This window comes from Streptomyces sp. NPDC048338, from assembly GCF_043201055.1.
In the GTDB taxonomy this organism is placed as follows: Bacteria; Actinomycetota; Actinomycetes; order Streptomycetales; family Streptomycetaceae; genus Streptomyces.
In genome coordinates this window covers 282,251-338,356 of the sequence record NZ_JBICYQ010000010.1, presented here as the reverse complement: position 1 = coordinate 338,356, position 56,106 = coordinate 282,251, and the positions used below count along the sequence as shown (strand labels likewise).

The following is a 56,106-nucleotide window of genomic DNA, read 5'->3' as shown; positions in this document are numbered from 1 at the left end:
TCGTGCGGATGCCGCCCGCCGCGTACGCCTGGCCGGACATGCGGGCGTTGAACTCGGCCGTGCGGTCGCCCGCGAACACCAGGTGCGAGTGGGAGTCGACGAATCCGGGGATCACCGCCCGGCCGGCGGCGTCGACCCGGTTGTCAGTGGCGGGTGCTTTTCTGGATTCACCGACCCAGACGACACGGTCGCCTTCGACGACGACGGCCGCGTCCTGGATCAGACCCAGGGGCGTTCCATCACCGAGGGAGGGATCGTTGGTGACCAGACTCGCGATGTTGACGATGGCGGTGGCGGGCGTCGCCACGGTGCTCTTCGCACTGGTGGGGGCGGAGCTCGCCACCGGACTGTTCGTTGCCGCGGGGCCGTTCATGGTGAGGGGTGTCTCCTTCAGCCGCGCAGGGCGGCGATCGAGTCCGCGAGGGCCCGGGGCACGTCCGGCACGGACTGGTGCGCCCCGTCCCGTACGACGTGACGGCCGCCCACGATCGTGTGCCGGACGTCCGCTGCCGACGCTGCGAATACCGCCGTCTCGGCTGCCAGACGCGGCACCGGTCCCGCTGTCCTGACCGAGTCGAGGGCGATCGTCGTCAGGTCGGCGAGCGCGCCCTGCTCGATCCGGCCCGCGTCGGGCCGGCCGAGGGAGGCGTGACCGTCCTCGGTGGCCGCCGTCAGCAGGGCGGCCGCGGTCCAGTGCCCGCGGGTGCGCGAGCGCAGGCGCTCGTTCAGCTCCATGGCCCGCGCCTCCTCCAGGAGGTCGACGACCGCGTGGCTGTCGCTGCCCAGCGACAGCGGGGAGCCGGCCCGCTGGAGGGCGACGGCGGGGCCGATGCCGTCCGCGAGGTCCCGCTCCGTCGTCGGGCACATGCAGGTGCCTGTGGTCGACGAGCCGATCAGCGCGATGTCGGTGTCGGTGAGGTGGGTGTTGTGGACGCCGGTGGTCCGCCGGCCCAGCACGCCGTGGTCGGCGAGGAGCTGGGTCGGGGTCCGGCCGTGGGCGGCCAGGCAGGCGTCGTTCTCCGCGGTCTGCTCGGAGAGGTGGACGTGGAGCGGCGCGCCCCGCTCGGCGGCCCAGGAGGCGACCGTGCCGAGCTGGTCGGCCGGGACGGCCCGTACCGAGTGGATGGCGGCGCCGATCCGCACGTCGTCCCCGTCGCGGTCCTTCAGCAGGGACACCCGCTCGGCCCAGGCGTCCGCCGTCCCGTCGGAGAAGCGGAGCTGGTGCCGGTCGGGGGCGGCGCCGAAGCCGGAGGAGAGGTACGCCGTGTCGAGGAGGGTGATCCGGATGCCCGCCTCGGCCGCCGCCGCGATCAGTGCCTCGCCCATCGCGTTGGGGTCGGCGTACGGGGTGCCGCCGGGCGCGTGGTGGAGGTAGTGGAACTCGCCCACGGCCGTGATGCCGGCCAGCGCCATCTCCGCGTACACCGCCCGGGCGAGCGCGTGGTACGAGTCCGGGGTGAGCCGGGACGCGATCTTGTACATCACGTCGCGCCAGGTCCAGAAGGTTCCGGAGCCGACCTGGACCGTGCCGCGCAGGGCCCGGTGGAAGGCGTGCGAGTGCGCGTTGGCGAGGCCCGGGATCGTCAGGCCGCGCAGCACGACCGCGCCCGGCGGGGGTGTCCCGACCCCCTTGCGCACGGCGCTGATCCGGCCGTCCGTCACGTCGAGGGCCACGCCCGGCTCGACGTTCGCGTCGAGCCAGGCGTACTCCGCCCAGTAGGTCGTCAGCTGCACGCCAGCCCTTCCAGTACGTCGGCGAGTGCGAGGACCCCGGCCACGCAGTCGTCCTCGGCCGCGGACTCGGCCGGGGAGTGCGAGACACCCGTGGGGTTCCGTACGAACAGCATGGCGGTCGGGATCGAGCCGGAGAGGATCCCGGCGTCGTGTCCCGCGCCCGTGCCGAGGACCGGGGTCTTCTCCCCCAGGATGCCCGCCAGCTCGTCCCGCAGCGCGTGGGCGAACTCGACGACCGGGGTGAAGGACTCCCGGACGACGGTGAGGTCGATGCCGTTCCGGGCGGCGTGGGCGCGGGAGGCGGTCTCGATGCCGGCGATCACCGTGTCGAGGGCGTCCTGGTCGGCCGCGCGGGCGTCGAGCCAGCCGCGGACGAGGGAGGGGATGGCGTTGACGCCGTTCGGCTCGACCGCGATCTTGCCGAACGTGGCCACCGCGCCCGCGAGTTCGGCCTCGCGCCGGGCGGCGAGGACGGTCTCGGCATAGCTGAGCATCGGGTCGCGGCGGTCGACCAGGCGGGTGGTGCCGGCGTGGTTGGCCTCACCGGCGAAGTCGTACCGCCAGCGTCCGTGCGGCCAGATCGCGGAGGCGATGCCGACGGGGTCGCCGGACAGGTCCAGGGCCCGGCCCTGCTCGACGTGGAGCTCGACGAAGGCGCCGATCCGGGCGAGCCGCTCGGGGTCGGCGCCGATCGTGTCGGGGTCGTACCCGGCGGCCTCCATGGCCTGCGGGAGGCTGATCCCGTCGGCGTCGCGCAGCTCGAACGCCTTGTCCTTGGTCAGCTGTCCGGCGGTGAGCCGGGAGCCGACGCAGGCGAGCCCGAACCGGGCGCCCTCCTCGTCGCCGAAGTTGGTGATCGCGAAGGGGCGCCTGAACCGGACGCCGCGGGAGCGCAGTTCGTCGAGCGCGGCGAAGGCGGACACGACGCCGAGGGGGCCGTCGTAGGCTCCGCCGTCGGGCACCGAGTCCAGGTGGGAGCCGGTGACGACGGCGTCACCGGCCTCCGGGTCGCCGAGCCAGGCCCACTGGTTGCCGTTGCGGTCGACCTCGTAGTTCAGCCGGCGGGCCTCCGCCTGCATGCGGAACCACAGCCGGCAGTCCTGGTCGGCGCCGGTCCAGGCGTAGCGGCGGTATCCGCCCGAGGCGTCGCTGCGGCCGAGGGGCCGCAGCGACCGCCACATGGCGTGGAAGGTCTCGCTCACGCAGAGCCGTCCTCGCGCATCGGCACGCGCACGCCCTTGTCGTCCGCGACCTCCTCAGCGATGTCGTATCCCGCGTCGACGTGGCGGATGACGCCCATGCCGGGGTCGTTCGTCAGGACGCGGCGGATCTTCTCCCCGGCCAGGGCGGTGCCGTCGGCCACCGTGACCTGGCCCGCGTGGATGGAGCGGCCCATACCGACGCCGCCGCCGTGGTGCAGGGAGACCCACGAGGCACCGGAGGCGACGTTGACCATGGCGTTCAGCAGCGGCCAGTCGGCGATCGCGTCGGAGCCGTCGAGCATGGCCTCGGTCTCGCGGTACGGGGAGGCCACCGAGCCGCAGTCGAGGTGGTCGCGGCCGATGGCCAGCGGCGCGGCGAGGGTGCCGTCGGCCACCATCTCGTTGAAGCGCTCGCCGGCCTTGTCGCGCTCGCCGTAGCCGAGCCAGCAGATGCGGGCCGGCAGGCCCTGGAAGTGGACGCGCTCGCCGGCCATCTTGATCCAGCGGTGCAGCGACTCGTTCTCCGGGAAGAGCTCCAGCATCGCCTTGTCGGTCTTGGCGATGTCCGAGGCCTCGCCCGACAGCGCGGCCCACCGGAACGGGCCCTTGCCCTCGCAGAACAGCGGGCGGATGTAGGCCGGGACGAAGCCGGGGAAGGCGAACGCGCGGTCGTAGCCGGCCAGCTGCGCCTCGCCGCGGATCGAGTTGCCGTAGTCGAAGACCTCGGAGCCGGCATCCATGAAGCCGACCATGGCCTCCACGTGCTTCGCCATCGACTCGCGGGCGCGGGTGGTGAAGCCGGCCGGGTCCTTGGCGGCGGCGTCGGCCATGTCCTCGAAGGCCACGCCGACCGGGAGGTAGGAGAGCGGGTCGTGAGCCGAGGTCTGGTCGGTCACGATGTCGATCGGGGCGCCCTCGGCGAGCATCTGCGGCAGCAGCTCGGCCGCGTTGCCGAGGAGGCCGATGGAGAGCGGGCGGCGCGCGTCCCGGGCCTCGACCGCGAGCCGGAGGGCGTGGGCGAGGTCGTCGGCCTTCACGTCCAGGTAGCGGTGCTCGATGCGGCGCTCGATGGCGCGCGGGTCGACGTCGATGCAGATCGCGACGCCGTCGTTCATCGTGACGGCGAGCGGCTGGGCGCCGCCCATGCCGCCGAGGCCGGCGGTCAGGGTGATCGTGCCCGCGAGGGTGCCGCCGAACTTCTTCGCGGCGACGGCGGCGAAGGTCTCGTAGGTGCCCTGGAGGATGCCCTGGGTGCCGATGTAGATCCACGAGCCGGCCGTCATCTGGCCGTACATGGTGAGGCCGAGCTGCTCCAGGCGGCGGAACTCCTCCCAGTTCGCCCAGTCGCCGACCAGGTTGGAGTTGGCGATGAGCACGCGCGGCGCCCACTCGTGCGTCTGCATGACGCCGACGGGACGGCCGGACTGGACGAGCATCGTCTCGTCCTGCTTCAGCGTCCGCAGCGTGCGCACCATCGCGTCGAAGGAGCGCCAGTCACGGGCGGCCTTGCCGGTGCCGCCGTAGACGACGAGCTTGTCGGGGTGCTCGGCGACCTCGGGGTCGAGGTTGTTCTGGAGCATCCGGAGGGCGGCCTCCTGCTGCCATCCCAGGGTGCTCAGTTCCGTACCGCGCGGGGCCCGTACGGGGCGGGGTCCTGACATCGGGAATGCCTCCTCCGGCACAACGACGAGACGATCACCGATCGTCTTGTGATGTAGATATTCACATCCTGACCTGCTGAATACTTGTAGTCAACAGCTGCGGTGCACCCGGCCAGGTGATGGGATGGGGCCCATGGCTTCCGACCGTCGTGATCAGGCCGTCCGCGCGGCCGTCGTACAAGGTCTCCTCTCCCCCGCCGAACCCGTCGTCGCGCTCCTCGACACGGCCGGGATCCGCACCTCCGCCACCGCCCTCACGGACGCCTTCGCCGCCGTCACCGACGCGCCCGTCCTGCACGCCTTCGCCGTCAAGGCGGCCCCGCTCGTGCCCGTACTGCGCCTGCTGGACGCCTGCGGCCTCGGCGCCGAGGTCGCCAGCCCCGGCGAGCTCGCGCTGGCCCGCGCGGCCGGCGTCCCGCCGTCCCGCACCGTGCTCGACTCCCCCGCCAAGACCTCCGGAGAGCTGCGCGAGGCCCTCGCCGCCGGGATCGCCGTGAACGCCGACAACCTCCAGGAACTGGCCAGGATCGACGCCCTCGTCGCCGCCGCGCCGACCGCGAGCCCCGTCGGAGTCCGAGTGAACCCGCAGGTGGGAGGCGGTTCGATCGGTGCGCTGTCGACCGCCACCGCCACCTCGAAGTTCGGTGTGGCACTCCGCGACGAAGGAGCCCGCGAGGCCGTCGTCCGCGCCTTCCTCGACCGGCCGTGGCTGAGCCGGCTGCACACCCACTCCGGCTCCCAGGGCATGCCGCTGGCCCTCATGGCCGAGGGCGTCGGCGCCGTCCACGCGCTGGCCGAGGAGATCAACGGCAGGGCCGGCCGGCAGCAGATCGACACGATCGACATCGGCGGCGGCCTGCCGGTGAACTTCGCCTCGGACGAGGAGACACCGACGTACGCCGAGTACGCGCGACTGCTCGCCGCCACCGTGCCGGGGCTGTTCGACGGGCGCTACGGCCTGGTCACCGAGTTCGGCCGCTCCCTGCTCGCCAAGCACGGCACGATCCTGGCCCGGGTCGAGTACACCAAGACGTCCGGATCCCGCCCCATCGCCGTCACCCACGCCGGGGTCCAGGTCGCCACCCGGACCGTCTACGACCCCGCGTCCTGGCCCCTGCGGGTCCTCGCGTACGACTCCGAGGGCCGGCCCCGCGCCGGCGAGGAGACCGTCCAGGACGTGGCCGGTCCCGCGTGCTTCGCCGGCGACCTGCTCGCCACCGCGCGCGCCCTGCCGCTCCTCCGGCCGGACGACGTGGTCGCCGTCCCGGACACCGGCGCGTACTACTTCGCCCACCACTACGCCTACAACAGCCTGCCCCGGCCCGCCGTCCACGGCTTCACCGTCGCCGCCGCGGGCACGGCGGCGGACGCGGAGGGCAAGGGGGTCGCCTTCACGACCGTGCGCCGGGCGCAGACGCTGCGGGAGATCGTCGCCGAGTCCGGCGGCGAGCGGCCGGACGCACTGCTGCCGTAGCAACGGGAGCGCTCGCCCCGCCCCGGTGGTTCGATGAAGCCATGACCACCAAGAGCGTCGTCGTCGAACGCCGGATCGAGGCCACTCCCGGACCCGTCTGGGAGGCGCTGACCGACCTGAGGGGCATGGATCGGGTCCTCAGCGGGGTGGACCGCGTCGAGGTGCTCACGGAGGGCGGCTTCGGGGTCGGCACCCGCTGGCGCGAGACCCGCACGATGTTCGGCAAGGAGGCCACGGAGGAGATGTACGTGACGGCCAGCGAGCCGCCCGACCGGTACGTCACGGAGGCGCACTCGCACGGCATGCGCTACGTCACGGAGTTCGCGCTCCGGCCCGCGGGAACGGGGGCCACGATGGTACGAATGACGTTCTCGGCGACTCCTGCCGGAGGAGCCGCGACCGGCCTGCTCGCCAAACTGCTCGGCGGCCTGGGCGCCCGCGCGGTGCGCAGGGCGGTGGCCCAGGACCTCAGTGACGTCGCGGCCTCCGTGGAGCGCCGCGGCTGACCGCACAGGGCGCGTCCACGGCCCCCACCCCCGGCGCACGCGGGGGCGCACGGGCGAGTCCGTTCATGTGCGGAGCGCATTCAATCAGCCCTGCGGCATGTTCCGATGGAAAATGCCAGAACTCCTCCCCACGGCAGGAACGTTGAGTAACGTCTCCGTCACTGCCGTACACCCGCACGCCGCATCGGGAGGGGAACCCGCGTGCCCGGAATCGATGAGTGCCTGCTGGAGGCGATGGCCCTGCCGGGCGCTCGCGGGGCCTCCCTGGTCGACTGGACCAGCGGCCTCGCACTCGGCACGGCGGGCGACTCACCGGTCGGAGACCACGAGACCACCGCCGCCGAGACCGCCGAACTGGCCCGCGCGGCAGCGGAGTACGACTCCTTCGCGAGCGGCGAGGACCCGCAGACGGCGGCCGAGTTACCCAAGGGCCCGCCGGTCGAGGACCTGATCGTCACCAGCCGCGGCGGCTACCACGTCCTGCGCTTCGTGGAGACGGCCTTCGACAGCAGCGTCTTCCTGCACCTGTGGCTCGACCGCGACGCGGGGAACCTGGCGCTGGCACGGATACGGCTGCGCGACCTCGCCGAGAGACTGGTCCTCGGATGACCGTATCCCCGATGCTCGTGCGGCTGGCCGCGGAGCGCGCCACCGGAGCCCTGCTGCGGGACCACGGCACGCTCTACCTCATCGACGGCCGGGTGGTCCACGCGGAGAGCCCCGCGGCGCCCGGACTCGACGTCCTGCTGACGGCGGGCGGCCGGCTCCCCCGCGAAGGCTGGGACGAGGCCGTGGACCGGGCCGGGGCCCGCCGCGAGGTCGGCCGCTTCCTGGTCGACAGCGGCCGCCTGCACGGCGGCGAACTGGAGATCTGCCACCTCGGCGCCGTCTTCGACGCGGCCTTCTTCGCCCTGGCCCCCGGCAGCGGCCCGACCCGCTTCCGGTACGGGGTCGGCCACTGGTTCGGCTCCGTGCGGCCGGTCTCCACGGAGGCCATCGAGCGCGAGAGCCTGCGCCGCCGCGAACTGCTCGACCAGGTGTGGCCGTACGCGTCCGTCGACGCCGCCCCGGTCCTGCCCCGCGCCGCGGCCCCCGGACAGACGGTGAGCGCGCGCCAGCGCACCCTGCTGGCCGCCGCCGACGGCAGGCGGACCCCGGCGGACATCGCCCGGCTGCTCGGCCGGCCCGCCTTCCACACCCTGCTGGACGTCCGGCGACTCGCAGCCGCCGGCCTCGTCGTGACCCCGCTGGACCCGTTACCGGCACCCACGCCGACCCTGCCGTCCTGGGTCGGAGAGGTGGCGGCCGACCCGGACATCGCCCTGCTGCGCCGGCTCCGTGACGCCCTGGAGGCAAGTCTGTGATGAGGCGTGCCCTGCGCATGCGCGCCGAGAGGAGACAGTTGATGACCGCAGAAGCCGAGGTGCTCGGTGAGCTGAGACGGCTCCGCGCCCGGCTCCCCCAGCTCACCGGAGCCCTCGCGGCGAGCGCCGACGGCCTCGTGCTCGCCCAGGACACGGTCGACGGCGAGGCGGAGAGCGTGGCGGCACTGACCGCGGCGGCCCTGGGCGTGGCGCTGCGGCTGACCGACTCCACGGGCCAGGGCGGCTTCCGCGAACTCCTGGTGCGCGGCGAGCACGGCTACGTCGCGACGTACGCGGCGGGCGGCTCAGCGGTCCTCACCCTGCTCGCGGAGCCCCGCATCAACGTGGGGCGGCTCCATCTGGAGGCGCGCCGTTCCAGCGCCCGGATAGGGGAGCTCGTCGACGAGGCGCTGGAACGCAAGGACCTCCCCTGACCCGTACCAAGACCACTCACCGGCAACACCTCACGGAAAACGAACACGAAAAGAAGGAAGTGCAGCACTCATGGCGAACACCGAGACGTCCCTGAAGGAAGCCGCGTCGATCGAGGGCGCGATCGGCGCCGCCCTGGTCGACTACACCAGCGGCATGGCCCTCGGCACCATCGGCGGGGGCAAGGAACTCGACCTGAACGTCGCGGCGGCGGGCAACACCGACGTGGTCCGCGCGAAGGTCCGGACGATGGAGATGCTCGGTCTCAACGACGACATCGAGGACATCCTCATCACCCTCAACGGCCAGTACCACCTGATCCGGCTGCTCAAGGGGCGCGGCACGAACGGCCTGTTCCTCTACCTGGCGCTGAGCAAGGACCGGGCGAACCTGGCCATGGCCCGCCACCAGCTCAAGAAGATCGAGAACGAACTGGAGGTCTGAGGCGGCATCCGCGGGGTCACTCCACGAACAGGCCCCGCGCAGCCGCCTTGGTGTCGAACTCCTCCAGCCGCGCCTGTGCGTCCGGGAGTTCGTCGGCCATCGCCTCCAGCAGGACCCGGCCGAGCAGCATCGGGGCACAGGCCGTGTCGAAGGCGAGCCCGGTGCCGACGGCGGCGGGGATGAGCAGATCACTGTGCGCGGCCACGGGCGCGAAGGCCGACTCGGCGACCGTCACCACGGTCAGACCGGCCGCGCGCGCGTACTCCAGCGCCTCCACGACCTCTTTGGGATGGCGGGGCAGCGCGAAGCACATCAGGGCCGTCGCCCCGGCCCGCACCGCCGCGTCGACGCGGTCGGTGAGCATCGAGCCGCCCTCGTCGAGCAGCCGGACGTCGGGGTGGACCTTGGCGGCGAAGTACGCGAAGCCGCGCGCCTGCGAGGAGGCGGCGCGCAGCCCGAGCACGGGCAGCGGCCGGGAGGCGGCGAGCAGTCGTCCGGCGCGCTCCACGGGCGCGGGGTCGGCGAGCAGTCCGGCGAGATGGCGGAGGTTCTCGATCTCGGCCAGGACGGCCTGCTGGTACTCGTTGTACTCCGCGCGCTCCTCGGCCTTCTTCTCCTCCGGGGCGACCTCGCGCAGATGACGGCGCAGGGCGGGGTAGCCGTCGAACCCGAGGGCGACGGCGAAGCGGGTGACGGACGGCTGGCTGACGCCGGCCAGTTCGGCCAGCTCGACGCTGGACAGGAAGGGTACGTCGGCGGCACGACGCACCATGCAGTGCGCGATCCGCCGCTGCGTCGGTGTCAGCCGATGCCCTTCGAAGAGCGCCTGCAGCCGTCCTGCCGGGCTGTCGCTCACACCGTCCCCCTTCGGTTTATTCACCTACCCCGAACTCTGCATGAGGATATGCAGCAGGGCAAGAAGAACCGGGGGTTAGCCCCACTGACTCCGGTGCCGCCCGTCCGTACGGTGACGAGCATGGATTCCCGCGACCCCGCCCGCACCGAAGAGCTCAAGAACGAGCTGGACGCCACCCTGCACGCCCGCCGCGAGCTGGGGACGGAGTACGAGACCGCGCTGATCGAGTCCTTCCTGGGCAAGGTCGAGCAGAGTCTGGACGCCACCATCGACCGCCGGGTGCGGCGCCGGCTCGCCGAGCAGCAGACCTCGGCGGCCCGGGGAGGCCGCTCGCCGGCCGCGGGCCGCGTCGAGGGCTTCGGCGAGCGCTACGGGTTCGGGATCGTCTCGCTCGTGCTGGCTGTCCCGCTCTCCGCGATCGCGGCGGCCCAGGCGGACCTGGAGGGCCTGATCGTGGCCTGGGTGGGCATCGTGGGGGTGAACGCCGTCCACGGCCTCCGGGACCGGCTGCCGGGCCGTCGCACGGACCGGGACGAGGACTTCTGACAGACGTGCCGCCCACCCCGCAGGGGGTGGGCGGCACGGTGGATTGCGCGGGGGCCGCCGCACCCCCATTGCTGGGGGGCGGGACGACGGCGGTCCCCGCGAGGGACACGAACCCGGGTCAGGGCCGGTCTCCGCGTCCGCGGCGTCGTCAGGAGGTCCGGGAGCCGCTCCGTTGTCCTTGACGCCGACATCCACCAATGTGCCTGACGCGTGTTAAGCGGGTGCTGCGGGTACGTGTCGCCCTCGTACCGGTTTCGCGAACACCCGCGCGGGCCGCGTCGCGCTACTTCGCGGTGTGCTTGACGCCACCGTTCGCGAGGAAGGCGAGCAGGTCCTGACGGCTGACGACGCCCGTCGGCTTGCCTTCGACCAGCACGATCGCCGCGTCCGCCGCACCGAGCACGGACATCAGGTCGGCGACGGGCTCGCCGGAGCCGACCTGCGGCAGCGGCGCGCTCATGTGGCGGTCCAGCGGGTCCTCCAGCGAGGCGCGCTTGGTGAACAGCGCGTCGAGGAGCTCGCGCTCGACGACCGAGCCGACGACCTCGGCGGCCATGACGTCGGGGTGACCGGCGCCCGGCTTGACGATGGGCATCTGGGAGACGCCGTACTCGCGCAGGACCTCGATGGCCTGGCCGACCGTCTCCTCCGGGTGCATGTGGACCAGGGAGGGCATGCCGCCGGACTTGTGCCGCAGGACGTCGGCGACGGTGGCGGACTCGGTGTCCTCCAGGAAGCCGTAGTCGGCCATCCACTCGTCGTTGAAGATCTTGGAGAGGTAGCCGCGGCCGGAGTCCGGCAGCAGCACCACCACGACGTCGTCGGGGCCGAGATCCTTGGCGACCTCCAGCGCGGCGACGACCGCCATGCCGCAGGAGCCGCCCACGAGCAGGCCCTCCTCCTTGGCGAGGCGGCGGGTCATCTGGAAGGAGTCCTTGTCGGACACGGCGACGATGCGGTCCGTGACGGACGCGTCGTAGGCGGTGGGCCAGAAGTCCTCACCGACGCCCTCGACGAGGTACGGCCGGCCCGAGCCGCCCGAGTACACCGAGCCCTCGGGGTCGGCGCCGACGACCTCGACGCGGCCGCCGCTGGCCTCCTTCAGGTACTTGCCGGTGCCCGAGATCGTGCCGCCGGTGCCGACGCCCGCAACGAAGTGGGTGATCTTCCCGTCGGTCTGCTCCCACAGCTCGGGACCGGTGGTCTCGTAGTGCGAGCGCGGGTTGTTCGGGTTCGAGTACTGGTCCGGCTTCCAGGCGCCCGGGGTCTCCCGCACGAGGCGGTCCGACACGTTGTAGTACGAGTCGGGGTGCTCGGGGTCGACGGCCGTCGGGCAGACGACGACCTCGGCACCGTAGGCGCGGAGCACGTTGATCTTGTCCGTGGACACCTTGTCGGGGCACACGAAGATGCACTTGTAGCCCTTCTGCTGGGCCACGATGGCGAGGCCGACACCGGTGTTCCCGGACGTCGGCTCGACGATCGTGCCGCCGGGCTTGAGCGCGCCGCTCTCCTCGGCCGCCTCGATCATGCGGATGGCGATCCGGTCCTTGACCGAACCGCCGGGGTTGAAGTACTCGACCTTGGCCAGGACGGTTGCCTGAATGCCGGCCGTGACGCTGTTGAGCTTCACCAGCGGGGTGTTGCCGACGAGGCTGATCATCGAGTCGTGGAATTGCACCGTAATCTCCGGGGTCTCCGTAATGGTGCAGCCAGCGTATGCGTAGTCGGAGCGGGTTACGGGGCAGTTAGATCCTGAACGGCTTTAAGGAGGTGACTGCCCCCATGTCGAGGGCGAGGGTGGCACGGCGGATCGCGGCGGGCGCGGCGTACGGCGGCGGCAGCATCGGGCTGCTCGGAGTGGCCGCCGTGGGCGTCCTGCTGGCCGAGGTCCAGTTGGCGAAGAGGTCGGTGGGAGGCGGGGTCGCACCGCTGCCTCCCGGGGCGGAAGGTCTCTACGGGCGCTCGTTCGGGTCCTCGGACCCCGCCTCCGCGCCGCTGCGGCTGGCCCTTCTGGGTGATTCGACGGCGGCGGGCCAGGGCGTCCGCCGGTCGGGGCAGACGCCGGGGGCCCTGCTGGCCTCGGGACTGGCCGCGGTCGCGGAGCGTCCGGTGGTCCTGCGGAACGTGGCGCTGCCCGGCGCGCGCTCGGACGACCTGGAACGCCAGGTGTCCCTGCTGCTGGCGACTCCGGCGGGGCCGCCGGACGTGTGCGTGATCATGATCGGGGCGAACGACGTCACGCACCGGATGCCGGCGACGGAGTCGGTCCGGTGCCTGGCGACGGCGGTGCGGCGGCTGCGGACGGCGGGCGCGGAGGTCATCGTCGGCACCTGCCCGGATCTGGGCACCATCGAGCCGGTCTACCAGCCGCTGCGCTGGCTGGCGCGGCGGGTGTCGCGGCAGCTGGCGGCCGCGCAGACGATCGTGGTGGTGGAGCAGGGCGGCCGGACGGTCTCGCTGGGCGACCTGCTGGGGCCGGAGTTCGCGGCGAACCCGCGGGAGATGTTCGGGGTGGACAACTTCCACCCCTCGGCCGAGGGGTACGCGACGGCGTCGATGGCGATGCTCCCGACACTGTGCGCGGCGCTGGGCGTCTGGCCGGACACGGACCGGCTGGAGCCGGACCGCCACGAGAACATGCTGCCGGTGGCGAAGGCCGCCGCGGAGGCCGCGCGGGAGGCGGGCACGGAGGTCACGGGCGCCCGGGCGCCGTGGGCCCTGCTCAAGCACCGCAGGCGGCGGCGCCTGCCCGAGGCGGCGCCCGAGGCGGCGCCCTCGGAGGCGGACGCCCACCACCCGTGACGGGGCGCGCCCGCGGGACGGGCGGGGGGCGCGGCGGGCGCCGTCACGGGCAGCGGGCGGGGCGGGCGGAGGGCCGCCCCGCCCGGCCAAGTGAGCGCTCGCTTAGAAAAGAGTCGGGCATCACACCGTCTGCACGGTGACCGAGGCGATACGTACAGGTAACTTCCCCTTCAGTCCTGCCAGAACCGCACCCCAGAACCCTCATGGAGCCGTGATGCCCGAAGCCGTCATCGTCTCGACCGCCCGCTCCCCCATCGGCCGGGCCTTCAAGGGCTCCCTGAAGGACCTGCGCCCCGACGACCTCACCGCGACCATCGTCCAGGCCGCTCTCGCCAAGGTCCCCGAGCTGGACCCGCGCGACATCGACGACCTGATGCTCGGCTGCGGTCTTCCCGGTGGCGAGCAGGGCAACAACCTGGGCCGCATCGTCGCCGTGCAGATGGGGATGGACCACCTGCCCGGCTGCACGGTCACCCGCTACTGCTCGTCGTCCCTGCAGACCTCCCGCATGGCGCTGCACGCCATCAAGGCGGGCGAGGGCGACGTCTTCATCTCGGCCGGTGTCGAGATGGTGTCGCGCTTCGTGAAGGGCAACTCCGACTCGCTGCCCGACACGCACAACCCGTACTTCGCCGAGGCGGAGGCCCGTACGGCCGCGGTCGCCGAGTCCGAGGGTTCGACCTGGCACGACCCGCGCGAGGACGGCATCGTCCCGGACGCGTACATCGCCATGGGCCAGACCGCGGAGAACCTGGCGCGCCTGAAGGGCATCAGCCGTCAGGAGATGGACGAGTTCGGCGTCCGGTCGCAGAACCTCGCCGAGCAGGCCATCAAGAACGGCTTCTGGGAGCGCGAGATCACCCCGGTGACGACGCCGGACGGCACGGTCGTCTCCGCGGACGACGGCCCGCGCGCCGGCGTCACCCTGGAGGGTGTCCAGGGCCTCAAGCCGGTCTTCCGCCCCGACGGCCTGGTGACGGCGGCGAACTGCTGCCCGCTGAACGACGGCGCCGCGGCGCTCGTGATCATGTCCGACACGAAGGCGCGCGAGCTCGGTCTGACGCCGCTCGCCCGCATCGTCTCGACCGGCGTCTCGGGCCTGTCCCCCGAGATCATGGGCCTCGGCCCGGTGGAGGCCTCCAAGCAGGCCCTCAAGCGCGCGGGTCTGACCATCGGCGACATCGACCTGGCCGAGATCAACGAGGCGTTCGCCGCGCAGGTGATCCCGTCGTACCAGGACCTGGGTCTGGATCTGGACAAGGTGAACGTGAACGGTGGCGCCATCGCCGTCGGCCACCCCTTCGGCATGACGGGTGCCCGCATCACCGGCACGCTGATCAACAGCCTCCAGTTCCACGACAAGCAGTTCGGCCTGGAGACGATGTGCGTGGGCGGCGGCCAGGGCATGGCGATGGTCATCGAGCGGCTGAGCTGAGCCGGAGCGGAGGGTAGGGGTCGCCCGAGGCACGAGGGCGGCACCTGCCCGCAGCGGTGGCGAAGCACAGCGCGACCCGACAGATCGAGCGGCTGAGCTGAGCCGGAGCGGAGGGTAGGGGTCGCCCGAGGCACGAGGGCGGCACCTGCGCCCCGTGTCGGGGGCGGTCGTGGGTGGTTCGGTGCGGTCGGGCACCGGCAGCGCTCCCATGGCCTGCCTGCGGGGATTCCAACCGTCCCGCGTCCCAGCCGTGACCGAATCTCCCCCAGGATGTGACCTACGTCCCGGGGGAGAGTCGTTTCTGCAGGTCACGGCCGCATCGGGACTAAACACCGGGCACAAATACCTGTCCAATTCGTGACGTAATGCACTGACAGGAGGTACACCCTCAGGTCAAGCTGATGTAGGAAGTCGGGGGGATCGACTCGGAATCGGGAGTACGTCAGTGAGCGCCATGTCTCTTGCCCTGCTGGTGACCACGGCCGCCGCCACGGCCGTGGGCGCCGCCGCCCTGCACGCTGCCCACGGTCTCCGTAAGCAGGTCGCCGCTCTGCGTAGCGAACTCGCCTCCGCACACGGCGTTTCCGTGCCGCACGCGCGGCAGTCGCCCGCCGCCGAGATACGCGCCGCGGTCGCCGAGGCGCTGGCCGAGGAGCGGGAGCGGGAGCTCGCCGAGGCGCGCGCCTTCTGGGCCGCCCAGGAGACCCGGGACTCCGCCGACGCCCCCTCGCTGCTCGGCGGTCTGTCGGGCTCCGGCGAGGACGCCCCCTTCTTCGTGCCGCGCCAGGCCGACTTCGTGGGCCTGGAGGCGATGGCACTGGAGGCGATGGAGGCCGAGGCCGCCGCGCTCGACGGGGTCGCCGCCGAGAGCGTCCTGGAGGAGTTCCCCGAGCTGACCGAGTACGCCGAGGACTCCCCGGAGCTCGCCGCGGCCCGCCGCCGGCACCCCTCGCACCCCGACTTCGTGCCGGTGCAGACACCCGTCGTGACCGACCACGAGCGCACGGTGGCCCGTCTCGAGGAACTCGCCGACACGGCCACCGCGCTGACCGACGTCCGCCCCGGACCTCTCGGCACCCTCGACGTGTACGTCTTCGCCGACGGCACCACGCTCTGCATGACCCCCGGCCACCGCGAGACCGCCGAGCGCCTCGCCGAGGCCCTGCGCGCGGGCCACACTCCGGTCCTGCTGGGCGGTTCGGGCATCTCCGGCGCCTACGCCCTGACCTTCTCCTGTGGCGACACCGAGAACGTCTACATCCTGGCGGACCGGGTCATCGCCTCGCTCTGACCGGAGCGACGCACCGGCGCGACGCGGCGCGCGGCCGCCGGCACATCACGCCGCGCACTCCGGGCGGACGGCTACAGCCCCGCCCGGCGCTCCGCCTCACGGACCAGCCCCACGGCCTCGTCCCGTTCCCTCTCCCGGGAATCGGCCGGGGCCGTTCGCAGGATTTCGGCCAGATCGTGCCCGGCGACCGCGAGTTGGTCCGCGACGGCGAAGACCCCCGCGTCCGGGATGACCCGGCGGGGGCCGTCCGGCTCCTCGATCCGCTGCGCGCGCAGCGCCAACTGCCTTGCCAGCTCCAGTCCTTCGGCGGCGGCGCCACGCTGGAGGCGGCTCTGCGGGGCGGCCCGCAGGCGGTCGGCGAACCGCTCGACGGCGGCGTTCAGCTCACTCGTATCAAGCACTCCGCGACCCTACGCGCCCTCCAGGGACTGTTGCCAACGGGCGAACGGTCAGGCACGGTGACGGGAAGGAGCACACGGCAACACGCGTCCGGAGGCGCCGATGTCCCACGCTTTCTCCGAAGAGACCCATCGCAACCTGCTCGCCCGCATCCCCCATTGCACCGGTCGTGAAGTCTCCGACTGGCTTCGCACCGTCGAGGAAGGCCCTTCTCTCGTCCGCTTCGAGGAGAAGGTCAGCTGGCTCCGGGGGGCGCACGACCTCGCGTACGGCCACGCGAAGGCGATCGTCCACGAGTACGACCTTCGTCGAGCGGCCCGCCGGCTGCTCTGACCGGGAAGCCGCCGAAACCGGCGGACACCCGCACCCCGTCCCCTTCAGGGCTCGAAGGCCCGCCCGGCAGCACCCCGGGCGGGCCTTCGGGCGTCCGGCCGCACACCCGCCGGCCCCGCGCCTCCCGCCCGGCCGCACTCCCCCGCGCACGGCACGCGGAAGGGCCCGCCCGGCGGGATGCCGGACGGGCCCTTCTCCTGTGCTCACGGGGCGGCCCTCGGCCGCCCGCGGGTGCGTCAGTCGTCGCCCTGCAGGATCGACAGCAGACGCAGCATCTCCAGGTAGATCCACACCAGGGTCATGGTGAGGCCGAAGGCCGCCAGCCAGGACTCCTCGCGCGGGGCGCCGTAGGTCACGCCGTCCTCGACCTGCTTGAAGTCCAGGGCGAGGAAGCAGGCACCGAGGATGATGCCGATCACGCCGAAGAGGATGCCCAGGCCGCCGCTGCGGAAGCCCAGGCCGTCGCCGGCGCCGTCGAAGAGGGAGAACAGCGCGTTGACGGCCATCAGCAGGACGAAGCCGATCGCCGCCGCCATCACGAAGCCGTAGAAGCGGCGCGTGACGCGGATCCAGCGCATCTTGTAGGCGATCAGCACGCCGGCGAAGACCGCCATCGTGCCGAGCACCGCCTGCGCGACCACACCGGGCGAGATGTAGGTCGAGACCGCGGCGGAGATCACGCCGAGGAAGACGCCCTCGAACGCGGCGTAGGCCAGGATGATCGCCGGCGAGGCCTTGCGCTTGAACGACTGGACCATGGCCAGGACGAAGGCGACCAGGGCGGCGCCGATGGCGATGCCGTACGACTTGCCGATGTTGGCCTCGTCGACCGGAAGCAGGAACCACGACAGGGCCGCGGTGATCACGACGGTGCCGAGCGTCATGGCCGTACGGCTCACGACGTCGTCGATCGTCATCACGTCGCCGCGGGTCTGCGGCGGGGCGGCGTACTGGGTGTCCTGGGTCGCGTACGGGTTCGTCGCGTAGGGGTTGCCCGTGCCCTGGGCATACGGGTTCGTACCGACGGCGGGGCCCCCGGCCTGCGGCTGCTGCGCGTTGAAGCCGGCGGGGCCGTGGTCGCGGCTGAACCCCCGTCGCGAGAAGACCGGGTTACTGCTCCTCATCTCACTCCTCCATGGCCGCACTGCGCAGCCTTGCGTCAAGAGTAATGCGGAAGCAAAAGAATCACCCTAGTGCTCGGGGAGGATCTTTTTCACGATCACGGTGAACCCGAGGGCGGGACGAGGGGGGAACTGTGCCCGGAACCGGACTCGAACCGGTACGGCCCGAAGGCCAGCGAGGTTTAAGCTCGCCGTGTCTGCATTCCACCATCCGGGCATGGCGTGCGTCGCCGCGTTGGCACATGAGCCTATCGGGACGCCTCCCCCGTTCAGCCGAACAGCGGCCCGATGTTGTCTTATTTTATTGAGGTCTGAGGGTGTGTCAGTGCAGGTGGGGGCCCCATCGGCAAACTGTGACGGGGCTCGCAGGCGCAAAGGTGTACACCTCGGAATGACGGAAAGTCGCCGCCCTGTGGCGCACTCCCCCACGGGGTACCCGGTCGAGGAGCACTCCCGGGGGACCACTCGGGGTTCCCGTCATACCTCAGGAGGACAGGGCGGCCCGCCGATGCGACTCCAGGCTGCCCCGGGAACGGGCATGTGGACGGACGACCCGGGCCGGAACGACCGACACGATGGAGTGGTTCCCGAACAGCCGAAGTGACAGGAGTCCCTCCTCGTGAAGACCACCACCACCGTGCCCCGCGCCACCGCGGTGGCAGCCCGCGCCACGGATCTCTCGAAGGTCTACGGACAGGGCGAGACCCAGGTGGTCGCACTCGACCGGGTCTCCGTGGACTTCCGGCAGGCCGAGTTCACCGCGATCATGGGCCCCTCAGGTTCCGGCAAGTCCACCCTGATGCACTGCGTCGCCGGGCTGGACTCCTTCAGCTCCGGCTCCGCCCGCATCGGCGACACCGAGCTCGGCACCCTGAAGGACAAGCAGCTGACGCAGCTGCGCCGGGACAAGATCGGCTTCATCTTCCAGGCGTTCAACCTGCTCCCGACGCTGACCGCGCTGGAGAACATCACCCTGCCGATGGACATCGCGGGCCGCCGGCCCGACAAGCAGTGGGTGGAGCAGGTCATCGACATGATCGGCCTGTCCGGCCGGCTCGGCCACCGTCCCGCGCAGCTCTCCGGCGGCCAGCAGCAGCGCGTCGCCGTGGCCCGTGCCCTGGCCTCCAAGCCCGAGATCATCTTCGGTGACGAGCCCACCGGAAACCTGGACTCGCGCTCCGGCGCCGAGGTGCTGGGCTTCCTGCGGAACTCGGTGCGAGAACTGGGCCAGACGGTCGTCATGGTCACCCACGACCCGGTCGCCGCCTCCTACGCGGACCGCGTCGTCTTCCTCGCGGACGGCCGGATCGTCGACGAGATGATCGCCCCGACGGCGGACGGCGTGCTCGACCGCATGAAGGCCTTCGACGCCAAGGGCCGTACGAGCTGAGGCCACGCCGCCACCCCGCCGCGCCCGTCCCGGGCCGCGGCCCGGAGCCCCGCCCGCGCGGGTCCTTCCCGGCGGCGCCGTCCTCCCCCTCGCCCTCCTCCGCCCCCGCCCGACGCGCCCCGGCGCCTCGCGGCCGGCCCCACTCCAGGACACCCACCATGTTCCGTACCGCCTTGCGCAACGTGCTCGCGCACAAGGCCAGGCTGCTGATGACCGTGCTCGCCGTGATGCTCGGCGTCGCCTTCGTCTCCGGCACGCTGGTCTTCACCGACACGCTCTCCGGCGCCTTCCGCAACCAGTCCGCCAAGAGCTACGACGACGTCGCCGTCTCGGTCAGCGCCGCGGCGAACCAGGCCGACCCGGTCGAGACGCCGGGCCTGTCCGAGCAGACCCGGCAGAAGATCGCCGCCATCGACGGCGTCGCCACGGCCACCGGCCGGGTCAGCGGCTTCGCCGGCGTCCCGGACAAGGCCGGCAAGCTGATCGGCTCCGGCTGGTCCAACAAGGGCGGCAACTTCGCCCCCGGCGGGAACGGCGAGGACGCCTCGTACGCCTTCACCGCCGGTACCGGCCCGGTGGAGGACGACGAGATCGCCCTCGACAAGGAGACCGCCGGCAAGGGCGGCTACCAGGTCGGCGACCGCGTCCGCGTGGCCACCAACGGCCCGGTCGAGACCTACACCCTCGCCGGTGTCTTCACCACCGAGGACGGCGCGGTCAACGCCGGCGGCAGCCTCGTGCTGTTCGACACCGCCAAGGCGCAGAAGCTGTACCTCCGCCCCGGCTTCTTCTACGACATCACCGTCGCCGGCAAGCCGGGCGCGGACGACGAGAAGATCCTCACCGCCGTGCGGAAGGTCGTCGGCGACTCGGCCGACGCCCAGACCGGCCAGGCCCTCGCCGACCAGCAGGCCAAGGACATCGAGTCCGGTCTCGGCGCGCTCAACCAGATGCTGCTCGGCTTCGCCGGCATCGCGCTCTTCGTCGGTGTCTTCCTGATCTCCAACACCTTCACCATGCTGGTCGCCCAGCGCACCAAGGAGCTCGCGCTGATGCGCGCCGTCGGCGCCTCGCGCAAGCAGATCACCCGGTCCGTGCTGGCCGAGGCCGGTCTGGTCGGACTCGTCGCGTCCGTCGTCGGCTTCGGGCTCGGCATCGGTCTCGCGGTGGCCCTGCGGGCCGGCATGAACGCCTTCGGCCTCAAGGTCCCGGACGGCGAGCTGGTCGTCGGCACCACCCCGCTGGTCTCGGCCCTCGCCGTCGGCGTGCTGATCACGATGCTGGCCGCGTGGCTGCCGGGCCGCCGGGCCGCGAAGATCCCGCCGGTCGCCGCGATGAGCAGCGTCCACGCGGTCGCCACCACCAAGTCCCTGGTCGTCCGCAACACGCTCGGCGCGATCATCACCGGTGCCGGTGCGCTCGCCATCGTCCTGGGCGCCGGCAAGGGCGGCGACGAAGGCCGGATGCTGATCGCCGGAGGGGCCTTCCTCTGCCTCATCGGTGTGATCGTGCTGATCCCGCTGCTCTCCCGCCCGGTGATCGCGCTGACGCGGCCGGTCCTGAAGCCCTTCGGCGTGGCCGGCTCGCTGGCCGGGCAGAACGCGGTCCGCAACCCGCGCCGCACCGGCGCCACGGCCTCCGCGCTCGCCATCGGCCTCACCCTGGTCACCGGTCTGTCCGTGCTCGGTGCCACGGTCGGCTCGGCCGTGGACCGGATGACGACCGACCAGATCAAGGCCGACTACATGATCACCATGGCCAGCGGCGAGGGCCTCAACCAGGCCGCGCTGGACGCCGTGGAGAAGACCCCCGGCGCGACGGCGGTCTCGCCGCAGCAGGCCGGCTGGGTCCGGCTGAAGGACGACTTCACGTCCGTCTCCGGTGTCACCCCGGGTGACGTCGAGAAGGTCCTCAACCTCCATGTGGTCGCCGGTTCGCTGGGCTCCCTGGCCGACGGCCGGGTCGCGGTGGCCGACAAGACCGCCGGGAACAACGGCTGGAAGGTCGGCTCGACCCTGCCGGTGGAGTTCTCCGACAAGAAGAAGGGCGAGCTGAAGGTCGGCGCGATCTTCGAGGAGAGCGAGTTCGTCTCGCCGCTGGTCCTCGACAGCGGGATCCTCAACCGGCACGACCCCGAGCCGTACATCCCGCAGATCTTCGTGAAGATGGACGGCGGCCCGTCCGCCGCGGCCGAGAAGGCCGTCGTGACGGCCCTCGGCGACAACCCGGCCATGACGGTCATGGACCAGAAGGACATCCGCGACTCGTTCGGCGGCGTCATCAACATGATGCTGAACATCATGTACGGCCTGCTGGCGATGGCCCTGATCATCGCGGTGCTGGGCGTCGTGAACACCCTGGCCATGTCGGTCTTCGAGCGTCAGCAGGAGATCGGCATGCTGCGGGCGATCGGCCTGGACCGGCGCCGGGTGAAGCGCATGGTACGGCTGGAGGCCGTGGTCATCTCGCTGTTCGGCGCGGTGGTCGGCATCGGGCTGGGCTCGTTCCTCGGCTGGGCGATCGGCGAGACCCTGAAGAACAGCCTGCCGGACTACGCCCTGGTGCTGCCGTGGGACCGGATCGCCGTCTTCCTGGTGCTGGCCGGACTCGTCGGTGTGCTGGCCTCCCTGTGGCCGGCCCGCAGCGCGGCGAAGCTGAACATGCTGGCCGCGATCAAGGCCGAGTGACGGCTCCTCCGGCACGAGGAAGGGCCGGGTCCCCCACGACGGGGACCCGGCCCTTCCTCGTACTCGCGGACGAGGACCTGTCTCAGCGCCTCTCGTCCCAGACCCGGGGGCGCAACGGCACACCGGACGTGCCCGGCCCCGGAGTACGGACCGCCAGGAACTGGTTCACGCCGATCCGGTTGCGCTCGAAGGAGACGGCGGAGGCGGCCATGTAGAGCCGCCAGATCCTCGCCCGGCCGGGCGAGGTGCTCCGCACCGCCCGGGGCCAGTCGCTCTCCAGGTTCGCGACCCAGCGGCGCAGCGTGAGGGCGTAGTGCTCGCGCAGCGCCTCCACGTCGCGGACCTCGAAGCCGGCGTCCTCCAGCAGCGTGAGGGTGCGTCCCATGGGGGCCAGCTCACCGTCGGGGAAGACGTAGGCGTCGATGAACTCGTCGACGCGGTAGGCGGCTTCGTCCGGTTCGGGGCGGCGCGAGATCTGGTGGTTGAGCAGCCGGCCGCCCGGCTTCAGCAGGTCGTACAGCGTGTCGGCGTACTCGCGGTAGCGGACCGCGCCGACGTGCTCGGCCATGCCGATCGAGGAGATCGCGTCGAACGGGCCGTCCGTGACGTCGCGGTAGTCCTGGACCCTGATCTCGATCCGGTCGGTCAGGCCCTCCTCGGCGATCCGCTTGCGGGCGTAGACGGCCTGCTCGCGGGAGAGGGTGACACCGACGACCCGGGCGCCGTACTCGCGGGCCGCGTGGACGGCCATGGAGCCCCAGCCGCACCCGACGTCGAGGAGCCGGTCGCCCTCCTTCAGGTCCAGCTTGCGCGCGATGAGGTCCAGCTTGTCGCGCTGGGCGTCCTCCAGGGTGCCGCCCTCGGTCCAGTAGGCGCAGGAGTAGACCATGGAAGGGCCGAGGACCAGTTCGTAGAAGTCGTTGCCCACGTCGTAGTGGTGACTGATCGCCTGCTTGTCGCGCCGCTTGCTGTGGCGGGAGCCGGTGCGCCGCCGGATCTCCTCGGCGGGCGGAGCCGGGGGCGGCAGGAGCCCGGCGAGTCTCAGCAGGCCGCCGGCCGCGGCCCGCACCTTCGGGTCGCGTACGGACTCCAGGGCGCTCCTGGCCTCCTCGCCGCGCTCCCAGACCAGTCCGGCCAGCCGGTCCACGACCTCGTACAGGTCGCCCTCGACGTCGATCTCGCCGGACACCCAGGCGCGGGCCAGGCCGAGTTCACCGGGCCGCCAGACGAGCCGGCGCAGGGCGCGGCGCTGCCGGACGATCAGGACGGGGCCGCCCGAGGGGCCGGCCTCACTGCCGTCCCAGGCCCGCAGTCGGACCGGGAACGGGACGCCGAGCAGGTCCTCGGCGAGTGTCGTCAGCCGCGATGCGGCGTCGGCCATGGTGCACACCTCCGTGATGTCGTGCCCCAGAAATGCTCGTCACCACGTAAACACCCTCCGTAGGCCGAAGCAGTCCCGAACCAGCGCAACGAGTCGGCAAAACACCCGGGCGGACATGCCGAAGGGCCGTCCGCACCACGGATGGCGGACGACCCTTCGGCATTCACGGACATGCGGGTCCTGCGGGTACCACGGGAGGGCTAGGAGGCCTTGGCCTTCTCCTGGCTCGCGGCGGCGGCCGGAGCAGGGGCGGGCTTGGCCGCCTCGTAGAACTCCTCGCGCGGCGTCTCCATGGCGCCGAGGGAGACGACCTCGCGCTTGAGGAACATCGCGAGGGTCCAGTCGGCGAAGACGCGGATCTTGCGGTTCCAGGTGGGCACGGCCAGACCGTGGTAGCCACGGTGCATGTACCAGGCGAGACGGCCCTTGAGCTTGATCTTCATCTTGCCCATGACGATCATCGCGACGCCCTTGTGGAGGCCGAGGCCCGCCACCGCGCCCTTGTTCGCGTGGCTGTACTCCGCCTGCGGGAAGCCCCGCATGCCGGAGACCACGTTGTCACCGAGGACCTTCGCCTGACGCAGCGCGTGCTGGGCGTTCGGCGGGCACCAGGCGTTCTCCACACCGGCCTTGCGGGCGGCGAGGTCCGGAACCTGGGCGTTGTCGCCCGCGGTCCAGATGTAGTCGGTGCCGGTGACCTGGAGGGTCGGCTGGGCGTCCACGTGGCCGCGGGGGCCGAGCGGGAGGCCGAAGCGGGCGAGCGCCGGGTTCGGCTTCACGCCGGCGGTCCAGACGATCGTGTTGGAGTCGACCTCGAGGCCGTTCTTCAGCACGACGTGGCCGTCGACGCAGGAGTCCATGGACGTCGAGAGGTAGATCTCGATGCCGCGGCCCTCGAGGTGCTCCTTGCCCCAGCGGCCCAGCTCCGGGCCGACCTCGGGAAGGATCTTGTCGGCGGCGTCGACCAGGATGAAGCGCATGTCCTCGCGCTTCACGTTGGTGTAGTACTTCGCCGCGTCGCGGGCCATGTCCTCGACCTCGCCGATGGTCTCCGCGCCGGCGAAGCCGCCGCCCACGAAGACGAAGGTCAGCGCCTTGCGGCGGACCTCCTCGTCGGTCGTGGAGTCAGCCTTGTCGAGCTGCTCCAGGACGTGGTTGCGAAGGCCGATGGCCTCCTCGACACCCTTCATACCGATGCCCTGCTCGGCGAGGCCGGGGATCGGGAAGGTGCGGGAGACCGCGCCCATCGCGATGACCAGGTAGTCGAAGGGCAGGTCGTAGGCCTCGCCGACGAGCGGCGCGACCGTGGCGACCTTGCGGTCCTGATCGATGGTGGTGACGCGACCGGTGAGCACCTCGGCTCCGCGCACGACGCGTCGCAGCGGGACGACGACGTGACGCGGGGAGATGCTGCCTGCGGCGGCTTCGGGGAGGAAGGGCTGGTACGTCATGTACGAGCGCGGGTCGACGACCGTGACGGTCGCCTCTCCGTAACGCATCTTCTTGAGAATGCGTCGAGCTGCGTACAGGCCTACGTACCCACCGCCTACTACGAGGATCCTGGGACGCTCCGTGGTGCTCATGCCATCGAGTATCCACCCCTCCGAGGGGGGTCGCTCGTGCGCCCCTTCACAAGCTCTCCGGGTACCTCTGCTACACTCCGCGCCCCACGTGACCCAGGTCATGAGCAGCAAAGGAACCACGGGGTCGGGGCGGACGTTGTTCACCCCTTGTGAACTGGCCTGGAGAGCACTCGTTAACGCTGAACCACAGGGTGCGTTCACGCGATGGAAACATGGTGCGAAGCGGCCCCCGCACCTACGAAAGAGTCCCCGCAGGGCCCCTGGAGGCCCGAATGGCCCTCTGCGGCCCCCACGGGGACTCTTTTCCTTGTGAAGAACTTCACGAACTTTCCCGGCGGGGCCTCTCGGGCCGCGTCACCGGGCGCCCGTTATGCCACGGAGAGGGCGATCCCGTCCAGGATGTCGTGCTCGCTGACGACGACCTCGCGGGCCCCGGTCCGCTCCATGATCTCCAGCAGGACCAGCGCCCCGGCGGCGATGACGTCGACCCGCCCCGGGTGGATGACGGCGATCGCCGCGCGCTCGTCGTGGGTGGAGGCGAGCAGGCGCTCGACGACGGCGGCGACCTGGTCCCGGGAGATCCGGGAGTGGTGGATTCGCTCGGAGTCGTACTCCTCCAGACCCAGCGCGATCGCGGCGACCGTGGTCACCGAGCCGGCGAGCCCGACGAGGGTCCCGGCCGCGGCGACCGGGACGGTCTCCTCGGCCAGCGCCAGGGCGGCCCGGACGTCCGCGCGGATCGCGTCGACCTCCGCGGCGGCCGGCGGATCGCTGCGGACGTGGCGCTCGGTCAGCCGGACGCAGCCGATGTCGACGGACCGGGCGGCCTCGACGTGGCGGTTGCCGACGACGAACTCGGTGGAGCCGCCGCCGATGTCCACGACCAGGTACTTCTCGGTGCCGGACAGCTCGCCGGTGGCGCCGGTGAAGGAGAACTCGGCCTCCTGGTCGCCGGTGATCACCTCGGGCTCGACGCCCAGGATGTCCTTGACCCCGGCGACGAACTCGTCGCGGTTCTCGGCGTCGCGGGACGCGGAGGTGGCCACGAAGCGGACCTTCTCGGCGCCGAGCTCCCGGATCACCTCGGCGTAGGCGCGGCACGCGGCGAAGGTGCGCTCCAGGGCCTCCGGGGCGAGCCGGCCGGTCCGGTCGACGCCCTGGCCGAGGCGCACGATCGTCATCCGCCGGTCCAGCTCGACCAGTTCGCCCGTCCCGGGGTGGACGTCGGCGACCAGCAGGCGGATGGAGTTGGTACCGCAGTCGATGCCCGCGACCCGGGTCACTTCCCCTCCTCTTCCGCGTCCTTGTCGGCGCACGGCGTGACGCAGGGGCCCTTGGCCCACCACTCGGGCAGCATCGCGAGGGCCTCGTCGCCCAGCGGGTTCACGCCGGGGCCGGCGGCCAGCGAGTGTCCGACGAGGACGTGCAGGCACTTCACCCGGTCCGGCATGCCGCCGGCGCTCGGGAAGCCCTCCAGGACCTCGATGGCGTCGCGGCGCGCGATGTAGTCCTCGTGCGCGGCCCGGTAGGCGGCGGCGAGCTCCGGGTCGGTCCCCAGCCGGGCCTGCATCTCCTTCATGACCCCGTTGGCCTCCAGGGTGCCGATGGCCGAGGCCGCGCGAGGGCAGGTCAGGTAGTACGTGGTGGGGAAGGGGGTGCCGTCCGGGAGCCGCGGCGCGGTCTCGACGACGTCCGGGTTGCCGCAGGGGCAGCGGTGCGCGATGGCGCGCAGTCCCCGGGGCGGGCGGCCGAGCTGGTCCTGGAAGGCGGCGACGTCCGCGTCGGTGGGCTCGGTGCGTGCGGTCTGCGGAGGGGGCGTTTGCATGCCTGCGTCTGTCTTCTCGTCGGGGGCGGTTCGGTGCGGTGCGGTGGTCGGGCGACCGGCGGACGGGCGCGCGGGGCGCCGCGGCGCGGTGCCATTGTCTCGCGTCGCGGGGTCAGCGGGCCGCGTCGGCGTGGTCGACGCCCTCCCAGAGGTGGGAGTACCAGGGCTGTCCGGCCTCGCCCTGCTCGGTGCGGCGGGCCCGCTCGGCGTCGGGGTCGTTGACGGTGAAGCCGGTCTCGCCGGGCACGACGTAGTGCAGGTGCTCGCGGGCGAGGCGGCGGACGTACGCCGGGTCCTGGAGCCGGGCCTTCTCGTCCCTCAGCTGCTCGACCCGGTCGGCGGCCTCGGCGGCCTGGCGCTCCTGGTCGGCGATCTCGCTCCGCTGGGAGACGTACTGCCGCATCGGGTAGGCGAGCGCCACCACGAGCGAGCAGACGATCAGGGCCAGGAAGGCCGCGCGGCCGGTGAGCCGGGAGCGGCGCGCCTGACGGCGTGTCTGGGAGCGGTAGACGCGGGCGGCGGTCTGCTCGCCGAGCAGCCTGATCCGGGTCGCGGTCGAGAACCGGTCCCGGTCCTTCGCTGCCATGGTCTGCGCCTCCCCTGTTCCGGGCTCCGTCCGGGCGCGCTTCCCGGTAGCGGAAGCAGAGCCGTCCCCGCACACGGTACGGGACCGAGTGCGGGGACGGCCGGAACTGCCGGGTGTGAAGCCGTCAGCCCTTGAAACGCGGGAAGGCGCTGCGGCCCGCGTAGACCGCGGCGTCGTCGAGGATCTCCTCGATGCGCAGCAGCTGGTTGTACTTGGCGACGCGCTCGGAGCGGGCCGGGGCGCCGGTCTTGATCTGGCCGCAGTTGGTGGCGACGGCCAGGTCGGCGATGGTGACGTCCTCGGTCTCGCCGGAGCGGTGGGACATCATGCACTTGAAGCCGCTGCGCTGCGCCAGCTCGACGGCGTCCAGCGTCTCGGTCAGCGAGCCGATCTGGTTGACCTTGACCAGGAGGGCGTTCGCGGAGCCCTCCTCGATGCCACGGGCCAGACGCTCGGGGTTGGTGACGAACAGGTCGTCGCCGACCAGCTGCACCTTGGAGCCGAGCTTCTCGGTGATGACCTTCCAGCCGGCCCAGTCGTCCTCGAACAGCGGGTCCTCGATGGAGACCAGCGGGTACGCGGCGACGAGCTCCTCGTAGTACTCGGTCATCTCGGCGGCGGAGCGGGCCTTGCCCTCGAACTCGTACTTGCCGTCCTTGTAGAACTCGGAGGCGGCGCAGTCGAGGGCGAGCGCGATGTCCTTGCCGGGGACGTAGCCGGCCTGCTTGATCGCCTCGAGGATGAGGTCGAGCGCGGCGCGGTTGGAGTCCAGGTTCGGGGCGAAGCCGCCCTCGTCGCCGAGACCGGTGGACAGGCCCTTGGTCTTCAGGACGGACTTGAGGGTGTGGTAGACCTCGGTGCCCCAGCGCAGGGCCTCGGAGAAGGACTCCGCGCCGATCGGCGCGATCATGAACTCCTGGATGTCCACGTTGGAGTCGGCGTGCGAGCCGCCGTTCAGGATGTTCATCATCGGAACGGGCAGCAGGTGCGCGTTCGGGCCGCCGAGGTAGCGGAACAGCGGCAGGTCGGAGGCCTCGGAGGCGGCGTGCGCGACGGCGAGGGAGACGCCGAGGATGGCGTTGGCGCCGAGCGAGGACTTGTCCGGGGTGGCGTCCAGGTCGAACATCGCCTGGTCGATCAGGCGCTGCTCGGTGGCGTCGTAGCCGACGAGCTCCGGGCCGATCTGCTCGATGACGGCGAGGACGGCCTTCTCGACACCCTTGCCGAGGTAGCGGTTGGGGTCACCGTCGCGGAGCTCGAGAGCCTCGAACGCACCGGTGGAGGCGCCGGACGGAACGGCAGCACGGCCGGTGCTGCCGTCGTCGAGGCCGACCTCGACCTCGACCGTGGGGTTGCCTCGGGAGTCCAGGATTTCCCGGGCTACGACGACGTCGATGGACGGCACGAGCATCTCCTTCTGGGATGTGACGCTAGATGTGACGCAAGAGCCGTGCAGGGTCGCTTGGCCTTGCGACAAGAGCCTAACCGGCTCGGAGGCTCCGGCCAGCCGGGCGCCCGCCCGCTGGGACGAAAAAGGACCCGAGGGCATGCATAAAGGGGCGAAGGGACCCGAAGCTACCGATCGGTAACGCGAAGAACCCCGACCCGGCGCGCACGGGGGAGGGCGCGCCGGGCCGGGGTGGTCACCGCGGGAGGGTCACAGGACCCGGTGAGCCGCCGGACTCACACGGGCCGCCGGGCTCACTTCAGGTGGAGCTGCTGGCCCGGGTAGATCAGGTCGGCGTCCTCGACGACGTCCTTGTTGAGCTCGAAGAGCTTCGCCCAGCCGCCCTTGACCTTCTGCGCGGCGGCGATCTTGCTCAGGGTGTCGCCGGCGGCGACCTTGTACTCGCCGTCGCCCTTCTTGACCTTCTTGCCGGTCGGGGTGGTGACGGTCTTCTTCGACTCGGCCTTCTTCGGCGTCGCCTTCGGGGCCGTGCGCTGCTCGCTGCGGGTGGTCGGCTGCTCGGCCTTGCGCTCCGGCGCCGGGGCGCTCTCGGCGGTGCCACCGGTGTACGCGGCGCCGGACAGGCCCACGCCGCAGCTCGGCCACGCGCCCTTGCCCTGGCCGGCCAGGACCTTCTCGGCGATCGTGATCTGCTGGGACTTCGACGCCTGGTCGGCGCTGGCCGCGAAGGCGGTGCCACCGTAGGCGGCCCAGGTGGAGGCCGAGAACTGCAGGCCGCCGTAGTAGCCGTTGCCCGTGTTGATGGACCAGTTGCCACCGGACTCGCACTGGGCGACGGCGTCCCACTCGGAGGCGGTCGCGGCCGAGGCGGACCCGGCGGTCATGAGCGGGGCGGCGACGGCGACGCCCGCCACACCGGCGAGAGCGATGGCACGGGTGGCCTTGGAGGAACGACGGTGTTTGCCCTTGGCGGAAAACAGCATGGGAATTCTCCTCACCGACGCCTGCGAGGTGAGCTGTCGGGTTCGGGCCATGTGAGTTGCCCGGCCACGTGACGAGCACGCGGCTTCACCCCGAGCCGGGATTCCGGCCGTCTGTCTCAACGGCCGGGACCGGCACTTACCTTGGGTCCCCCGCTCCTGCCTACGGCGCTTGCGCGACGACTGTTCCCCTCGACCGGCGGCAGGATTCGGCGTTACCGGTCGACGGGGCCCGCGGTGGCGAGCGGTCCCGACCGTAGACACAGACCTCACGAAGTTCAAAGAAGGCCAAAACGGCCAAATCGCCCCTCCCTGCACCCCCATGAGGGGTGTTTACGCAGGTGAGGGGCGATCGGAGCAAACTTTGCGGACGTGACACGCCAAGCGGGACGAAGAGACTCATGTCTCACTTAGACAGAACGGACATAAGTCCTCGAACTACCCCTGGGTTTCCACGGGTTCCTCGCTCAAGTCGAGGCTCTGACCAGGCAGGATGAGGTTTGGGTCGGCACCCACCGTCTGACGGTTGGCGTCGTAGAGGGCGGTCCAACCGCCGGGCAGCTCGTTCTCCCGTGCAATCTCGGAGAGGCTGTCGCCGGGCCGGACGGTGTATTCGCCCGAAGTGTCCGTGGTGCCCGATTCCCCCGAACCGGCCTCGCCGGCCGAACCGCCTGGCTGCCCGTCAGCCGGCGAGGCGTGACGTCCGGTTTCCTGCCCTTCGCCCGAATTGCCCTCTTCGCGAGCGGCCTCACCACGGTGCTTGCCGTTGCCCGGGCCGGCCGCCTCGCCGGTCGCGGAGTCGGGGTCGCCCGTCGAGTCCGACGTACCGGGCGTAACGGATACATCGGGCGTTTCCGGCGTGGTGGAGGTGGAGGGCGCCCCCGGAGCGGCGCCGGTCCCGGCCGGGCCGGCCGACTTGGCGGCGCCCGGCTTCGCCTGGGCGGCGGGCGCGGTCGGCGTGGTCGGCGCGGGGCTCGTGCCCGGGTCGACCTCGGGGGCGGCGCCGTCGTTCGTCAGCTGGGCGATCGGGGCGCAGGTGGCCCAGACCTGGGTGCCCTGCGCGGCGAGCGCCTTCTCGGCGACCGCGATCTGCTGGGAGCGGCTGGCCAGGTCGGCGCGGGACGCGTAGGCCGTGCCGCCGTACGTCTCCCAGGTCTCCTGGGTGAACTGGAGCCCGCCGTAGAGCCCGTTGCCGAAGTCGGCGCTCCACAGGCCGCCCGACTCGCACTCGGCGACCCGGTCCCAGGTGGCCGCGTCGGCGGCTGAGGCGGACCCTGCGCCGAGCAGTGGCAGCGCGAGGGCCGAACCCGTCACGCCTGCGGCCACGATGATCGCGGGGGCCTGCCTGGGTCTGCGGTGTCGTCCGTTCCCGGAGCGCATACGGAGTGCCTTTCGCCTGACTGCTTGAGACGACGGTGAACGTAGCGGCATTCGAACGTCAGTCACAAGTCGATGCAGCGGAGATCACGTAAATATCACAGTTCTGACGCTCCGTCAGTTCGCAAGGGGGGTGAACTCCACCGGAAGCGTGCGCAATCCGCGCATGATGAGCCCGCCCCGCCAGCGCAAATCGGCCGGATCGCCCGCAAGTCGCAGATCGGGCAGCCGGGTCAGCAACGTGGCCAGCGCGGTCTGACCCTCCAGCCGGGCGAGCGGGGCACCGATGCAGTAGTGGATGCCGTGTCCGTACCCGAGGTGCTGGTTGTCGCGCCGGGAGAGGTCGAGCGTGTCCGGCCCGGCGAACCGCGCCGGGTCGCGGTCGGCGGCGGCGAGCACGACGAGCACGGGATCGCCCGCCGGGATCTCCTGCCCGCCGATCGTCAGCGGCTCCATGGCGTACCGCCAGGTCGCCATCTCCACCGGCCCGTCGAAGCGCAGCAGTTCCTCGACGCCGGTCTCCAGCAGGCCCCGCTCGCCCGCCGCGAGCGAGGTCTGCAGCCGCTCCCGCTGGCCGGGGTGGCGCAGGAGCGCGTACATCCCGTTGCCGATCAGGTTGACCGTGGTCTCGAAGCCCGCGAAGAGCAGGATGAAGGCCATCGCCGCGGCCTCGTTCTCGGTGAGGTGCTCCCCGTGGTCGGAGGCCCGGATGAGCCCGGAGATGAGGTCGTCGCCCGGCTCCCCGCGCTTGCGGTGGATCAGCTCCGCCAGATAGCCGCGCATCTTCTTGACCGAGCGCGCGACCCCGCCACGCGGACCGCCGCCGTGCCGGATCATCATCCCGGCCCAGTCCCGGAAGTCGTCCTGGTCCTCCGGCGGGACGCCGAGCAGGTCGCAGATGGCGTAGATGGGCAGCGGGAAGGCGAACTCGTGGATGAGGTCGGCACTCCCCTCCCGCGCGAACCCGTCGATGAGCCGGTCGGTCAGCTCCTGGACGCGCGGCGCGAACTCCGCGACCCGGCGCGGGGTGAACGCCTTCGACACGAGCCGCCGCAGCCGGGTGTGGTCCGGTGGGTCGATGTTGAGCAGATGCGTCATCAGCTCGGCCTTGCGCTCGCCGGGGATCCCCGTCTTCCCCTTGGCGTGTGCCGGCTCGTCGTGGTGCGCCGGGTTCTTGGAGAGCCGCTGGTCGGCGAGCGCCTGCCGGGCGTCCGCGTAGCGCGTCACCAGCCACGCCTCGACCCCGCTCGGCAGCGTCGCCCGGTGCACGGGCGCGTGCTCCCGCAGCCAGGCGTAGGCGGGGTACGGATCGCTCGCGAACTCCCAGGTGAAGAGCTCGGGCGCGGACGCGGAGGGCTGGTCGTGCATGGCCCCGACACTATCCGGCCCCACCGCGCACGACCCCCCGGCGGGCTCCCCCGCGGTCCGCCGCGACCCACCCGCCCGACGGCTCCGCGACACCCGCCACGGGCCCGGTGACCAGACCCCGTCCGGGCCGGCGGAACGGCACCGTGGGACCGGCCGGCGACAGCACCGCGAGACCGGCCGGCGCCCGACCGCCGCCACGATGGCGCGCCCTTGCGGAGGAGATGTGGCGATGTCGTGAAGGCGGGTGGCCTAGATTCTCCCGAGTGGATCCTCAGTTGCTCAGGAGTACGTTCGCCGTCGTCGAGAGACGGGCCGAACACGCGGTCACGTACTTCTACTCGCACCTCTTCTGGCACAACCCGGGCGTGCGCGACCTGTTCCCCGAGGACATGCGGCCGCAGCGCGACCGGCTCTTCGCCGCGCTCACCCGGGTGGTGACGCGGCTGGACGATCCGGCCCTCGGGGAGTACCTCGGACATCTGGGCCGCGACCACCGCAAGTTCCTCGCCTCGCCCGCGCTGTACGCCGCCGTCGGGACCAGCCTGGTCGCCGCCTTCGCGCACGCCTCGGGGGCGGCCTGGAGCATCGAGGCGGAGAAGGCGTGGACCGAGGCCTACGCGCTCGTCGCCGATCTCATGATCGCGGGTGCCGAGGGGGCCGCGGAGTCCGGGGAGCCGGCCTGGTGGGACGCCGACGTGGTGCGGCACGAGCGGTTCGGCGACGACCTCGCGCTGCTGACCCTGCGGCCCCGGCAGCCCTTCCCGTACCTGCCCGGGCAGTACGTCAGCGTCAGCTCCCCGCGGGTCCCGCGGATCTGGCGGACCTACTCGGCCGCCAACGCGCCGCGCCAGGACGGGACTCTGGACCTGCACGTCAGCCGCATCCGGGGCGGGCTGATGAGCACCGCGCTGGTCGACGGGACGGGCGTGGGCGAGACGCTGCGCCTGAGCGCGCCCGGCGGCGGGCTGACCGGCCGGACCCCGCCCGGCCGTCCGCGCACCTACATCGCCGCGGGCACCGGCTGGGCGCCGGTGAAGGCGCTTCTCGAGGAGCTGGCCGAGGCCCCCGGCGAGACGGAGGCCCGCCTCTTCCTCGTCGCCCGGGCCCGGGAGTACCTCTACGGGAGGGACGAGGCCGAGCTGCTGCGGGAACGGATCCCCGGGCTGCACGTCACGTACCTCTCCGCCGCACCGCGCAGCCGTCGCGTGCAGGCCACCGAACGGCTGCACCAGGCCCTGGCCATGTGCGGCCACTGGCCCGACCACGACGTCTACCTCGCCGGGCCGCCCGGCCTGCTCACGGAGACGGTGCCCGTGCTGGAGCACCTCGGGGCCGAGCCCGCACGGATCCTGCACGACGTCCTGCCGGCCGTGGGGCGCTTCCACGTCCGCCCGGGCACCGCGGCCGAGCGCCTGCTCGGACCTCCGGACCCGATGTGGCACAACCCCGGGGCCCGCGCACCACGCGACGTCTGAGCGAGGGCCGGGAGTCAGGCCGCGCCGTCGGCGCCGTGCCCCTCCGCCACCCGGATCGCGTCCCGGTACGCCCGGGCCGCCGCCCGCAGCGCCGCCTCGGGGTCCACACCGGCCTCGTCCGCCCGGGCCGCGAGGGCCAGCAGTTCGTAGCCGACGCCCTCACCGGTGGGCGGCTCGACGTCCAGACCGGCCGTCCGCACGCGGCCCGCCAGCTTCGCCGCGAGCGCGAGCCCCGGCTGTCCGAGCGGCACCCCGTCGGTGACCGAGTCGCGCTGCTTCTCGACGGCCTTGGTGCGCAGCCAGTGCTCCTTGACGTCCTCCGGGGTCTCGGCGGTCTCGTCGCCGAAGACATGCGGATGACGGTGGATCAGTTTCTCGACGATCGTGCCGGCGACGTCGTCGACCGAGAACGGCCGCTCCTCGTCCTCCTCGGCGATCCGGGCGTGGAAGACGACCTGGAGCAGCACGTCGCCGAGCTCCTCGCGCAGTTCGTCGCGATCCCCGTCCTCGATGGCCTCGACGAGCTCGTACGCCTCCTCGATGCCGTACTTGGCCAGTCCCTTGTGGGTCTGCTGCGAGGACCAGGGGCACTCGCGGCGGATCCGGTCCATGACCTGCACCAGGTCGAGGAGCCGGGCGCCCGGCAGGTCGTACGAGCCGGGGAGCAGCTCCAGGTCGGGCATCGCGACCCGGCCCGAGCCGGCCAGCCGGGCGAGCCCGTCGGTCAGGGCGCGGTCCCCCTCGCCGGACGGCAGCACCACGACGGTCCGGCCGCCGGCGCAGGCGTCGACGAGTTCCTGGGCGTCGGGGCGGGCGTGCTCGACCGCGACGCCGGCCTCGCGGAGGTACGGCAGCTGGGGATGGTGGTCGTCGGCGCACAGCACCCGGTCGGCTCCGTGCAGCGCCTGCCAGGCGGGCCAGGACAGGAGTCCGGGCGCCACCCGATGGCTGGCGGTGAGCAGGACGATGCGGCCGGTGTCGAGGGGTGCTTCAGCGTTCACCCTTCGACCTTACGCGGCGCCCTGGCCCGGCTCAGGCGCCGGCCTCGACCGGCTCGGGGGCCTTGCTGATCTGCCGCAGCCAGGGCGCGGTGAAGGTGCCGAGCTGGATCTTCTCGTCGTCCCAGGCGCCGAAGCGCGGGTTCACGTCGATCTTCATGCCCTTGGAGGCGGCGGTGAAGACCTCGGTGAGCTTCTTCTGGCCCTCGGGGGTGTTGGAGACCCCGAGCTTGGCGGCGATCTTGTTCATCAGGACCGTGCGCCGGACGACCCCGTCGATCTGGTCGGGCGCCACGCCCTGCTGCTGGAGCAGCATCGCGGCGAGCTGCGCCTCGCCGCCGCTCTGCCGGGCGAACTCGGCGCGCGTCTGCTGCACCTCGCCGCGGTCGGCGGTGATGCCGTGGTCCTCGGCGACCTGCTCCACCACCCGGTCGAAGATCATCACGTTCAGCTTCTCGCGGCTGAGGTCGCCGGTGGCCTGGATCAGCTGCGTGGCCTGCGGGGACTTCTGCTGGGCGGTCCGCACGTCCTGCACCTGTGCCTGGAGGCTGGACACCTCGATCCGCTCGCCGCCGACGACGGCCGCCGCCCCTGGGTGGGCGTCACTGCCGCAGGCGGTGAGCAGCGGGGCCGCGGCGAGGAGCGCGGCGGAGACGGAGAGCGCAGTGCGGCGGTGCAAAGGAGCCTCCCGGCGTGGGTCGTGCGTCAGTGGAACGACCTTGCGGTGATCGATGTTAGGCAGTCGTCGTGATCAGGGCCACTCCTTCGCGGCCACTACTTCGAGGCGACTGTTCCGACCAACGAGTCACGTGTTCGGGTGGTGTCGGGTCGCAGCATGATCGTTCGGGAGAGCAGGAAGGTGACCGGGATCGCCGCGGCGGCGGCGATCAGCGGGGCGTGGCGGCTGTCGAGGCCCGCGACGTCGACCAGGAGCCAGACGCCGGCGGTGGTGATGACGAAGTTCGCCGCGTTGGTGAGGGGGAAGAGCAGGAACTTCCGCCAGGTCGGGCGGGTCCGGTAGGTGAAGAGGGTGGTGAGGAAGAAGGAGCCGACCATGGACAGCGCGAAGGCGATCACATGGGCGGCGATGTAGGGCAGCCACAGCGTCAGCAGCAGGTAGAGGCCGTAGTACGTGGCCGTGTTCACGACCCCGACCAGCGCGAAGCGCAGCACCTGCCAGGTCACCGTCATCGTCGTACGAGCTCCTCGGGCCGCAGCCGCTGCCGCGGCACGCCCACGTTCGTCGCCTTCACCAGGAAGTGCGGGCGCCGCTTCACCTCGTAGTAGATACGGCCGACGTACTCACCGACCAGGCCCAGCATCACCATCTGGACGCCGGCCAGGGCCGTGACCGTGACGAGCAGCGTGACGTATCCGGGAGTGTCCACGCCGTTCACCAGGGCGACACCGACGATCCAGGCCGCGTACGCCAGCGCCACGGAAACGAGCAGCATTCCCAGGTACACGGCTGCCCGCAGCGGTTTGTCGTTGAACGAGAGAAGCCCGTCCAGACCATAGTTGAGCAGTTTTCCGAAGGTCCATTTCGAGCGGCCCTCCTCGCGCACCGCATTCTCGTACGAGAAGGTGGTGGTGCGGAATCCGACCCAGGCGAAGAGGCCCTTCGAGAAACGGTTGTACTCGGTGAGTTCGAGGACGGAGTCGACCGTCCTGCGGGAGAGCAGGCGGAAGTCGCCGACGCCGTCGACGAGCTCGACGTCGACCAGGCGGTTGATCGCCCAGTAGTAGGCGCGGGCGGTCAGGGTCCGGGTCACCCGGTCGCCGGCGCGGGTCCGGCGGGCGATGACCTGGTCGTACCCCTCGGCGTGCAGGGCCACCATGCGGTGCACGAGCTCCGGCGGGTGCTGGAGGTCGGCGTCCATGATGACGACGGCGTCGCCCTCGGCATGCTGGAGGCCGGCGAGCATGGCCGCCTCCTTGCCGAAGTTGCGGCTGAAGGAGACGTAGCGGGCGCGGGGGTCGGAGGCGGCGATCTCCTCCAGGATCGGGAGCGTACGGTCGCGACTTCCGTCGTCCACGTAGACCAGCTCGAATTCGCCGTCGAATCGCGAGAGTTCGGTGGTCACATGGTCGTGGAAGCGGCCGATGATCTCCTCTTCGTTGAAACACGGGACCACGATCGAGAGCAGCACGCAGGAAACGACAACGGAGCCGGATGTCGACGGCGGATTCGCCACATGGCGATGAGGCGACCATTGCGTGAACTGGCCCCGGTGCACCGTGATTTCGATGCGCACGCTGGCATATTCGAAGCCATCATGGAGATCAGGACCCCGCGCGCCGCCGGCCTCGCCGCCTTCCTCACCGCGCTCGCCGTGTGCGCCGGGGACGCCGTCGCGCGCGCCTTCCCCTTCGGTCCGCGCCGGCGGGGCGTCAACGACCTGTCCAACCAGTTCGTGCCGTACCACGCCCACCTCTGGGACCTGCTGCACGGCCGGGGCGACGGCGGGCTGCTGCTCGACTGGCAGTCCGGCTGGGGCACGAGCTTCCTGCCGGACCTCGGCACCTACCTGACCAGCCCGTTCGCGCCACTGGTCGGGCTGTTCCCGCGCGCCGACATCGAGTACGCGCTCTACGCGGTCACCGTCCTGAAGACGGCGGTGGCCGCGGCCGTGACGGCGGCGCTGCTGCTGCGGATGCGACCGGGCCCCTGGTGGGCGGCCGGTCTGCTCGGCGCCTCCTACGCCCTGTGCGGCTGGTCCGTCACCGAGGCGACGTACAACCCGATGTGGCTGGACGGGCTGATCGCCTTCCCGCTGCTCTGCCTGGTCGGCGAGTGGGTGCGTGCGGGGCGGCACCGACTCGCGGGGCCGCTGGTCGTCGCCTTGTGCTGGGTGGCCAACTTCTACACCGCGTACATGGCGACGCTGGGGGCCGGCCTGGTGCTGCTGGTCCGCCTCGCCGTGGCGGGAGGGCACGCCCGGCGGGTGCTCGGGCGGGCCGCGCTGACCGTCGGGACGGGCGTCGGGCTGGCCGCGCCGATCCTGGTGCCGGTCTGGCTGGGGTCCCGGTACGCCCACCCGGGCGTGACGCGGGAGTTCGCGCCGGCGGACTGGACGGACGTCCTCGCACGGCTGATGCCCGCCACGTACGGCTTCGCCACCCCGGCCGTCTTCGTCTGCACGGCGGTGCCGCTGCTCGCCGCGTCGCTGCTGTTCCGGCGGGACGTCGCCCGGCGGGAGCGGCTGCTGTGGGCGGGGCTGGTGGCGACGGTCGCGGTGTCGATGCAGTGGGGTCCGACCCATCTGGTGTGGCACGCGTTCGCCACCCCCAACGGCAGTCCGTACCGGCAGAGCTTCGTGCTGGCGGGGGTCCTGGTCCTGGCGGCGTGGGCGGGTCTAGGGGGTGTCTTGTCGATCAGGCCGGACACCGCGAGCCCGGCAAGATCGGCAAGACGCCCCCTGGGCCACGGGCTGCCGGACCGGCGCTCCGTGCTCGGCGGCCTGGGCGTGACGGTGGTCCTCGGCGCCGGCGCTTCGGCGAGTCCGCAGCTGACCGGCTGGGGACTCGCGCTGTTCGCGGCGGGCGCGGCCGTGACGGCCGGGGCGGTCCTCGCCCCGCGCCGGGCCGGGCCCCTGGCGGTGCTTCTGCTGGCCGCGACGCTGGTCGGGCAGGCGGCGGCGACCACGGCGTACGCGGACCGGGAGCGCCTCGCCCGGCTCGACGACTACCCGGCCTTCGGCGCCGCGGACGTCCGGCGGGCGGCGGCGCTCGCCGAGGCGGACGGCTGGCCCGCGTACCGCACGGACTCGGGGCTCCCGCGGGTCGCCGCCAACGAGCCCCTGCTGCTGGGCGGCCAGGGCGGGGCGTACTACAGCAGTCACACTCCGGCGGTCCTGACGGAGACGATGACGGCCCTCGGCGGCGGCTGGACCTCGCGCGGGCGCAATCTGCAGAGTCTGGACAACCCGGTGACGGACGCGGTGTTCGGTGTGGGCGCGCGCTGGCGGGGCGGGTCGGTCGTGCGCGGTGACGCGGTGCTCCCCCTGGTGACGGTCCGGCCCGCGGGCCCCGTGCCGCGCTACGGCCCTTCGCCGTTCCGCAACCAGGAACTGCTGCTGGGGGCGCGGGTGTACGACCGGCCGGCCGGCGGCGCCTGCCCGGTCGGCCGCGACGTCCTCGTGTGGGCACCGGACTTCACCGGCCGGGTCACGCTCGGCGACCGGTCGGTGTCGCTGCTGGGCGGCGCGCCGAAGCGGCGGGCGGCGATGGTGTCGCTGGGCGCGCAGCGGGTCGCGGGCATGCGGCCGGTCCTGACCGGGCGGGGCGACCCGGGCGAGATCGGCTGTCTGGACCGGGCCCGCCTGCGCGCCGCGGTGGCCGCGCTCACGGCGACGGCGGCGACGCGCGTCGAGGTGACGGACTCGGGAATCCGGGCCGAACTCCCGCCCGGCGCCCGGGGCACGGTCGTCGTGGCGGCCCCGCGCATCGCCGGCTGGACCTGCGAGGGGCGGCCGCCCGGCACGTACGGCGGCCTGATCGCCTTCCCGGCGACGGGCGGGCCGGTCGCCTGCGACTTCCGCCCGCCGGGACTGCGGGCGGGTGTGGGTACGGGCCTGGCGGCGGCGCTGTTCCTGGCGCTGTGGACCCTCGCGGGCGCGCGCGGCGCCCGCCGGGCCGGGGGCGCCCGCACGGTCGCGGCCGGCGGGGAGGACGGCCGGGACGGACGAGGCGGGGTGGCCGGCGGCGATCGGGCGGCGGCCGGGTCCCGGGAGGAGAGCGCGCGGGCGGGGGCCGGCATCCACGCGCCCGCCGGAGGGTAGCGCCGGCCGCACGTGTCGAGGGGGCTCGGGGAGGGCGTCGACGACCCGCTCCGGGAGCCCCCGCGCGGGTCACGACTCCGAAGGCTCCGCGCCGGGATCGGCCGGGGCCCTTCGCCGTGCCGGATCCGGGCCGCCCGCGGCGGCCGTCAGGAGGACGTCGGCGGCGGAGGTGCGGGCGTAGAGCACGCTGCGGCCGGCCCGATGGGCGCTGACCAGGCCCGCGGCGCGCAGGGCCGCGAGGTACTGGGACACCCCGGCCGTCGAGAGGCCCGTGCGGCGGGCGAGTTCGGTCGTCGTGGCGGGTGTCTCCAGCTCGGTCAGCAGCAGGGTCCGGGAGCGGCCGAGCACGGGCGCGAGGGCGCCGGTGGAGGCGGCCGGGCGCCGTTCCCACAGGGTGCCCGTGCCGCGCGCAGGATAGGCGAGCTGCGGCGGATCGGGCGGCGTCACCCGCGTGAAGGGGACCGGCCCGATGAAGACCGAGGGGATCAGCAGGAGGCCGTCACCCGCCGAGGACCTGGGCAGCGGCCGCCGGCGCGTGAGCCGGAGGCTGTCGTCGTTCCAGCTCACCGAGGGATGGAGGTCGTGGAAGAGGTGGGCGGCGCCGTGTTCGGTGATCTGGCGGATCCGGTGGAAGATGTCGGCGTCGAGCACCGCCCGGATCCGCGCCCAGTAGGGGGCGATCGCCAGCTCCCAGTAGGTCTCGATCTCCTCCACCAGCCGGGGCAGCCGTTCCCGCGGGGCCGCGTGGAGGGCGCGGGCGCGGGGACCGAGGCGCCCCTGCTCGTCCCGCAGCCGGTCGAGGTCCGCGCGGATCCGGTCGGCGGGCGCGGTCAGGATCCGCTCCAGTTCCTCGCCCAGCGTGGCGCCGGGTCCCGGGGGCGCCGGGTTGAGGAAGTCGGGGACGTATCCCGAGGGCGGGACCAGTTCGGCGAGCCGGCCGCGGTCGAGTCCGGCGGCGGCCAGCCGCGGCCGCACCTGGGCGGCCCAGGCACGGTGCGCCGGGTGGGTCCCGGCCGCCCCGGAGAACAGCAGCCGGCAGCTGGGGCCGACCTCCCACATGGGCGACACGGCGAACCGGGTCTGCGCCAGATCGCGCACCGAGAAGGCCAGTTCCACCGCCACGACTCCCCCGAGGATTCACACATGCCCTCACCGTTGGTGCGGCATCCTAGCCGCCGTGGATCATTCCGGGCATGACCTCACAGACGATCCACGCCTCGGCGTCGGGCACCTGGAAGCTCGGCGACCTGGAGATCAACCGGCTCGGCTTCGGCGCGATGCGGCTGCCGCAGACCGGTGCGGCACTCGTGCGGGAGGCCGTGCCGAGCGACCGCGGCCGGGCGGTCGGGGTGCTGCGCCGCGCGGTCGAGCTCGGCGTCAACCACATCGACACCGCCGCGTTCTACTTCTCCCCGCTCCGCTCGGCCAACGAGCTCATCAACCGGGCGCTGGCCCCCTACGCCGACGACCTGGTGATCGCCACCAAGGTGGGCCCGGGCCGCGGTCCGTCCGGTGACTGGATCCCGCACGCGACGCCCGGGCAGCTGCGCGGCCAGGTGGAGGAGAACCTGCGGCAGTTGGGCCGCGACCACCTCGACGTGGTGAACCTGCGGGTCGTCGGCACCGATTCGGTGGCCGAGCGCTTCGGCGCGCTGGCCGAGCTGCGCGAGGCGGGCCTCATCCGGCACCTGGGCCTGTCCAACATCACCCCGGAGCACCTGGCCGAGGCGCGGGCGATCGCACCGGTGGTGTGCGTGCAGAACATGTACGGCATCGGCGTGCGGCCCGAGCAGGACGCGTTCGTGCGCGCGTGCGGCGAGCTGGGGATCGCGTTCGTGCCGTTCTACTCCATCGCCGGCACCGGCCGTGAGGGCGGCGCACGGCAGGGCGCGGACGCCGAGTGCGAGGAGGTGCTGACCGTCGCCCGCGCGCACGGGGTGAGCCCGACGCAGGTGCGCCTGGCCTGGACTCTGCACCAGGGCCCGCACGTCCTGGCGATCCCGGGCACGGGGGACCCGGACCACCTGACGGCGAATGTGGCGGCGGGGGCGCTGCGGCTCTCCGGGGAGGACCTCGCGCTGCTGGACTCCCTCCACGGGCGCGCCGTCTGACGGCCCGCGGGGACGCCGCAGGGGCCGGACCCGGGCGGGTCCGGCCCCTGCGGGCGTGTACGGAGCGTCAGTTCTTGACGGGCTCCATGCAGAGCACGAACTTGTCCGCGTCGAGCTGCTGCGCGAGCGCGACCTCGGCCACGCCCTCGCACTTGTCGAGGTCGAAGGTGTTGTCGACGACCTTGACGACCTTGTAGAGGTCCGCCACCTTCTCGGTGCAGCCCTTGCTCTCGACCTTCGGGTCGTTCTCCGGGCCGGTCACGACGACGCAGTCACCGGCCTCGGCGTGCACCGGAGCCTCGCCCGTCAGGTGCGGAAGGCCCAGCCGCCAGAACAGGACGACCGCGATCGCCACGAGGACGCCGAGGATCTTCTTGCCCAGGCCGCTCTTCTTCTTCACGGGCTCGGACGGCGCGACGGGGGCGTCGAACGGGCCGGGAGCGGCGGGCTGCTCAGGGGTCTGCGGCGCAGGAGGCGTGGCCATGGAGGGTTCCTTGGGGACGTGTACATGATCGAACGCGCGTACGCTACCGCCCCCTGGGCGCACAAAAGGGACTGTTCCCTTCCGTTTTCCAATCAGATGCGGAGTCGTGATTCTGCCGACTCGTCAGGACACCGGCCCTCCGGGGCCTGTCGGACTCCGCCGGCAGGACCTACAGGCCCTCCGCCTCCGCAGCCGCCCGCTGGGCGTCGAAGTTCTTCACGTACGCGTCGAAGACCGCCGGGTCCTCGTACTTGAGCAGCGCCTCGTCGTTGTACTTGAGCGCGGTCACCGTGTACGTGTGGCTGCCGGTGAAGACGATCCGCTTGTTGGCGCCCCCGAGGTACGTGCCCTCGACCAGGAGGTACTTGGTGTGGGTCGCGGTGCCCCCGCGCTGGTCGTTGTCGAGCTGGTGCAGCGCGATACGGCCCTTGGCGGTCGGCTTGGTCAGCCAGCCGGCCACCTCCGTGTTCGGCGGGTTGTCGAGCTTGCGGTAGACGATGTCGACGTAGCAGCCGGCGTCGGCCAGGGCCCAGAGCTGCTGGGCCACCTCGGGCCGGGTGATGTGGTGCTGGGCGATCCGGAGGCGCGTCCGGCCGTCCGACGTGCCGACGCCCGGGTCGTTGCCGAAGCAGGGGGCCGCGGTGCCGACCGGCTGGGCCACCGTCTTGAGGATGTTGACGACCACGTCGGTGCCCGACCGCGGGAAGAAGTAGACCTTGGCCGCGCCCGCCTGCGTGTCGTGCGGGTAGTCGGCGACCTGCGGCATCTGGCCGGCGGCGGCGCCGGCCAGATCGCCGAAGTACGCCCCGTACGCGTCGAAGAGCTCCTTGTTGCCGGCCACCGTCATCGCGTCGTTCCACGCCAGCGTGCGGTCCCACTCGACGAGGTTGCCGGAGGACTGCACCACCACGTCGTCCACGGGGACGGTGCCCTTGCCCTTGGTGCGGGAGAACAGGAAGAACTTGTTGTGGTTGACGTTGTCGTACCAGCCGTCCGGGTCCGCGGCCGTCGTGCCGGGATCCTTGGCGAGGCACGCCTCCTGCGCCTTGCAGACACGCACCCAGGAGTCCCCGCCCAGACCGCTCTTCAGGCTGTCGACCGCCGTCGCGTACCGCTCGCTCTCCTGGTCCAGGACCACCTGGACGGTGACTCCGCGCGCGTGGGCGGCGAGGAGCCTGCCGGACAGCCACTGCGATCCGTACGCGAACATGGATATCCGGATGGAAGAGCCCGGTTCGGCTCCGTCGACGAGGCCCCCCAGGTGCGAGAGGATCCGGCCCTCGGCGGTCGTGTCGCCCGACGGGTCGTTGAACACCGGGCCGGTGGTCACGGTCGGGAGCGGCTCCGCGCCCGCCGCGGGTGAGGTCATGAGGAGGGCGCCCGCGGCGAGCGCGGTGACGGCCGTTCTGAAGCTGCGCTTGGTGATGATCACCCGCGCATTGTCACCCGAGAAGCCCCATCTTCCGCTGACGGTCGAGCGCACGCCGCAGGTCCGACGGCACCGGGTGATAGGGGCCGTAGACCCGCTCCGTGTCGTAGAGCAGCGACTGCAACTGGTGGCCCGCCGCCGTGTGGTCGCCCATCGCGAGCAGCAGGTTCCCGATCCGGCGGCGGATGTCGAATGCCTTCCCCTGGTCCGCGCCGGGGGCCCCGTTCTCGTGGTACGGCAGGACCTCCCGGTAGGCCGCCAGGGCCGCGGCGGTCTCGCCGAGCTGCTCCAGGCACTGCGCCGCGTCCTGGCGGAACTGCAGGGCCTGCGGGTCGGCCGGACCCGCCTCCGCCGCACGGTCGTCGGCGAGCCGGCGCAGCTCCGGCAGCGCCCTGCGGTACTGGCCGTCGTCCAGCAGCGTGGCCGCGTACTGCTTGCGCAGGATGCGGACGACGGGCGAGTGCTCGCCGTGCTGGGCCGCGGCGACCGGCAGGATCCCGCCGAGGATGTCGACGGCCTGGGTGATGGAGCCCTCGCCGAGCAGCCGCTTGACCTCGTCGACGGCGGCCGCCACGTCCGGCCTCGCGGCCGACGGGACGACGGGCGGCGTCATCGGCGGCGGGGGCGTCGCGGCCCGGTCGGGCCAGGGCGCGTGCGGGCGCAGGAAGGGGCGGGTCGGGTCGAGCGGCCCGGACGGCATCCCGCGGGCCGGGAGCATCGGCAGCAGCTGCTCGTACACCTGGTGCGCGTCGGACGGGCGGTGCTGCGGGTCCTTGGCGAGCAGGCGCAGGACGAGCGCCTCCAGCGCCTCGGGCACCTCGGGCCTGGAACGGCGCACCGGGAGCGGCGGCTCGTAGAGGTGGCGGTGCAGCACGCCGAGCGCCGTGGAACCCGCGAACGGGACGTTCCCGCTGAGGAGTTCGTGGAGCAGGACACCGAGCGCGTACAGGTCGGTGTACGGGCCGACGGCACCGCCCATGGCCTGCTCGGGCGCCATGTAGGCGGGGCTGCCGATGGGCGACCCGGTGTGGGTCAGGCGGGTGGTGTCGGTGTCCAGGACGGAGGCGACACCGAGGTCGAGGACGGTCACGGTGCCGTCCGGACGCACCATCACGTTGCGGGGCTTGAGGTCGCGGTGGACGATCGGCACCGCGTGCACGGCGGCGAGGACCGCGCACAGCTGCGCGGCCACGGACACGGCCCACTCCCAGGGGTACGGGTCGTGCTCGGCCAGGTGGTCGGCGAGGTCCGCGCCCTCGACGTACTGCATCACCAGGTACAGCTCGTCGCCGTCGCTGCCGGCGTCGTGGACGGTGACGAGGCCCGGGTGGTCGACCTGGGCGGTGACCCGGCACTCGCGCACGAAGCGGCGCCGCATCTCGCCCGCGGCGGTCGCGGCGGCCATGTGGTCGGGCCGCAGGAGCTTGACGGCGACCCGGCGGTCGAGCCGCCCGTCGTACGCCGTCCAGACCTGGCCCATGCCGCCCTGCCCGATGATCGTGGACAGTTCGTAACGGCCGCCGATGACGCGTCCGTTCACTTCTCCTCGTCCTTACGCAGCAGATGGCTGAGCTCGTCCAGCTCCGCGCGGACCTGGTCGATCCGGTGGCTGCCCTGGGCGTGCGGCTGCTGCTGGGGCCGGTCCTGGGGCTGGGGCGGCAGCGCGGGCTGCGACGGGGTCGGCGGCGTGTGCCGGGGCTGCGGGTACGGCGTCGGGGTGGGCGTGGTCGCCGGGGGGACGTACCCGGCCTGGTGCTGAGGCACCGTCGTCGCGTACGGCGGGTAGGGCGGGGCCCCGGCGCGCACGCGGAGCCGGTCGTGCCGGATGTCGACGACCAGGAAGTAGACGGTGAACGCGGCGGCGTTGATCAGGACCAGGCTCATGGCCACGTCGGCCTGGGTCGTCTCGATGTCGTCGGGCATCAGCAGCAGCCCGGTGACCATGACCGCCCCCGAGAACCCGCAGAGGACCCAGTCCAGCGCGCGGCGGGTCACCACCGCGAGCCGCAGCATCGTGGCCCACGTCAGGAAGCCGATGCTGAAGAGCGGAAGCAGCGCGAAAAGCACCCGGAGGACGATCACGGACGTCGGAACGGTGCGCGAAGGTGGCGGGGGCACGTAGCCGGGGCCGTACATTCCTGCTCCTGCTCAAAAAGGTCGCTGGGGAGTCGAGCGTATACAGCGACACCGACGGCGTCCCCAGGGTTGTACGGAACCGTTGCCGAACCGATCACGGCCCGTCGGCGACGGCCGGGCGTTCGCGGGCCGCGGCGGACCGCCCGTTCACGCCGGCACGGCCCGCCGTTCGGGACGGTACAGGCTCCTCAGGGCGCGACCGTGCCGTCCGTGAGCCCGTCGTACATCCCCTGGATCAGCTGCTCGCCGAGCCGGCCCGCGAGCCGCAGCGCCTCTTCGAAGGCGGCCAGCGCCCGGAACCGCTCACCGTGGCGCTGCTGTTCGGCCAGCGGCAGGCGCGGCAGCTGGAGCCGCCGGACGTCGAGCCGGGTGGCGGTCGAGGCGTAGCTGCTGGCCTGGCGGTTGTTGGCGGTGCCGCGCAGGAACCCGGCCAGGAACCACGGGTCGAGGGCCGCCGGGTCGGGGCGCAGCAGCTGGAGGTTGCGGCCGAGTACGGCGCCGGCGGTGGCCTCGTCGACGACCCGGGCGACCGAGCCGCCGCCCAGGACCGGTACGACGACGTCGCCGGCGTGGAGCAGGACGGCGTCCTCGGCGGGCCCTTCGGGAAGGGTGCCGGACGGCGGCTGGGCGGCGAGGACGTCGTGCTCGGTGAGCACGCGGACCGGGCCGCCGGCACCGCCGGTCCCCCCGGCACCGCCGGCGCGCAGTTCGAGCGCGCCGGCCCGGGCGAGTTCGCCGACGGTGACGCCGGTGAGCCGGGTGGCGGCGGCCGGGTCGGCGGCGCTGGGCAGGGCGGGCGGCGGGGTGAGGGCGACGGTCCGGCCGAGGGTCGCGGTGAGCCGCTCGCGGACCTCGGCCAGCTCGGCCGCGCCGCCTCCGGCGGCCGGGGGCGGAAGGTGGCGCGCGGGGGCCAGGTCGACGTCGTCGTCGAGGAGTTCGATGACGGGCACCGCCCTGCTGGCGCCCGGCTTCTCGGCGACGGTGCCGTGCTTGTCGAACGGCAGCCAGGCGTCGAGTACGGCGCTGTGCACGGCGGGCCAGTCCAGCCGGTCGCGCCCCGCGCCGCCGGTGTGCTCGGCGCCGGTGGTGTCGACGAGCAGCAGCTCCGGCGAGACGGCGACTCCCGCCGCGGGCCGGCGCAGCACCCAGAGGTGGAGCGGGATCCCGTACGGGGGCGCGGCGCCGGCGGGCAGGGCGACGACGGCCCGCAGGGCGCCCCGGCGGAGCAGGTCGGCGCGGATGCGGCGGCCGGAGCGGCGCGAGGCGGCGGCGGGCGGCATGAGCAGGACGGCGGTGCCGCCGGGGCGGAGCCGGGCCAGGGAGTGCTGGACCCAGGCGAGTTCGGACTCCGTGCGGGCCGGGAAGCCGTACTCCCAGCGCGGGTCGTAGGCCAGTTCCTCGTGGCCCCAGTTGCGCTCGTTGAACGGCGGGTGGCAGAGGACCACGTCCGCCGCGAGCCCGGGGAAGGCGTCGGCGCGCAGGCTGTCGCCGGTGCGCACGCGGACCTCGGCGTCGGAGGCCAGGCCCAGGCGCAGGGCGGTGAGGGCGGCCAGGTCGGGGTCGGTGTCCTGGCCGTGGACGGCGGCCGGGTTCCGTACGGCGCGCAGCAGGGTGCCGGTGCCCGAGGCCGGATCGAGGACGGTGGGGCGGGCGTCGGCGGGGCCGGCGGCGAGGGCCGCCATCAGGGCGGCGGGGCCCGGCGGGGTGAGCGTGTACTGGCGCGGGTTGGCGTCGAGGTGACGGCCGAGCAGGAACTCGAAGGCCTGGCGGGCGCCGCTCTCGGCGGCGAGGTCGGAGGCTCCGCGCACCAGCGGGACGGAGGCGGCGAGCTCGGCGGCGGCGGGTGTGCGGACGGCCCGTTCGGACCCGAACCGCCGGGTGAGGGTCTCGTCCAGGGCGACCGGCAGGGTCTCGGCGAGCCGTTCGTCCGAGAGGGCGGCCAGCTTCAGCCAGGCCGCGGACCGGTCGCGCACGAGCAGCAGTACGGCCCCGGCGTGCACGAGGGCGGTGACGGCCCCGCCCGGGTGGCCGGCGATCTGCTGCCAGACGCGTTCGCGCAGGGGGACCTCGGCGAGCTTCCCCTGGGCACGGAGCCACCCCTCGACGTCGGCGAGCGCGAAGGAGGGGCTGGTCTCGGTGCCTCCCACGGGACGGGGGAAGTCGGCATGCCTGCGACGCCAGTTGCTCACGGCGGCCCGCCCCACGCCGGCGAGCCGTGCGATCCCGGCGGCGGTCACCTCTGCTGCGCTCTCCGGCACTGACCGACCCCTTTCACCCACCCGCTCGCCCGCTGCTGTGGCCCGATCTTACTGATGAACACCAGACGCACCACTTCACAGCGTGATCCAAACCAAGTCGTGTGAACCGTGTTGACTCGGTTCACAGCCTCTGCTGTTATTGATTCATCGCTCCACGGAGACCCGGAAGGGCCTTGGTCACACATTCCGCATGTCCTCGCCCGACCGCTCCGCCCCGCTCTCCCCGTACACCCCGCCCTCCATCCCCGGAGAAACGATCATGTCTGCTGCCCTCACCCACCCCCGGACCCGTCGCACCGTCCTCGCCGGCGCCCTCTGCGCGGCGCTCGCGCTGGGTGTCGCCGCCTGCGGGCCGTTCTCCGGCAAGGCCGAGGCCAAGGGCCCGTTCGGCGACCTGACTGGCCCGCAGATCGCCAACAAGGCGATAGCCGCGACGAAGACCGCGGACTCCCTCACCCTCGACCTCGCGGCGAAGACGACCGACGGGCCGATGAAGGCGCACCTGTCGCTCGACACCCGGGGGCGGTGCGCCGGAAACCTGACGGTCGGCCCCACGGGCACCGCCGAGCTGATCAAGGCCGACGACAAGGACGCCTACCTCCGCTTCGACGAGGCGTTCCTGCGCGAGCAGGCCAAGGGCGAGGACGCGGCGACCCAGGAGGCCGTGCTCAAGCAGCTCAAGGGCCGCTGGGTGAAGACGCCGGTGACGGACCCGGACGCCAAGGACAGCCTCGAACTGTGCGATCTGAAGGCGCTGCTCGGCGAGTTCGAGACGGGGGCCAACCTCGCGGTGAAGGGCAAGGAGACGACGGTCGGCGGCAAGAAGGCGCTCACACTGACGCAGGCGCTCGACGACGAGAAGACCACGCTCTACGTGGCGACCGAAGGCACGCCGTACCTGCTGAAGATCGTGACGGCGGGCGGCGAGGAGCCGGGGACGATCACCTTCGCCGACTACGGCAAGCCGGTGGACGCGAAGGTCCCGCCGGCCAAGGACATCCTCGACGAGAAGGCGCTCGGCTGACGCCGGTGCGCCCGTGAACGTACGCGCACGGCCCTCGGGCCCGTGCCGTACACCCGGGGGGGCGGGGACGGGGGACGAGGGGGTGCGGGCCGCAGGAGGGGGGCGGCTCGCACCCCCTCGCGGCGTCCACCCCCTCGCGCCGTTCCCGCTGCACGCCGCCCACCCCTCGTGGAGGCGGACGGCGCGGATCACGCGGGCCGCGCACGGATCACAGCCGGTGGCGGACCCAGACGTTCGGCTCGACGTAGACGGCGTAACCGCGGGCGGCCTCGCAATGGACCGGCACCAGCGCGCCCGGGACCTCGACCGGACCCTCCGTGTCGAACGGCAGGCCGGTCCACCGGCGCCACTGGTCCAGGGAGCCGGAGATCGTCATCGAGGCCGGTGCGACCGCCTCGATGACACCGCCCGCGCGGACGTGGACGCGCAGCCACGGGTCGTGGGGCAGGCCGTCCGCCTCCCGGGTCCGGAAGGCGTACTCGTGGATCGACGAACCGGCCTCCAGGTGCTTGGCGTTGGGCCGGACCGGGGCGACGACCTCGGAGAAGCCGAGCCGGCGGGCGTTGTCCCGCATCTCGGCCAGCATCCGCCCCGACAGTCCCTGGCCGAGCGCCTTCGTGGCCACGCACACCTCGATCGCGCTGACCGTGTCCGGTGTGCGGCCGTGCCGCAGGTCGGAGAAGGCCCAGAGCATCACCTCGTCCCAGCCCCGGGCCGGCAGCTCGCCCCGGTCCTCGCCCGCGAGCCGGAAGGGCACGCTGAAGGCACGCGCGACGACCTCACCGTCGGCGTCGGTCGCCACGAGCACGTACTCCGGCAGCTCGGTGACGATCCGCGCCATGTACCCCCAGCCGACCGGGTCGTGCAGGGTGAACTCCGGCCAGAGGTCCTTGATCGCCCACAGCGCGCCCTGGAGTTCGGGACGCTCGGCGAGGGTGGTGACGGTCAGCTCCATGCGCGCAGACTAAACGATCTTCGACGGGCGCCCCCACCGGTTTTCCGGGGCCTCGGTACCGCGGTCCCGCACGGGGTGCCGTCGGCCCCGCCCGGCCGGCGCCCGCCCCGTCAGCCTCCGCACTGGCGCAGCATCGTCTCCTTGTCCGCCTTCGTCACCGGCAGCCCGTACTTCAGCGCGACCTGGGCGAACCGCACGGCGTACGAGCAGCGGATCCGCTTGTTCGGCGGCAGCCAGGAGGCCGGTCCGGAGTCGCTCTTGGCCCCGTTGGTCGGGCCGTCCACCGGGAGCAGGTTGAGCGGGTCGTTGGCGATCTGCCGCCGCTTGGCCGCGTCCCAGCGCGCGGCGCCCATCTGCCAGTCGTACGACAGCGGCATCACGTGGTCGATCTGCACCTCGCTCGCCTTCTGCTTGCGCCAGTCGAGGGTCCTGCCGGTGTACGGGTCGTCGAGGGTCAGGGAGATGACGACGCAGTCCGAACCGGAGCGGTGGCGCACGTCGCGGCCGTCGCGGGCCAGCAGGTCGTTCCGGGTGTCGCAGCCGTTGCGCGCCAGCGGCACGCCGTCGACCGCGTCCGTCCAGGCGTGGCCGAAGGCGTCGCGGTCGTAGCCGGTTCGGGGACCGCGGCCCGCCGTGCGGACCCGGGTGATGAGCTGCCGTGCGGCGGCCCGGTCCGGCTCGGAGGTGAGCGCCGCGAGGCCCGGCTTCGTGCCGTCCGGGTTGTCGAGCGGGCTGGCTCCCGAACCGGCCGCGGGCGCCGACTCCGCACCGGGGGTCTTGGGGTCGAGCCCCAGCCCGTCTCCCGTACAGCCCGTCAGTACGACGGCCAGCAGCGCGGCTCCCGCCCCGGCTCCGGCGCGCGCCCGGCGGGGAGGTGTCCACGCACCGATGTCACGGCGCGGACCGGGCCGCGCCCCGACCGCCCCCTCGCCGACCGCCCGGTCCGTGCCCGTCCGCTCCCCGGCCATCGCGTCCCCGCCCCTTCGTGTCCCCGGCACCTCGTTGTCGGGTACCCCCGTCCCGGGACCCTACCCAGCCTCGTCGGGCGGCTCGGCGCGCGGATTCCACCGGGGGCGCGTAGCGTCGATTGCGCTGTATGTCCCCTTCCGAAGGAGCGGCGACCCATGGGGCTCATGGACAAGCTCAAGGGCATGATGGGCCAGCATCCGGACAAGGCGCAGCAGGCCTCGGATGCGGCGGAGAAGAAGATCAACGAGAGGACCGGTGACAAGTACACCGGTCAGGTCGACCAGGCCCAGCGGAAGGCCGAAGGCTCGATGGGGATGCCGGACCGGCCGGAGCAGCCACCGAGCTGATCCCCCTGGACACACGCCGGCCGCGGGGTGCTTCGAGCATCCCCGCGGCCGGCGTGCGCGCGTGCGCCTCCACGCGAGCGGGGTGACCGCCGGCTCCCTCGGCCGGCGGCCGGCCCCGCGCCGTCAGATCTTCCCGATGCCGAGCGTGTTCTCCGCCGGCAGCAGGCCGGAGCCGAGGGCGGCCAGCCAGGGACCGCCGAGCAGTCCGGAGAGCCGGTCGGCGGCTTCGGCGCCGAGCGCCTCCCAGGGGGCGACGGCCAGTTCGTCCGTGCGCCGTTCGACCTCCGCGCGCAGCGCGCGCCCGGCCTCGGTGGCCGTGCCGTCCGCGGCGAGCAGGCCGCGCGCGGTGAGCCGGGCCCGGGCGGCGGCCCACTCGGCCTCGGTCCAGCCGCGGCTGGTGAAGGTCCGCTCCGAGGCCGCCCCGACCGCGGCGAAGGAGACCAGGGCCTCCACGGGGTCGAGTCCGGCGCTCAGCAGTGCGGCCAGGTGTCCGTCGCCGCGGTGCTCCCGCAGCAGGGTCGCGGCCTGCCAGAGGACCAGGTGCGGGGCATCGGACCAGGGCAGTTCGGCGTTGGCCGCGGCCAGCGGGCGGCCGGCGGTCGACACGGACCCGGCGGCGCGACGGGCGAGGGCGGCCGCTTCGGCCAGTTCCGGACCGTCCACGACGTCGTCCCCGAGGACGGCCCGGTAGGTGCGGTCGACGGCCCGGAGCCGGGCCGCGAGCACGTCGGACGGCGCGGCGGTGTCCCAGCCGGCCGGTACGAACCGGGCCACCATCCGCGGGCTGAAGCTGTAGAAGGCGGAGGCGACCCGTTCCGCGCCGGCCGGACCGAGCGGGGCCGCGCGCCAGGCGAAGTAGCTCGGCCAGCGCTCCGTCACGTCGTAGCCGAGGGCGGCGGCCTCCTCGAAGGCCCCGGGCGCGTAGTAGAGCAGCGCGTGCAGGGGCTCCAGCAGGTGCCACATCCGCCGTGCGCGCCCGGGGTCCATGCCCTGCCGCGTGACGGGGGCCTGCTCGGCGGGCTGGTCACGGGGTTCGCGGGAGTCCGGGGTCTGTCGGGCGTCGACGGCCATGGCCTTCTCCTTCGCATCATCTTGTCACTGGCAAGATTGCCCCCCGGACGCCAAACTTGTCAATGCCTAGATGTGGCGTACGCTGCCTGCCATGACCAGCCGGAGCAGCTATCACCACGGCGACCTGCGGCAGGCGGTCCTCACCGCCGCCCTGGACGTCATCGCCGACGAGGGCCCGGCGGCCCTGAGCCTGCGGGACCTCGCCCGCCGCGCGGGCGTCTCGCACGCCGCCCCCGCCCACCACTTCAAGGACCGGACGGGTCTGCTCACCGCGATCGCGACCGAGGGCTACGACCTCCTCGCCCGGGCCCTCGCGGACGCGCCGAGCCTGCGGGAACGCGGCGTCGCGTACGTCCGCTTCGCCCTCGGCCATCCGGCCCACTTCCAGGTGATGTTCCAGCCCGACCTGCACCGGAGCGACGACCCGGCGCTCCTGGCGGCCAAGGAACGCGCCTCCGCCGAACTGCGCGCGGGCGTCACCACCCTGGCCCCGGCGGGCGACGCGCGGGCGGCCGGCATCGCCGCCTGGTCCCTGGCGCACGGCTTCGCGACGCTCTTCCTGACCGGCAACCTCACCGAGGCCGCCCGAGCCGTCGGCGCCTCCGGCGTCCCGGGCGACCCGGGAGCTCCGGAGGACCTGTTCCGCGACCTCGCCCGCCTGCTGTTCCAGGGGAGTTCGCCGAGTCCGGGCGAAACCGCCGCCGAGCCCTCGCCCGACGACCCGTCGCTCTTCTAGGACGTGCCACACGCGTGTTCGCGATCCGCACCGGGCGCGGGAGCCGGGCCCGACACGGCCGCGGCCCGGCAGACCGCGCCCGCGGAGCCGTGCACCGCGGCCTGAGGGGAACGACCGGCGGCGGCCCCGGCGCGGACGCACACCGAGCGTCCCCGACACGGCCGAGGGCCGGCGGAGCCCGGGTGGGCTCCGCCGGCCCTCGGCCGCACGCGTCCCGTGGGACCGGCCGCCCCGCTACCCCAGGATCGTGGTGAGGAACTCCCCGGTCCATGCCAGCAGTTCGCGCCCGACCACCGGCTTGCCGCCGATCTTCCCGGACGTCGGGCGCGGCACCAGGATCTGGTGCACCGCCGGCTTGATGACCGAACGCGGGTGCAGCCGCTTGAGCCTCAGCTCCTGCGACTCGCGCAACTCCACCGGCGCGAAGCGGATGTTCGGCCCCTGGAGCACGATCTCGCCCACTCCGCAGGCCCGCGCCAGCATCCGCAGCCCGGCGACCAGGAGCAGGTTCTCCACCGGCTCCGGGAGCTTGCCGTAGCGGTCGGTGAGCTCCTCCCGCACCGCCTTGATGTCCTCCTCCGAGTTGGCGGAGGCGATCGCCCGGTACGCCTGGAGGCGCAGCCGCTCGCCGGGCGCGTAGTCGTGCGGGACGTGCGCGTCGACCGGCAGCTCGATCTTGACCTCCAGCGGCGGCTCCTCCTCGGCGCCGCCCTCCATCTGCGCCCGGTAGTCCGCGACGGCCTCGCCGACCATCCGCACGTACAGGTCGAAGCCGACGCCCGCGATGTGACCGGACTGCTCGCCGCCGAGCAGGTTGCCCGCACCGCGGATCTCCAGGTCCTTCATGGCCACGTACATGCCCGCGCCCATCTCGGTGTGCTGGGCGATCGTCGCGAGCCGCTCGTGCGCGGTCTCGGTCAGCGGCTTCTCCGGCGGGTAGAGGAAGTACGCGTACCCCCGTTCGCGGCCGCGGCCGACCCGGCCGCGCAGCTGGTGCAGCTGCGACAGGCCGAAGTTGTCGCCCCGCTCGACGACCAGCGTGTTGGCGTTGGAGATGTCGATGCCGGACTCGACGATCGTCGTGGAGACGAGCACGTCGAACTTCTTCTCCCAGAAGTCGACGACGACCTGCTCCAGCGCGCTCTCGCTCATCTGGCCGTGGGCGGTGGCGATCCGCGCCTCCGGGACGATGTCCCGCAGCCGCGCCGCCGCCCGGTCGATCGACTCGACCCGGTTGTGGATGTAGAAGACCTGGCCCTCGCGCAGCAGTTCGCGGCGGATGGCCGCGCCGATCTGCTTCTCCTCGTACGGGCCGACGAAGGTCAGCACCGGGTGCCGCTCCTCCGGCGGGGTGGTGATCGTGGACATCTCGCGGATGCCGGTGACCGCCATCTCCAACGTGCGGGGGATGGGGGTGGCGGACATCGTCAGGACGTCGACGTTGGCCCGCAGCTTCTTCAGCTGCTCCTTGTGCTCCACGCCGAAGCGCTGCTCCTCGTCGACGATGACCAGGCCGAGGTCCTTGAACTTGGTCTCGGACGAGAACAGCCGGTGCGTGCCGATGACGATGTCGACCGAGCCGTCCTTGAGGCCCTCCAGCGTCGCCTTCGACTCGGTGTCCGTCTGGAAGCGGCTGAGCGCCCGCGTGACGACGGGGAACTGCGAGTACCGCTCCGAGAACGTGCCGAAGTGCTGCTGCACGAGCAGCGTCGTGGGCACGAGGACCGCGACCTGCTTGCCGTCCTGCACCGCCTTGAACGCCGCGCGCACCGCGATCTCGGTCTTGCCGTAGCCGACGTCTCCGCAGATCAGGCGGTCCATGGGGACCGTCTTCTCCATGTCCTCCTTCACCTCGGCGATGGTGGACAGCTGGTCGGGCGTCTCGGCGTAGGGGAAGGCGTCCTCCAGCTCCCGCTGCCAGGGGGTGTCCGGGCCGAAGGCGTGGCCGGGCGCCGCCATCCGGGCGCTGTACAGCTTGATCAGGTCGGCGGCGATCTCCTTGACCGCCTTCTTCGCCCGGGCCTTGGTCTTGGTCCAGTCGGCGCCGCCGAGCCGGTGCAGGGTCGGCGCCTCGCCGCCCACGTACTTGGTGACCTGTTCCAGCTGGTCGGTGGGGATGTAGAGCCGGTCGCCGGGCTGTCCCCGCTTGGCCGGGGCGTACTCGACGAGGAGGTACTCGCGGGTGGCGCCCTGGACGGTGCGCTGGACCATCTCGATGTACCGGCCCACGCCGTGCTGCTCGTGGACGATGTAGTCGCCGACCTCCAGGGTCAGCGGGTCGATGGTCTTGCGGCGCTTGGCCGGCATCCGCTGGCCGTCCTTGCCGGCCGCCTTCTGGCCGGACAGGTCGGTCTCGGTCAGGACGGCGAGCTTCAGGGCCGGGTCGACGAGGCCGTAGTCGATGGACCCGCAGGAGACGTGCACCACGGACGGCGTGACCTCGGTGAGGTCGGCGGCCAGCCGGGCCGGGATGCCCTCGCCGCCGAGGACCTCCACCGTGCGGGAGGCCGGACCGTGCGCCTCCGTGACGTACACCGTGCGCCAGCCGTCGGCCAGCCAGCCCTTGGTGTCGGCGAGGGCCCGCGCGGTGTCGCCGCGGTACGTCTCCGGGGCGCGCATGCCCAGCGTGAGCGTGTCGCCGCCGGAGTCGTCGGCGGTGGCGTCCGCCGCGAACGGGGAGACCGACCACCACATCATGTCGATCTCGCGGGCGCGGTCCCGGACGTCCGCGATCCCCCACAGGGAGGCCGCGTCGACGTCGATCGGGGCCTCGCCGCCGCCCGCGGTGGCCGCCCAGGACGCCTGGAGGAACTCCTGGGAGGTCGCCACCAGGTCCGCGGCCCGGGTCCTGACCCGCTCCGGGTCGCAGACCACGGCCATCGAGCCCTTGGGCAGGACGTCGATCAGCAGCTCCATGTCGTCGACCAGGACCGGCGCCAGGGACTCCATGCCCTCGACCGCGATGCCTTCGGCGATCTTGCCGAGCAGTTCGCCCAGCTCGGGGTGGAGCTCGGCCAGCTCCGCGGCCCGCCGCCGCACGTCCTCGGTCAGCAGCAGCTCACGGCAGGGCGGCGCCCACAGCCCGTGCTCCGCGACTTCGAGGGACCGCTGGTCGGCGACCTTGAAGTAGCGGATCTCCTCGAC

50 protein-coding genes, 1 tRNA gene and 1 riboswitch (2 of these 52 only partly in view) are annotated in these 56,106 nt (G+C 72.6%); of the genes, 19 read left to right on the top strand and 32 right to left on the bottom strand.

The window, feature by feature from the left end:
- The 4 genes in view from hutI to hutU are tightly spaced (at most 17 nt apart) and all read right to left on the bottom strand, a layout consistent with a single transcriptional unit that may run on beyond the window.
- Positions 1-373 carry the start of an imidazolonepropionase gene (hutI, locus tag ACGFZF_RS24410; protein WP_393557265.1) on the bottom strand. It extends 872 nt beyond the left edge of the window, so only the first 373 of its 1,245 coding nucleotides appear in the window; its start codon is at positions 371-373; its stop codon lies off the left edge, out of view.
- Positions 374-390: 17 nt separating this feature from the next.
- The gene (locus tag ACGFZF_RS24405; RefSeq protein ID WP_393557263.1) at positions 391-1,734 is read right to left on the bottom strand and encodes a formimidoylglutamate deiminase; all 1,344 of its coding nucleotides are present in this window, start codon (positions 1,732-1,734) and stop codon (positions 391-393) included.
- Positions 1,725-2,915 carry an allantoate amidohydrolase gene (locus ACGFZF_RS24400; protein ID WP_393557311.1) on the bottom strand — a complete coding sequence of 397 codons (1,191 nt, stop codon included), beginning with the start codon at positions 2,913-2,915 and terminating at the stop codon, positions 1,725-1,727. Before ACGFZF_RS24400 ends, ACGFZF_RS24405 begins: the two co-directional genes overlap by 10 nt.
- A gap of 17 nt (positions 2,916-2,932) precedes the next feature.
- On the bottom strand, positions 2,933-4,597 hold the full coding sequence (hutU, locus tag ACGFZF_RS24395; protein ID WP_393557261.1) for a urocanate hydratase: 1,665 nt from the start codon (positions 4,595-4,597) through the stop codon (positions 2,933-2,935).
- Between the two features lie 124 nt (positions 4,598-4,721).
- Here hutU and ACGFZF_RS24390 point away from each other — a divergent pair, with 124 nt between their 5' ends.
- From ACGFZF_RS24390 to ACGFZF_RS24365, 6 genes are all read left to right on the top strand, one after another.
- Positions 4,722-6,071, top strand: coding sequence for a diaminopimelate decarboxylase (locus ACGFZF_RS24390; RefSeq protein ID WP_393557259.1), 1,350 nt, complete (start codon positions 4,722-4,724; stop codon positions 6,069-6,071).
- Between the two features lie 41 nt (positions 6,072-6,112).
- Entirely contained in the window at positions 6,113-6,577 is a 465-nt protein-coding gene (locus ACGFZF_RS24385; protein ID WP_393557257.1) for an SRPBCC family protein, read from the top strand.
- A gap of 201 nt (positions 6,578-6,778) precedes the next feature.
- Positions 6,779-7,186: a hypothetical protein gene (locus ACGFZF_RS24380; RefSeq protein WP_356605870.1), complete on the top strand. Its 408-nt coding sequence runs from the start codon at positions 6,779-6,781 to the stop codon at positions 7,184-7,186.
- Positions 7,183-7,941, top strand: a complete 759-nt coding sequence (locus ACGFZF_RS24375) for a transcriptional regulator (protein WP_393557255.1) — start codon at positions 7,183-7,185, stop codon at positions 7,939-7,941. Before ACGFZF_RS24380 ends, ACGFZF_RS24375 begins: the two co-directional genes overlap by 4 nt.
- A gap of 41 nt (positions 7,942-7,982) precedes the next feature.
- Positions 7,983-8,375: a roadblock/LC7 domain-containing protein gene (locus ACGFZF_RS24370; RefSeq protein WP_384869332.1), complete on the top strand. Its 393-nt coding sequence runs from the start codon at positions 7,983-7,985 to the stop codon at positions 8,373-8,375.
- A 70-nt stretch (positions 8,376-8,445) separates the two neighbouring features.
- Positions 8,446-8,817 (top strand): hypothetical protein, encoded by a 372-nt coding sequence (locus ACGFZF_RS24365; RefSeq protein ID WP_147978276.1) that lies wholly within the window; start codon positions 8,446-8,448, stop codon positions 8,815-8,817.
- A gap of 16 nt (positions 8,818-8,833) precedes the next feature.
- On the opposite strand, the gene ACGFZF_RS24360 is transcribed toward ACGFZF_RS24365, so the two are convergent.
- Positions 8,834-9,673 carry a MurR/RpiR family transcriptional regulator gene (locus ACGFZF_RS24360; RefSeq protein ID WP_393557253.1) on the bottom strand — a complete coding sequence of 280 codons (840 nt, stop codon included), beginning with the start codon at positions 9,671-9,673 and terminating at the stop codon, positions 8,834-8,836.
- Between the two features lie 120 nt (positions 9,674-9,793).
- Here ACGFZF_RS24360 and ACGFZF_RS24355 point away from each other — a divergent pair, with 120 nt between their 5' ends.
- Complete coding sequence (locus ACGFZF_RS24355) at positions 9,794-10,219, top strand: hypothetical protein (protein WP_356605863.1); 426 nt, start codon at positions 9,794-9,796, stop codon at positions 10,217-10,219.
- Between the two features lie 283 nt (positions 10,220-10,502).
- On the opposite strand, the gene ACGFZF_RS24350 is transcribed toward ACGFZF_RS24355, so the two are convergent.
- A complete protein-coding gene (locus ACGFZF_RS24350) occupies positions 10,503-11,900 on the bottom strand; it encodes a cystathionine beta-synthase (protein WP_393557250.1) in 1,398 nt (465 codons plus the stop codon).
- A gap of 104 nt (positions 11,901-12,004) precedes the next feature.
- On the opposite strand from ACGFZF_RS24350, the gene ACGFZF_RS24345 reads away from it, so the two are divergent.
- The 3 genes from ACGFZF_RS24345 to ACGFZF_RS24335 all read left to right on the top strand — a co-directional run bounded on the left by ACGFZF_RS24345 (position 12,005) and on the right by ACGFZF_RS24335 (position 15,750).
- Entirely contained in the window at positions 12,005-13,024 is a 1,020-nt protein-coding gene (locus ACGFZF_RS24345) for an SGNH/GDSL hydrolase family protein (RefSeq protein ID WP_393557248.1), read from the top strand.
- A 214-nt stretch (positions 13,025-13,238) separates the two neighbouring features.
- A complete protein-coding gene (locus ACGFZF_RS24340) occupies positions 13,239-14,459 on the top strand; it encodes an acetyl-CoA C-acetyltransferase (RefSeq protein WP_356774632.1) in 1,221 nt (406 codons plus the stop codon).
- Positions 14,460-14,913: 454 nt separating this feature from the next.
- A complete protein-coding gene (locus ACGFZF_RS24335; protein ID WP_393557246.1) occupies positions 14,914-15,750 on the top strand; it encodes a hypothetical protein in 837 nt (278 codons plus the stop codon).
- Positions 15,751-15,821: 71 nt separating this feature from the next.
- Here ACGFZF_RS24335 and ACGFZF_RS24330 read toward each other — a convergent pair whose 3' ends face one another.
- Positions 15,822-16,151 carry a hypothetical protein gene (locus ACGFZF_RS24330; RefSeq protein ID WP_393557244.1) on the bottom strand — a complete coding sequence of 110 codons (330 nt, stop codon included), beginning with the start codon at positions 16,149-16,151 and terminating at the stop codon, positions 15,822-15,824.
- Positions 16,152-16,251: 100 nt separating this feature from the next.
- Here ACGFZF_RS24330 and ACGFZF_RS24325 point away from each other — a divergent pair, with 100 nt between their 5' ends.
- Positions 16,252-16,482, top strand: a complete 231-nt coding sequence (locus ACGFZF_RS24325) for a DUF4287 domain-containing protein (RefSeq protein WP_356605852.1) — start codon at positions 16,252-16,254, stop codon at positions 16,480-16,482.
- Between the two features lie 236 nt (positions 16,483-16,718).
- Here the strand turns inward: ACGFZF_RS24325 and ACGFZF_RS24320 are convergent, their stop codons facing one another.
- Positions 16,719-17,606 carry a Bax inhibitor-1/YccA family protein gene (locus tag ACGFZF_RS24320; protein ID WP_393557242.1) on the bottom strand — a complete coding sequence of 296 codons (888 nt, stop codon included), beginning with the start codon at positions 17,604-17,606 and terminating at the stop codon, positions 16,719-16,721.
- Positions 17,607-17,738: 132 nt separating this feature from the next.
- Positions 17,739-17,820, bottom strand: a tRNA-Leu gene (locus ACGFZF_RS24315).
- Positions 17,821-18,222: 402 nt separating this feature from the next.
- On the opposite strand from ACGFZF_RS24315, the gene ACGFZF_RS24310 reads away from it, so the two are divergent.
- A complete protein-coding gene (locus ACGFZF_RS24310; protein WP_147978286.1) occupies positions 18,223-18,993 on the top strand; it encodes an ABC transporter ATP-binding protein in 771 nt (256 codons plus the stop codon).
- A 158-nt stretch (positions 18,994-19,151) separates the two neighbouring features.
- Complete coding sequence (locus tag ACGFZF_RS24305; RefSeq protein ID WP_393557240.1) at positions 19,152-21,680, top strand: ABC transporter permease; 2,529 nt, start codon at positions 19,152-19,154, stop codon at positions 21,678-21,680.
- Between the two features lie 82 nt (positions 21,681-21,762).
- Here the strand turns inward: ACGFZF_RS24305 and ACGFZF_RS24300 are convergent, their stop codons facing one another.
- The 9 genes from ACGFZF_RS24300 to ACGFZF_RS24260 all read right to left on the bottom strand — a co-directional run bounded on the left by ACGFZF_RS24300 (position 21,763) and on the right by ACGFZF_RS24260 (position 32,188).
- Entirely contained in the window at positions 21,763-23,061 is a 1,299-nt protein-coding gene (locus ACGFZF_RS24300) for a class I SAM-dependent methyltransferase (RefSeq protein WP_393557238.1), read from the bottom strand.
- A gap of 200 nt (positions 23,062-23,261) precedes the next feature.
- Complete coding sequence (locus ACGFZF_RS24295) at positions 23,262-24,644, bottom strand: NAD(P)/FAD-dependent oxidoreductase (RefSeq protein ID WP_356605842.1); 1,383 nt, start codon at positions 24,642-24,644, stop codon at positions 23,262-23,264.
- A 368-nt stretch (positions 24,645-25,012) separates the two neighbouring features.
- Positions 25,013-25,927 carry an exopolyphosphatase gene (locus tag ACGFZF_RS24290; RefSeq protein ID WP_393557235.1) on the bottom strand — a complete coding sequence of 305 codons (915 nt, stop codon included), beginning with the start codon at positions 25,925-25,927 and terminating at the stop codon, positions 25,013-25,015.
- Positions 25,924-26,469, bottom strand: coding sequence for a DUF501 domain-containing protein (locus ACGFZF_RS24285; protein ID WP_356605838.1), 546 nt, complete (start codon positions 26,467-26,469; stop codon positions 25,924-25,926). Before ACGFZF_RS24285 ends, ACGFZF_RS24290 begins: the two co-directional genes overlap by 4 nt.
- 112 nt (positions 26,470-26,581) lie before the next feature.
- Entirely contained in the window at positions 26,582-27,055 is a 474-nt protein-coding gene (locus ACGFZF_RS24280; protein ID WP_356605836.1) for a septum formation initiator family protein, read from the bottom strand.
- Between the two features lie 124 nt (positions 27,056-27,179).
- The gene (eno, locus tag ACGFZF_RS24275) at positions 27,180-28,466 is read right to left on the bottom strand and encodes a phosphopyruvate hydratase (RefSeq protein ID WP_393557233.1); all 1,287 of its coding nucleotides are present in this window, start codon (positions 28,464-28,466) and stop codon (positions 27,180-27,182) included.
- Positions 28,467-28,756: 290 nt separating this feature from the next.
- A complete protein-coding gene (locus ACGFZF_RS24270; RefSeq protein WP_393557231.1) occupies positions 28,757-29,446 on the bottom strand; it encodes a transglycosylase family protein in 690 nt (229 codons plus the stop codon).
- Between the two features lie 3 nt (positions 29,447-29,449).
- A riboswitch (cyclic di-AMP (ydaO/yuaA leader) is annotated at positions 29,450-29,624 on the bottom strand.
- A 257-nt stretch (positions 29,625-29,881) separates the two neighbouring features.
- Complete coding sequence (locus ACGFZF_RS24265; protein WP_393557230.1) at positions 29,882-30,823, bottom strand: transglycosylase family protein; 942 nt, start codon at positions 30,821-30,823, stop codon at positions 29,882-29,884.
- Positions 30,824-30,937: 114 nt separating this feature from the next.
- On the bottom strand, positions 30,938-32,188 hold the full coding sequence (locus tag ACGFZF_RS24260) for a cytochrome P450 (RefSeq protein ID WP_393557229.1): 1,251 nt from the start codon (positions 32,186-32,188) through the stop codon (positions 30,938-30,940).
- A gap of 275 nt (positions 32,189-32,463) precedes the next feature.
- On the opposite strand from ACGFZF_RS24260, the gene ACGFZF_RS24255 reads away from it, so the two are divergent.
- Positions 32,464-33,663: a globin domain-containing protein gene (locus ACGFZF_RS24255; protein ID WP_393557227.1), complete on the top strand. Its 1,200-nt coding sequence runs from the start codon at positions 32,464-32,466 to the stop codon at positions 33,661-33,663.
- Between the two features lie 14 nt (positions 33,664-33,677).
- Here ACGFZF_RS24255 and ACGFZF_RS24250 read toward each other — a convergent pair whose 3' ends face one another.
- The 4 genes from ACGFZF_RS24250 to ACGFZF_RS24235 all read right to left on the bottom strand — a co-directional run bounded on the left by ACGFZF_RS24250 (position 33,678) and on the right by ACGFZF_RS24235 (position 36,811).
- Positions 33,678-34,664, bottom strand: coding sequence for a nucleoside triphosphate pyrophosphohydrolase (locus ACGFZF_RS24250; protein ID WP_393557225.1), 987 nt, complete (start codon positions 34,662-34,664; stop codon positions 33,678-33,680).
- Between the two features lie 31 nt (positions 34,665-34,695).
- Complete coding sequence (locus ACGFZF_RS24245; RefSeq protein ID WP_393557223.1) at positions 34,696-35,340, bottom strand: SurA N-terminal domain-containing protein; 645 nt, start codon at positions 35,338-35,340, stop codon at positions 34,696-34,698.
- Positions 35,341-35,435: 95 nt separating this feature from the next.
- Positions 35,436-35,852, bottom strand: a complete 417-nt coding sequence (locus ACGFZF_RS24240; RefSeq protein ID WP_393557221.1) for a GtrA family protein — start codon at positions 35,850-35,852, stop codon at positions 35,436-35,438.
- Positions 35,849-36,811, bottom strand: a complete 963-nt coding sequence (locus ACGFZF_RS24235; protein ID WP_393557219.1) for a glycosyltransferase family 2 protein — start codon at positions 36,809-36,811, stop codon at positions 35,849-35,851. The genes ACGFZF_RS24240 and ACGFZF_RS24235 overlap by 4 nt, the downstream gene beginning before the upstream one ends.
- A 126-nt stretch (positions 36,812-36,937) precedes the next feature.
- Here ACGFZF_RS24235 and ACGFZF_RS24230 point away from each other — a divergent pair, with 126 nt between their 5' ends.
- Positions 36,938-39,442 carry a YfhO family protein gene (locus ACGFZF_RS24230; protein ID WP_393557217.1) on the top strand — a complete coding sequence of 835 codons (2,505 nt, stop codon included), beginning with the start codon at positions 36,938-36,940 and terminating at the stop codon, positions 39,440-39,442.
- 69 nt (positions 39,443-39,511) lie between these two features.
- Here ACGFZF_RS24230 and ACGFZF_RS24225 read toward each other — a convergent pair whose 3' ends face one another.
- On the bottom strand, positions 39,512-40,564 hold the full coding sequence (locus ACGFZF_RS24225) for an ArsR family transcriptional regulator (protein WP_393557215.1): 1,053 nt from the start codon (positions 40,562-40,564) through the stop codon (positions 39,512-39,514).
- 71 nt (positions 40,565-40,635) lie between these two features.
- On the opposite strand from ACGFZF_RS24225, the gene ACGFZF_RS24220 reads away from it, so the two are divergent.
- A complete protein-coding gene (locus ACGFZF_RS24220; RefSeq protein ID WP_393557213.1) occupies positions 40,636-41,553 on the top strand; it encodes an aldo/keto reductase in 918 nt (305 codons plus the stop codon).
- 67 nt (positions 41,554-41,620) lie between these two features.
- Here ACGFZF_RS24220 and ACGFZF_RS24215 read toward each other — a convergent pair whose 3' ends face one another.
- The 5 genes from ACGFZF_RS24215 to ACGFZF_RS24195 all read right to left on the bottom strand — a co-directional run bounded on the left by ACGFZF_RS24215 (position 41,621) and on the right by ACGFZF_RS24195 (position 47,860).
- The gene (locus ACGFZF_RS24215; RefSeq protein ID WP_393557211.1) at positions 41,621-42,037 is read right to left on the bottom strand and encodes a hypothetical protein; all 417 of its coding nucleotides are present in this window, start codon (positions 42,035-42,037) and stop codon (positions 41,621-41,623) included.
- A gap of 169 nt (positions 42,038-42,206) precedes the next feature.
- Positions 42,207-43,469, bottom strand: coding sequence for a phosphatidylserine/phosphatidylglycerophosphate/cardiolipin synthase family protein (locus ACGFZF_RS24210; protein ID WP_393557209.1), 1,263 nt, complete (start codon positions 43,467-43,469; stop codon positions 42,207-42,209).
- A 10-nt stretch (positions 43,470-43,479) separates the two neighbouring features.
- A complete protein-coding gene (locus ACGFZF_RS24205) occupies positions 43,480-45,006 on the bottom strand; it encodes a protein kinase (RefSeq protein ID WP_393557207.1) in 1,527 nt (508 codons plus the stop codon).
- Positions 45,003-45,533 (bottom strand): hypothetical protein, encoded by a 531-nt coding sequence (locus ACGFZF_RS24200; protein WP_393557205.1) that lies wholly within the window; start codon positions 45,531-45,533, stop codon positions 45,003-45,005. The genes ACGFZF_RS24205 and ACGFZF_RS24200 overlap by 4 nt, the downstream gene beginning before the upstream one ends.
- A 257-nt stretch (positions 45,534-45,790) precedes the next feature.
- Entirely contained in the window at positions 45,791-47,860 is a 2,070-nt protein-coding gene (locus tag ACGFZF_RS24195; RefSeq protein WP_393557204.1) for an N-6 DNA methylase, read from the bottom strand.
- 190 nt (positions 47,861-48,050) lie between these two features.
- On the opposite strand from ACGFZF_RS24195, the gene ACGFZF_RS24190 reads away from it, so the two are divergent.
- Positions 48,051-48,884: a hypothetical protein gene (locus ACGFZF_RS24190; protein ID WP_393557202.1), complete on the top strand. Its 834-nt coding sequence runs from the start codon at positions 48,051-48,053 to the stop codon at positions 48,882-48,884.
- 208 nt (positions 48,885-49,092) lie between these two features.
- Here ACGFZF_RS24190 and ACGFZF_RS24185 read toward each other — a convergent pair whose 3' ends face one another.
- On the bottom strand, positions 49,093-49,839 hold the full coding sequence (locus tag ACGFZF_RS24185) for an N-acetyltransferase (protein WP_393557200.1): 747 nt from the start codon (positions 49,837-49,839) through the stop codon (positions 49,093-49,095).
- Between the two features lie 110 nt (positions 49,840-49,949).
- Entirely contained in the window at positions 49,950-50,807 is an 858-nt protein-coding gene (locus ACGFZF_RS24180) for an HNH endonuclease family protein (protein WP_393557198.1), read from the bottom strand.
- Positions 50,808-50,963: 156 nt separating this feature from the next.
- Between ACGFZF_RS24180 and ACGFZF_RS24175 the strand changes: the two genes are divergently transcribed.
- Positions 50,964-51,155: an antitoxin gene (locus tag ACGFZF_RS24175; RefSeq protein WP_393557196.1), complete on the top strand. Its 192-nt coding sequence runs from the start codon at positions 50,964-50,966 to the stop codon at positions 51,153-51,155.
- Positions 51,156-51,278: 123 nt separating this feature from the next.
- On the opposite strand, the gene ACGFZF_RS24170 is transcribed toward ACGFZF_RS24175, so the two are convergent.
- Entirely contained in the window at positions 51,279-52,142 is an 864-nt protein-coding gene (locus ACGFZF_RS24170; protein WP_393557309.1) for a hypothetical protein, read from the bottom strand.
- 175 nt (positions 52,143-52,317) lie between these two features.
- Here ACGFZF_RS24170 and ACGFZF_RS24165 point away from each other — a divergent pair, with 175 nt between their 5' ends.
- The gene (locus ACGFZF_RS24165) at positions 52,318-52,962 is read left to right on the top strand and encodes a TetR/AcrR family transcriptional regulator (protein ID WP_393557194.1); all 645 of its coding nucleotides are present in this window, start codon (positions 52,318-52,320) and stop codon (positions 52,960-52,962) included.
- A 234-nt stretch (positions 52,963-53,196) separates the two neighbouring features.
- On the opposite strand, the gene mfd is transcribed toward ACGFZF_RS24165, so the two are convergent.
- Positions 53,197-56,106, bottom strand: partial view of a transcription-repair coupling factor gene (gene mfd / locus ACGFZF_RS24160; protein ID WP_393557192.1) — the 3' portion only. The gene runs 627 nt beyond the window's last position; 2,910 of the gene's 3,537 nt are visible here — the last part of the coding sequence; its start codon lies beyond the right edge, outside the window; it ends in the stop codon at positions 53,197-53,199.

Excerpts from the sequence above, each read along its gene's own strand:
- ACGFZF_RS24400 (WP_393557311.1), bottom strand. The coding sequence starts at position 2,915 with ATGTGGCGGTCGCTGCGGCCCCTCGGCCGCAGCGACGCCTCGGGCGGA.
- hutU (WP_393557261.1), bottom strand. The coding sequence starts at position 4,597 with ATGTCAGGACCCCGCCCCGTACGGGCCCCGCGCGGTACGGAACTGAGC.
- ACGFZF_RS24390 (WP_393557259.1), top strand. The coding sequence starts at position 4,722 with ATGGGGCCCATGGCTTCCGACCGTCGTGATCAGGCCGTCCGCGCGGCC.
- ACGFZF_RS24385 (WP_393557257.1), top strand. The coding sequence starts at position 6,113 with ATGACCACCAAGAGCGTCGTCGTCGAACGCCGGATCGAGGCCACTCCC.
- ACGFZF_RS24375 (WP_393557255.1), top strand. The coding sequence starts at position 7,183 with ATGACCGTATCCCCGATGCTCGTGCGGCTGGCCGCGGAGCGCGCCACC.
- ACGFZF_RS24370 (WP_384869332.1), top strand. The coding sequence starts at position 7,983 with ATGACCGCAGAAGCCGAGGTGCTCGGTGAGCTGAGACGGCTCCGCGCC.
- ACGFZF_RS24365 (WP_147978276.1), top strand. The coding sequence starts at position 8,446 with ATGGCGAACACCGAGACGTCCCTGAAGGAAGCCGCGTCGATCGAGGGC.
- ACGFZF_RS24355 (WP_356605863.1), top strand. The coding sequence starts at position 9,794 with ATGGATTCCCGCGACCCCGCCCGCACCGAAGAGCTCAAGAACGAGCTG.
- ACGFZF_RS24345 (WP_393557248.1), top strand. The coding sequence starts at position 12,005 with ATGTCGAGGGCGAGGGTGGCACGGCGGATCGCGGCGGGCGCGGCGTAC.
- ACGFZF_RS24340 (WP_356774632.1), top strand. The coding sequence starts at position 13,239 with ATGCCCGAAGCCGTCATCGTCTCGACCGCCCGCTCCCCCATCGGCCGG.
- ACGFZF_RS24335 (WP_393557246.1), top strand. The coding sequence starts at position 14,914 with ATGTCTCTTGCCCTGCTGGTGACCACGGCCGCCGCCACGGCCGTGGGC.
- ACGFZF_RS24325 (WP_356605852.1), top strand. The coding sequence starts at position 16,252 with ATGTCCCACGCTTTCTCCGAAGAGACCCATCGCAACCTGCTCGCCCGC.
- ACGFZF_RS24320 (WP_393557242.1), bottom strand. The coding sequence starts at position 17,606 with ATGAGGAGCAGTAACCCGGTCTTCTCGCGACGGGGGTTCAGCCGCGAC.
- ACGFZF_RS24305 (WP_393557240.1), top strand. The coding sequence starts at position 19,152 with ATGTTCCGTACCGCCTTGCGCAACGTGCTCGCGCACAAGGCCAGGCTG.
- ACGFZF_RS24300 (WP_393557238.1), bottom strand. The coding sequence starts at position 23,061 with ATGGCCGACGCCGCATCGCGGCTGACGACACTCGCCGAGGACCTGCTC.
- ACGFZF_RS24295 (WP_356605842.1), bottom strand. The coding sequence starts at position 24,644 with ATGAGCACCACGGAGCGTCCCAGGATCCTCGTAGTAGGCGGTGGGTAC.
- ACGFZF_RS24285 (WP_356605838.1), bottom strand. The coding sequence starts at position 26,469 with ATGCAAACGCCCCCTCCGCAGACCGCACGCACCGAGCCCACCGACGCG.
- ACGFZF_RS24280 (WP_356605836.1), bottom strand. The coding sequence starts at position 27,055 with ATGGCAGCGAAGGACCGGGACCGGTTCTCGACCGCGACCCGGATCAGG.
- eno (WP_393557233.1), bottom strand. The coding sequence starts at position 28,466 with ATGCTCGTGCCGTCCATCGACGTCGTCGTAGCCCGGGAAATCCTGGAC.
- ACGFZF_RS24270 (WP_393557231.1), bottom strand. The coding sequence starts at position 29,446 with ATGCTGTTTTCCGCCAAGGGCAAACACCGTCGTTCCTCCAAGGCCACC.
- ACGFZF_RS24265 (WP_393557230.1), bottom strand. The coding sequence starts at position 30,823 with ATGCGCTCCGGGAACGGACGACACCGCAGACCCAGGCAGGCCCCCGCG.
- ACGFZF_RS24260 (WP_393557229.1), bottom strand. The coding sequence starts at position 32,188 with ATGCACGACCAGCCCTCCGCGTCCGCGCCCGAGCTCTTCACCTGGGAG.
- ACGFZF_RS24240 (WP_393557221.1), bottom strand. The coding sequence starts at position 35,852 with ATGACGGTGACCTGGCAGGTGCTGCGCTTCGCGCTGGTCGGGGTCGTG.
- ACGFZF_RS24230 (WP_393557217.1), top strand. The coding sequence starts at position 36,938 with ATGGAGATCAGGACCCCGCGCGCCGCCGGCCTCGCCGCCTTCCTCACC.
- ACGFZF_RS24220 (WP_393557213.1), top strand. The coding sequence starts at position 40,636 with ATGACCTCACAGACGATCCACGCCTCGGCGTCGGGCACCTGGAAGCTC.
- ACGFZF_RS24215 (WP_393557211.1), bottom strand. The coding sequence starts at position 42,037 with ATGGCCACGCCTCCTGCGCCGCAGACCCCTGAGCAGCCCGCCGCTCCC.
- ACGFZF_RS24190 (WP_393557202.1), top strand. The coding sequence starts at position 48,051 with ATGTCCTCGCCCGACCGCTCCGCCCCGCTCTCCCCGTACACCCCGCCC.
- ACGFZF_RS24185 (WP_393557200.1), bottom strand. The coding sequence starts at position 49,839 with ATGGAGCTGACCGTCACCACCCTCGCCGAGCGTCCCGAACTCCAGGGC.
- ACGFZF_RS24180 (WP_393557198.1), bottom strand. The coding sequence starts at position 50,807 with ATGGCCGGGGAGCGGACGGGCACGGACCGGGCGGTCGGCGAGGGGGCG.
- ACGFZF_RS24175 (WP_393557196.1), top strand. The coding sequence starts at position 50,964 with ATGGGGCTCATGGACAAGCTCAAGGGCATGATGGGCCAGCATCCGGAC.
- ACGFZF_RS24170 (WP_393557309.1), bottom strand. The coding sequence starts at position 52,142 with ATGGACCCCGGGCGCGCACGGCGGATGTGGCACCTGCTGGAGCCCCTG.
- ACGFZF_RS24165 (WP_393557194.1), top strand. The coding sequence starts at position 52,318 with ATGACCAGCCGGAGCAGCTATCACCACGGCGACCTGCGGCAGGCGGTC.